At 70.8% G+C, this 56,761-nt stretch carries 54 protein-coding genes, 1 tRNA gene and 1 pseudogene (2 of these 56 only partly in view); 39 read left to right on the forward strand and 17 right to left on the reverse strand.

The annotated features are described in order from the left end of the window. Positions 1-2, reverse strand: a 2-nt sliver of a protein-coding gene (ligD, locus tag ACIGXE_RS28790; RefSeq protein ID WP_399751802.1) for a non-homologous end-joining DNA ligase. Its footprint begins 910 nt before the window's first position; a 2-nt sliver of its 912-nt coding sequence is all that appears in the window; only part of the start codon is in view: it crosses the left edge, with 2 bases visible at positions 1-2; its stop codon lies off the left edge, out of view. Positions 3-80: 78 nt separating this feature from the next. On the opposite strand from ligD, the gene ACIGXE_RS28795 reads away from it, so the two are divergent. From ACIGXE_RS28795 to ACIGXE_RS28820, 6 genes are all read left to right on the forward strand, one after another. After that, positions 81-1,226 (forward strand): Ku protein, encoded by a 1,146-nt coding sequence (locus tag ACIGXE_RS28795; RefSeq protein ID WP_399751803.1) that lies wholly within the window; start codon positions 81-83, stop codon positions 1,224-1,226. A 284-nt stretch (positions 1,227-1,510) separates the two neighbouring features. Beyond that, positions 1,511-2,347 carry a 4'-phosphopantetheinyl transferase family protein gene (locus ACIGXE_RS28800; RefSeq protein WP_399751804.1) on the forward strand — a complete coding sequence of 279 codons (837 nt, stop codon included), beginning with the start codon at positions 1,511-1,513 and terminating at the stop codon, positions 2,345-2,347. 299 nt (positions 2,348-2,646) lie between these two features. Next, a complete protein-coding gene (locus ACIGXE_RS28805; RefSeq protein ID WP_399751805.1) occupies positions 2,647-4,263 on the forward strand; it encodes a M4 family metallopeptidase in 1,617 nt (538 codons plus the stop codon). A 425-nt stretch (positions 4,264-4,688) separates the two neighbouring features. Then, complete coding sequence (locus ACIGXE_RS28810; RefSeq protein WP_399751806.1) at positions 4,689-5,174, forward strand: hypothetical protein; 486 nt, start codon at positions 4,689-4,691, stop codon at positions 5,172-5,174. Positions 5,175-5,182: 8 nt separating this feature from the next. Next, positions 5,183-6,694, forward strand: coding sequence for a hypothetical protein (locus ACIGXE_RS28815; RefSeq protein WP_399751808.1), 1,512 nt, complete (start codon positions 5,183-5,185; stop codon positions 6,692-6,694). Then, positions 6,691-7,380: a hypothetical protein gene (locus tag ACIGXE_RS28820; RefSeq protein WP_399751809.1), complete on the forward strand. Its 690-nt coding sequence runs from the start codon at positions 6,691-6,693 to the stop codon at positions 7,378-7,380. Before ACIGXE_RS28815 ends, ACIGXE_RS28820 begins: the two co-directional genes overlap by 4 nt. Positions 7,381-7,506: 126 nt before the next feature. Here the strand turns inward: ACIGXE_RS28820 and ACIGXE_RS28825 are convergent, their stop codons facing one another. Beyond that, entirely contained in the window at positions 7,507-7,935 is a 429-nt protein-coding gene (locus ACIGXE_RS28825; protein ID WP_399751810.1) for a hypothetical protein, read from the reverse strand. A gap of 670 nt (positions 7,936-8,605) precedes the next feature. Here ACIGXE_RS28825 and ACIGXE_RS28830 point away from each other — a divergent pair. Then, entirely contained in the window at positions 8,606-9,781 is a 1,176-nt protein-coding gene (locus ACIGXE_RS28830) for a glutathione-independent formaldehyde dehydrogenase (RefSeq protein ID WP_399751811.1), read from the forward strand. A 119-nt stretch (positions 9,782-9,900) separates the two neighbouring features. Here ACIGXE_RS28830 and ACIGXE_RS28835 read toward each other — a convergent pair. Further along, positions 9,901-9,972 (reverse strand) — tRNA-Arg (locus ACIGXE_RS28835). A 168-nt stretch (positions 9,973-10,140) separates the two neighbouring features. Here ACIGXE_RS28835 and ACIGXE_RS28840 point away from each other — a divergent pair. The 25 genes and pseudogenes from ACIGXE_RS28840 to ACIGXE_RS28960 all read left to right on the forward strand — a co-directional run. Beyond that, positions 10,141-10,536 (forward strand): annotated as a pseudogene (locus ACIGXE_RS28840) (response regulator); the annotation flags it as partial. Between the two features lie 423 nt (positions 10,537-10,959). Next, positions 10,960-11,931, forward strand: a complete 972-nt coding sequence (gene nrtL / locus ACIGXE_RS28845) for an ArgS-related anticodon-binding protein NrtL (protein WP_399751813.1) — start codon at positions 10,960-10,962, stop codon at positions 11,929-11,931. A 12-nt stretch (positions 11,932-11,943) separates the two neighbouring features. Next, positions 11,944-13,335 (forward strand): diaminopimelate decarboxylase, encoded by a 1,392-nt coding sequence (lysA, locus tag ACIGXE_RS28850; protein WP_399751815.1) that lies wholly within the window; start codon positions 11,944-11,946, stop codon positions 13,333-13,335. A gap of 197 nt (positions 13,336-13,532) precedes the next feature. Then, positions 13,533-14,825: a homoserine dehydrogenase gene (locus ACIGXE_RS28855; RefSeq protein WP_399751816.1), complete on the forward strand. Its 1,293-nt coding sequence runs from the start codon at positions 13,533-13,535 to the stop codon at positions 14,823-14,825. A 7-nt stretch (positions 14,826-14,832) separates the two neighbouring features. Then, complete coding sequence (gene thrC / locus ACIGXE_RS28860; protein ID WP_399751817.1) at positions 14,833-15,903, forward strand: threonine synthase; 1,071 nt, start codon at positions 14,833-14,835, stop codon at positions 15,901-15,903. Between the two features lie 281 nt (positions 15,904-16,184). Next, entirely contained in the window at positions 16,185-17,102 is a 918-nt protein-coding gene (thrB, locus tag ACIGXE_RS28865) for a homoserine kinase (RefSeq protein ID WP_399751818.1), read from the forward strand. 422 nt (positions 17,103-17,524) lie between these two features. Beyond that, positions 17,525-19,546: a transcription termination factor Rho gene (gene rho, locus ACIGXE_RS28870; RefSeq protein WP_399751819.1), complete on the forward strand. Its 2,022-nt coding sequence runs from the start codon at positions 17,525-17,527 to the stop codon at positions 19,544-19,546. Positions 19,547-19,753: 207 nt separating this feature from the next. After that, positions 19,754-20,845: an LCP family protein gene (locus tag ACIGXE_RS28875; protein ID WP_399751820.1), complete on the forward strand. Its 1,092-nt coding sequence runs from the start codon at positions 19,754-19,756 to the stop codon at positions 20,843-20,845. A gap of 143 nt (positions 20,846-20,988) precedes the next feature. After that, positions 20,989-21,213: a 50S ribosomal protein L31 gene (rpmE, locus tag ACIGXE_RS28880; protein WP_030761597.1), complete on the forward strand. Its 225-nt coding sequence runs from the start codon at positions 20,989-20,991 to the stop codon at positions 21,211-21,213. Between the two features lie 98 nt (positions 21,214-21,311). Next, positions 21,312-22,388 (forward strand): peptide chain release factor 1, encoded by a 1,077-nt coding sequence (prfA, locus tag ACIGXE_RS28885; RefSeq protein ID WP_399751821.1) that lies wholly within the window; start codon positions 21,312-21,314, stop codon positions 22,386-22,388. 38 nt (positions 22,389-22,426) lie between these two features. Further along, positions 22,427-23,272 carry a peptide chain release factor N(5)-glutamine methyltransferase gene (gene prmC, locus ACIGXE_RS28890; RefSeq protein WP_399751822.1) on the forward strand — a complete coding sequence of 282 codons (846 nt, stop codon included), beginning with the start codon at positions 22,427-22,429 and terminating at the stop codon, positions 23,270-23,272. Positions 23,273-23,306: 34 nt separating this feature from the next. Further along, a complete protein-coding gene (locus tag ACIGXE_RS28895) occupies positions 23,307-23,954 on the forward strand; it encodes an L-threonylcarbamoyladenylate synthase (protein WP_399751823.1) in 648 nt (215 codons plus the stop codon). Further along, positions 23,951-24,604, forward strand: coding sequence for a protein-tyrosine-phosphatase (locus ACIGXE_RS28900; protein WP_399751824.1), 654 nt, complete (start codon positions 23,951-23,953; stop codon positions 24,602-24,604). The genes ACIGXE_RS28895 and ACIGXE_RS28900 overlap by 4 nt, the downstream gene beginning before the upstream one ends. A gap of 175 nt (positions 24,605-24,779) precedes the next feature. After that, positions 24,780-26,027 carry a serine hydroxymethyltransferase gene (glyA, locus tag ACIGXE_RS28905; RefSeq protein ID WP_399751825.1) on the forward strand — a complete coding sequence of 416 codons (1,248 nt, stop codon included), beginning with the start codon at positions 24,780-24,782 and terminating at the stop codon, positions 26,025-26,027. Between the two features lie 107 nt (positions 26,028-26,134). Beyond that, positions 26,135-27,433, forward strand: a complete 1,299-nt coding sequence (locus tag ACIGXE_RS28910) for an MraY family glycosyltransferase (RefSeq protein ID WP_399751826.1) — start codon at positions 26,135-26,137, stop codon at positions 27,431-27,433. A 262-nt stretch (positions 27,434-27,695) separates the two neighbouring features. Next, positions 27,696-28,109 carry a hypothetical protein gene (locus ACIGXE_RS28915; protein ID WP_399751827.1) on the forward strand — a complete coding sequence of 138 codons (414 nt, stop codon included), beginning with the start codon at positions 27,696-27,698 and terminating at the stop codon, positions 28,107-28,109. Between the two features lie 225 nt (positions 28,110-28,334). Continuing rightward, positions 28,335-29,144 (forward strand): F0F1 ATP synthase subunit A, encoded by an 810-nt coding sequence (atpB, locus tag ACIGXE_RS28920; protein WP_399751828.1) that lies wholly within the window; start codon positions 28,335-28,337, stop codon positions 29,142-29,144. Positions 29,145-29,236: 92 nt separating this feature from the next. Then, entirely contained in the window at positions 29,237-29,470 is a 234-nt protein-coding gene (gene atpE, locus ACIGXE_RS28925) for an ATP synthase F0 subunit C (protein ID WP_010474382.1), read from the forward strand. A 41-nt stretch (positions 29,471-29,511) separates the two neighbouring features. Beyond that, entirely contained in the window at positions 29,512-30,057 is a 546-nt protein-coding gene (locus tag ACIGXE_RS28930) for a F0F1 ATP synthase subunit B (protein ID WP_399751829.1), read from the forward strand. Next, positions 30,054-30,869, forward strand: a complete 816-nt coding sequence (locus ACIGXE_RS28935) for a F0F1 ATP synthase subunit delta (RefSeq protein ID WP_399751830.1) — start codon at positions 30,054-30,056, stop codon at positions 30,867-30,869. The genes ACIGXE_RS28930 and ACIGXE_RS28935 overlap by 4 nt, the downstream gene beginning before the upstream one ends. A 131-nt stretch (positions 30,870-31,000) precedes the next feature. Next, positions 31,001-32,599 carry a F0F1 ATP synthase subunit alpha gene (atpA, locus tag ACIGXE_RS28940; RefSeq protein WP_399751831.1) on the forward strand — a complete coding sequence of 533 codons (1,599 nt, stop codon included), beginning with the start codon at positions 31,001-31,003 and terminating at the stop codon, positions 32,597-32,599. Positions 32,600-32,619: 20 nt separating this feature from the next. After that, positions 32,620-33,537 (forward strand): F0F1 ATP synthase subunit gamma, encoded by a 918-nt coding sequence (locus ACIGXE_RS28945; protein ID WP_399751832.1) that lies wholly within the window; start codon positions 32,620-32,622, stop codon positions 33,535-33,537. Continuing rightward, positions 33,537-34,976, forward strand: coding sequence for a F0F1 ATP synthase subunit beta (gene atpD, locus ACIGXE_RS28950; protein ID WP_399751833.1), 1,440 nt, complete (start codon positions 33,537-33,539; stop codon positions 34,974-34,976). The genes ACIGXE_RS28945 and atpD overlap by 1 nt, the downstream gene beginning before the upstream one ends. Positions 34,977-35,089: 113 nt before the next feature. Continuing rightward, the gene (locus ACIGXE_RS28955) at positions 35,090-35,464 is read left to right on the forward strand and encodes a F0F1 ATP synthase subunit epsilon (protein WP_399751834.1); all 375 of its coding nucleotides are present in this window, start codon (positions 35,090-35,092) and stop codon (positions 35,462-35,464) included. A 145-nt stretch (positions 35,465-35,609) separates the two neighbouring features. Then, positions 35,610-36,056 carry a DUF2550 domain-containing protein gene (locus tag ACIGXE_RS28960; protein ID WP_399751835.1) on the forward strand — a complete coding sequence of 149 codons (447 nt, stop codon included), beginning with the start codon at positions 35,610-35,612 and terminating at the stop codon, positions 36,054-36,056. A gap of 85 nt (positions 36,057-36,141) precedes the next feature. Here the strand turns inward: ACIGXE_RS28960 and ACIGXE_RS28965 are convergent, their stop codons facing one another. From ACIGXE_RS28965 to ACIGXE_RS28975, 3 genes are all read right to left on the reverse strand, one after another. Further along, positions 36,142-37,905: a glycosyl hydrolase family 18 protein gene (locus tag ACIGXE_RS28965; protein ID WP_399751913.1), complete on the reverse strand. Its 1,764-nt coding sequence runs from the start codon at positions 37,903-37,905 to the stop codon at positions 36,142-36,144. 210 nt (positions 37,906-38,115) lie between these two features. Next, entirely contained in the window at positions 38,116-38,754 is a 639-nt protein-coding gene (locus tag ACIGXE_RS28970) for a response regulator (protein ID WP_399751836.1), read from the reverse strand. After that, positions 38,751-39,947 (reverse strand): sensor histidine kinase, encoded by a 1,197-nt coding sequence (locus tag ACIGXE_RS28975; RefSeq protein WP_399751837.1) that lies wholly within the window; start codon positions 39,945-39,947, stop codon positions 38,751-38,753. Before ACIGXE_RS28975 ends, ACIGXE_RS28970 begins: the two co-directional genes overlap by 4 nt. Positions 39,948-40,098: 151 nt before the next feature. On the opposite strand from ACIGXE_RS28975, the gene ACIGXE_RS28980 reads away from it, so the two are divergent. After that, positions 40,099-40,734: a hypothetical protein gene (locus ACIGXE_RS28980; RefSeq protein ID WP_399751838.1), complete on the forward strand. Its 636-nt coding sequence runs from the start codon at positions 40,099-40,101 to the stop codon at positions 40,732-40,734. Here ACIGXE_RS28980 and ACIGXE_RS28985 read toward each other — a convergent pair. The 3 genes from ACIGXE_RS28985 to ACIGXE_RS28995 are packed head-to-tail and all read right to left on the reverse strand — an operon-like array spanning position 40,654 to position 42,774. After that, on the reverse strand, positions 40,654-41,226 hold the full coding sequence (locus tag ACIGXE_RS28985; RefSeq protein WP_365338247.1) for a cob(I)yrinic acid a,c-diamide adenosyltransferase: 573 nt from the start codon (positions 41,224-41,226) through the stop codon (positions 40,654-40,656). The genes ACIGXE_RS28980 and ACIGXE_RS28985 overlap by 81 nt on opposite strands. 13 nt (positions 41,227-41,239) lie before the next feature. After that, positions 41,240-41,989 carry an ABC transporter permease gene (locus tag ACIGXE_RS28990; RefSeq protein WP_399751839.1) on the reverse strand — a complete coding sequence of 250 codons (750 nt, stop codon included), beginning with the start codon at positions 41,987-41,989 and terminating at the stop codon, positions 41,240-41,242. Between the two features lie 11 nt (positions 41,990-42,000). Further along, complete coding sequence (locus tag ACIGXE_RS28995) at positions 42,001-42,774, reverse strand: ABC transporter ATP-binding protein (RefSeq protein ID WP_399751840.1); 774 nt, start codon at positions 42,772-42,774, stop codon at positions 42,001-42,003. Between the two features lie 71 nt (positions 42,775-42,845). Between ACIGXE_RS28995 and ACIGXE_RS29000 the strand changes: the two genes are divergently transcribed. The 4 genes from ACIGXE_RS29000 (at position 42,846) to ACIGXE_RS29015 (ending at position 47,854) form a co-directional block, all read left to right on the forward strand. Continuing rightward, a complete protein-coding gene (locus tag ACIGXE_RS29000) occupies positions 42,846-43,484 on the forward strand; it encodes a TetR/AcrR family transcriptional regulator (protein WP_399751841.1) in 639 nt (212 codons plus the stop codon). Between the two features lie 158 nt (positions 43,485-43,642). Then, complete coding sequence (locus ACIGXE_RS29005; protein ID WP_399751842.1) at positions 43,643-44,491, forward strand: 3-hydroxyacyl-CoA dehydrogenase family protein; 849 nt, start codon at positions 43,643-43,645, stop codon at positions 44,489-44,491. 194 nt (positions 44,492-44,685) lie between these two features. After that, on the forward strand, positions 44,686-45,009 hold the full coding sequence (locus ACIGXE_RS29010; protein WP_019889522.1) for an STAS domain-containing protein: 324 nt from the start codon (positions 44,686-44,688) through the stop codon (positions 45,007-45,009). A gap of 208 nt (positions 45,010-45,217) precedes the next feature. Next, a complete protein-coding gene (locus tag ACIGXE_RS29015) occupies positions 45,218-47,854 on the forward strand; it encodes an ATP-binding protein (RefSeq protein WP_399751843.1) in 2,637 nt (878 codons plus the stop codon). A 74-nt stretch (positions 47,855-47,928) separates the two neighbouring features. Here the strand turns inward: ACIGXE_RS29015 and nucS are convergent, their stop codons facing one another. Then, positions 47,929-48,600, reverse strand: coding sequence for an endonuclease NucS (nucS, locus tag ACIGXE_RS29020; protein ID WP_399751844.1), 672 nt, complete (start codon positions 48,598-48,600; stop codon positions 47,929-47,931). A gap of 240 nt (positions 48,601-48,840) precedes the next feature. On the opposite strand from nucS, the gene ACIGXE_RS29025 reads away from it, so the two are divergent. Continuing rightward, on the forward strand, positions 48,841-49,233 hold the full coding sequence (locus ACIGXE_RS29025) for an SCO5389 family protein (protein ID WP_365338231.1): 393 nt from the start codon (positions 48,841-48,843) through the stop codon (positions 49,231-49,233). 97 nt (positions 49,234-49,330) lie between these two features. Here the strand turns inward: ACIGXE_RS29025 and ACIGXE_RS29030 are convergent, their stop codons facing one another. Then, positions 49,331-50,365: an LLM class flavin-dependent oxidoreductase gene (locus tag ACIGXE_RS29030; protein WP_399751845.1), complete on the reverse strand. Its 1,035-nt coding sequence runs from the start codon at positions 50,363-50,365 to the stop codon at positions 49,331-49,333. Positions 50,366-50,593: 228 nt separating this feature from the next. Here ACIGXE_RS29030 and ACIGXE_RS29035 point away from each other — a divergent pair, with 228 nt between their 5' ends. Further along, positions 50,594-50,920 (forward strand): ATP/GTP-binding protein, encoded by a 327-nt coding sequence (locus ACIGXE_RS29035; RefSeq protein WP_399751846.1) that lies wholly within the window; start codon positions 50,594-50,596, stop codon positions 50,918-50,920. A 134-nt stretch (positions 50,921-51,054) separates the two neighbouring features. Here the strand turns inward: ACIGXE_RS29035 and ACIGXE_RS29040 are convergent, their stop codons facing one another. From ACIGXE_RS29040 to scy, 6 genes are all read right to left on the reverse strand, one after another. Next, positions 51,055-51,876, reverse strand: a complete 822-nt coding sequence (locus ACIGXE_RS29040) for an ABC transporter permease subunit (protein WP_399751847.1) — start codon at positions 51,874-51,876, stop codon at positions 51,055-51,057. Then, the gene (locus tag ACIGXE_RS29045) at positions 51,873-52,961 is read right to left on the reverse strand and encodes an ATP-binding cassette domain-containing protein (RefSeq protein ID WP_399751848.1); all 1,089 of its coding nucleotides are present in this window, start codon (positions 52,959-52,961) and stop codon (positions 51,873-51,875) included. The genes ACIGXE_RS29040 and ACIGXE_RS29045 overlap by 4 nt, the downstream gene beginning before the upstream one ends. 198 nt (positions 52,962-53,159) lie before the next feature. Beyond that, positions 53,160-53,939, reverse strand: a complete 780-nt coding sequence (locus tag ACIGXE_RS29050) for an ABC transporter permease subunit (protein WP_399751849.1) — start codon at positions 53,937-53,939, stop codon at positions 53,160-53,162. A 3-nt stretch (positions 53,940-53,942) separates the two neighbouring features. After that, complete coding sequence (locus ACIGXE_RS29055; protein ID WP_399751850.1) at positions 53,943-54,911, reverse strand: ABC transporter ATP-binding protein; 969 nt, start codon at positions 54,909-54,911, stop codon at positions 53,943-53,945. A 74-nt stretch (positions 54,912-54,985) separates the two neighbouring features. Continuing rightward, a complete protein-coding gene (locus ACIGXE_RS29060) occupies positions 54,986-55,921 on the reverse strand; it encodes a cellulose-binding protein (RefSeq protein ID WP_399751851.1) in 936 nt (311 codons plus the stop codon). Between the two features lie 114 nt (positions 55,922-56,035). Continuing rightward, positions 56,036-56,761, reverse strand: the final stretch of a protein-coding gene (gene scy / locus ACIGXE_RS29065) for a polarized growth protein Scy (RefSeq protein WP_399751914.1). Its footprint extends 3,768 nt past the window's final position; the window shows 726 of its 4,494 coding nt (coding positions 3,769-4,494); the start codon falls outside the window, past its right edge; the stop codon is at positions 56,036-56,038.

Consider the following 56,761-nt stretch of genomic DNA (forward strand, 5'->3'; position numbering starts at 1 on the left):
ATACGATGAGAATCCCATGATTCCGGTACATCTGGTGTGAACCTCGCGAATCCGGCATTGCCAGCGAAAGGGGATGAATCGTGCGATCCATCTGGAACGGTGCCATTTCCTTCGGGCTGGTCAGCATCCCGATCAAGCTGGTCAATGCCACCGAGAGCCGCTCGGTCTCGTTCCGGCAGATCCACGCCGAGGACGGCGGGCGCATCCGCTACAAGAAGGTGTGCGAGCTGGACGGCGAGGAGGTCACCCAGGCGGAGATCGGCAAGGCGTACGAGGACGCCGACGGGACCATGATCCCGATCACCGACGAGGACCTGGCCGCCCTGCCGCTGCCGACGGCGAAGACGATCGAGATCGTGGCCTTCGTGTCGGCCGGCGAGATCGACCCCCTCCAGATGGACGCCGCCTACTACCTCTCGGCCAACGGCGTGCCCGCCGCCAAGCCGTACACCCTGCTGCGCGAGGCGCTGAAGCGCAGCGACCGGGTGGCCGTGGCGAAGTACGCCCTGCGCGGGCGGGAGCGGCTCGGCATGCTGCGGGTCGTGGACGACGTCATCGCCATGCACGGACTGCTCTGGCCGGACGAGATCCGCGCGCCGGAGGGCGTGGCGCCCGAGACCCAGGTGACCGTACGGGAGGCCGAACTCGACCTGGCGGACGCCCTGATGGCCACCCTCGGCGAGGTCGACATCAGCACCCTGCACGACGACTACCGCGAGGCCGTCGAGGAGATGATCGCCGCGAAGGCGGAGGGCGGCGCGGGCCTCGCCCCGGCGGAGCCGCAGGCGCCCGGGGGTCAGGTCATCGACCTGATGGCGGCCCTGGAGAGCAGCGTGCGGGCGGCCAAGGAGGCCCGTGGCGAGCCGGCGGAGGCGGCGGGAGCGGCGGAGGCCGAGGAGCCGGCGGAGGCGGAGGTCAGACACCTTCGCCCCCGGAGGAAGACGGCGGCCTCGATGCCGAAGGAGACGGGCGCGAAGAAGTCCACGGCGCGGACGGCCGCCAGGAAGACGGCGGCGCCGGCCCGGAAGACGACGGCGAGAACGGCGAAGTCGACGACGACCGGGACCACGCCCGCGAAGTCGACGGCAACGAAGTCGACGGCCAAGAAGACGAGCGCGAAGAAGACGGCGGAGAAGAAGGCCACGGAGCAGAAGCCGACGGCGAAGAAGCAGCAGGCCAAGTCCCAGCCGCCGAAGAAGGCGACTCCGCGCAAGCGGTCGGCGTGACGACGGGCGGGTGGTGTCGGTCGCGGATGCCGTGAACGTCACCTCGCGAGCCCGGCGACACGGGCGCACGTGTACGGTCGAGGCCGCCCGCGGCGGTGACGAGCAGCGCTGCGAACAGTCCTGACGAACGACGATCGGCACTGCGACCAGCACGGCGATCAGCACCGCGAGCAGAGCTGCCCGCAGTCCTGCGAGCAGCGCTGCGGGCGGCACTGCGACCAGCAGCGCGAGACCGTGGACCAGCACCGCGAGCAGACCGCGGACCAGCCGGAGGACACCGAACGATGCAGGCCGACGTCTGGCTCCTGGACCTCGACGAGACGCCCGCCGCCGACGTGGCCGCCCTGCTCGCCGCGTCCGTCCGGGACACCTCCGTCCTCGACGCGCGCGAGCGCGAGCGTGCCGCCGCCTTCGTCCGCGCCGAAGACCGCGCCCTGTACACCGTGGCCCACGTCGCGCTGCGCACCGTACTCGGCGAGCTCCTCGGCGTACGCCCCGAGGACCTGACCTTCACCCGCGAGCCCTGCCCGTGCTGCGAGGCGCCGCACGGGCGCCCGGCGCTGGCCGTGACTCCCGTACCGCCGCTGCACTTCTCCCTGTCGCACACCCGCGGCCGGATCCTGATCGCGACCGCGCCGGTCCCGGTCGGCGCGGACGTCGAGCGGCGCCCGGAGCCGGCGGCCGTACGGGACCTGCTGTCCGTGCTGCATCCGGGGGAGCGGGCGGAGATCGAGGCGGCGGGGACCGAGGCGACGGGGATCGAGCCGGCGGGGGACGGGGAGGCGCGGGCCGCCGCGTTCGGGCGCATCTGGGCGCGTAAGGAGGCGTATCTGAAGGGCCTCGGTACGGGCCTGGGCCGCGCGCCGCACCTGGACTACGTGGGCGGCGAGGCGGTCGGCCGGGCGGAGGGCGCGTCGTCCGCGAACCGCCACCCCGCCGGCTGGGCGCTGTTCGACCTCCCGTGCGGCCCGGCCCACCATGGCGCGGTGGCTCTGAAGTCCCCCCGCGCGGACGCGGAGCCGCCGGCCGTTCGCGACCTCTACGTCAGCGCGCTCGTGGCGGCGGGCGCCGGCGGCGACGGGGCCGCTTCGGGCGGCACGGGCGGCACGGCACGGGCGTGAGACCCAACCACCCACCCACTTAAGGTCGTTAACCACTCAAAGTCGGGCGAAGGGGTCGGATCCGATGCCCTACCCCTGCGCTCGGACCCTCATCGGCGCCCCTACCCCACCCCCATAGGACCCCTCTACGACCCTCAAGGCGGTCAGCTCCCCGTATAGCGGACGGAGTTGGCCGCCCTTCGGACAACTGTCGGTCAAATCCTTGTTGCATACCTGTCAATCAGGGCTGCTCACTGGCACTCTCGCTCCCGCACCACCCCCCACACAGATCCCCCACGCGTAACAGCGAAGGAGCCCGCGTGACCCGCCAGCAGTCCTCGCGCCGTACCCCCCGTACCACCGCCCGAGCCGCCGCCCTCATCGCATCGGCCGCCATGGTCGTCGTCGGAGTCCAGACCGGATCCGCCAACGCCGACGCCCAGCGCGAAGCGGGCGCCACCGCGCTCGTGCTCTCCGGCAGCCAGCGCGCCGCCGCCATCCAGGAGGCGCAGACCGAAGCGGCCGGCACCGCCAAGGCCATCGGCCTCTCCGGCCAGGAGAAGCTCGTCGCCCGGGATGTCGTCAAGGACGCGGACGGCACCGTCCACACCCGCTACGAGCGCACCTACGAGGGCCTGCCGGTCCTCGGCGGCGACCTCGTCGTGCACCAGAAGAAGAACGGTGCCCGCTCCACCACCAAGGCCACCGAGGCCCGCATATCCGTGGCGAGCACCACCCCGGCCCTCGCGGCCGCCACCGTCGGCAAGTCGGCCGTCGCCTCCTCGGACGCGAAGGCCGCGACCGCCTCCTCGGCCCGCAAGGTGATCTGGGCGGCCACCGGCAAGCCGGTCCTCGCCTGGGAGACCGTCGTCACCGGCACCCAGGCCGACGGCACCCCGAGCCGCCGCCACGTCATCACGGACGCCACCAGCGGCAAGGAGCTCTTCTCCTACGAGGCCATCGAGACCGGCGTCGGCAACACGATGTACAGCGGCCAGGTGACCCTCGGCACGGCCCCGTCGTACACCCTCACGGACACCGCCCGCGGTGGCCACAAGACGTACGACCTGAACGGCGGCACGTCCGGCACGGGCACGCTCTTCACCAACTCCACCGACACGTGGGGCAACGGCCTCGCCTCCAACCGCGAGACGGCGGCCGCCGACGCCCACTACGGCGCGGCCGTCACGTGGGACTTCTACAAGAACGAGCTGGGCCGCAACGGCATCCGCGGTGACGGTGTCGCCGCGTACTCCCGCGTCCACTACGGCAACGCGTACGTGAACGCCTTCTGGGACGACAACTGCTTCTGCATGACGTACGGCGACGGCATCAGCAACACCCACCCGCTCACGTCCCTCGACGTGGCGGGCCACGAGATGTCCCACGGCCTGACCTCCTCCACCGCCAACCTCCGCTACAGCGGCGAGTCCGGCGGCCTGAACGAGGCGACCTCCGACATCTTCGGCACCTCGGTCGAGTTCTACGCGGCCAACAGCACGGACGCCGGCGACTACCTCATCGGCGAGAAGATCGACATCAACGGCAACGGCACGCCGCTCCGTTACATGGACAAGCCGAGCAAGGACGGCAAGTCCGCCGACTACTGGTCGAAGTCGGTCGGCCGCCTGAACGTCCACTACTCCTCGGGCCCGGCCAACCACTTCTTCTACCTGCTGTCCGAGGGCAGCGGCACGAAGACGGTCAACGGTGTCACCTACAACTCCCCGACCTACGACGGCTCCACCGTCACGGGCATCGGTCGCCAGAAGGCCTACAAGATCTGGTACAAGGCCCTCTCGACCTACATGACCTCGTCCACCTCCTATGCGGGCGCCCGCACGGCCACCCTCTCGGCGGCCTCCGACCTGTACGGCGCGGGCAGCGCGGAGTACAACGCGGTCGCGACCGCGTGGACGGCGATCAACGTCAAGTAACGCCCGCCGAGCGGACATTCGGGTGACGAGGCCGCCCAGGCGACCGAGGGAGGCCTCGTCTCCGGAGTCCCCGGTGCGACGCGCGGTGCCTGGCGGTACCACCTCGTAGCACCAATGCAGCACCCCGCAGTACCCGCAGTACCTGGCAACACAGGGGGGCGTCCTTCTCGTAAGGGGATGGGCGCAGCCGCTGGGGGCCGTGCCCGTCCACGTCGGACGGACACGGCCCCTTCTGCGCTGTCGGGCCCGGCCCACTGCTCGTCGGCGGGCGCGGGAACCGCGGAACGCCCCGTGCTCGACTTCCCTACGGGGTAACTCCGTTGAGGAATTGTTAGGGTCCTGAGGGCGGTGGGCCGCGGACGAGCCGGTCGTGGTCGTATCGTCCTGTCCACCGCACGCGACGACGGGGGGAAGGACGGGGGCGTATGGCCTGGGAAGAATGGGAGCGGGCCAAGGCCGCGGTGCAGGAGCGCCACGAAGCGCAGACACGGCTGAACCAGCTCGCGCCGGACGGCGGCGGCGGCGGTGGCGGTGGCGGCGGAGACGCGGATCTCGTCGTGCACCAGGACGACCTGGGGGCCGTGGGCCACGAGGCGTTCATCCTCCACGGCGAGCTGAAGAAGAAGGCCGACATCGCCGGGACGGGCGCCGACAAGAGCGGATCGGGGTCCACCATGCAGGCCGCCGCCGCGCTCAAGAGCCACCACCTGGAGCTGGGCTCGGAGCTGGCGACGACCGTCGAGGTCTGGACCTCGCAGGTGAAGCACGTCCTGCAGGCGTGCGCGCACATCTCGAACCACCTCGACTACAGCAAGAAGCTGCACGCGCAGGAGGACGAGAGGATCGCCGCCGAGCTGCGCGGCCGGACCGGCCCCGTGTCCGTGTCGGCGCTGAACGACTACTTCAAGTAGGGGTGACCATGGGCGACTTGTCGTACTCGGATCTCCTGGCCCTGGACCTCGCCAAGCTGGGTACCGCGGCGACCGACTGGAAGACGATGGCCGGCGACCTGGCGAAGCTGGCCACCGACGTCCGGGACGGACTGACCAGGAAGGCGGACGCGGCCCGCTGGCAGGGGGTCAATGCCACGGTGACCCGAGAGTTCGTCGGGAAGACGGCCAAGGAGTTCGCCGACCTCCAGATGGAGGCCGAGAGCATCGCGAGCGTCCTCGTGGACGCCCACGCCGAGCTCACGCGGTACCAGAAGCAGGCGCGGTCGCTCACCGAGTCGGCGAGCAAGGGAGACCCGTCCCACCAGCCGCCCGACCCCGGGCTCCTGGTCTTCGACGGCCCGAACGGCACGGTCCGCGTCTCCGAGGCGATGTGCACGCCGGAGGGCCCCGACCAGCGCACCAAGGACCGCATCCAGTGGTACGCGGACACGCTCACCGGCATCGTCCAGCACGCCGCCGAGGTGGACGCGGCCGCCGCACGGGCGCTCCGCAAGAGCCATGGCAACGACCCGCAGAACGCGGGGCACGCCCGCTACACGTCCCTGGACGAGGAGCAGCTGCCGCGCGCCAACGAGCTGGCCGGTCTGGGCAAGGACGCGAACCCGCAGCAGCGGGCGGAACTGCGCCGCCTGTGGGAGTCCCTGAGCCCGGAGGCGCGGGCCCAGCTGTGGCTGGCGCACAAGGACGACCTGATGGCGGCGGGCATCCTCAGCCCGACGATGCCGCAGATCGCGGCGGACGCCGGAGCGGGGAAGCACGGCTCCGAGTCGCCGGGCTTCGAGGAGTGGGCCACCGAGCAGAAGATGAGGCTGCTGGCGGAGGGCGCGGACTGGAAGGGCATGACGGACGCGTCCCGGCACATGGCGCACTATCTGAACAACAGCGGCGCTCCCATGAACCTGCCGGTCGACAAGATGATGAACGACGTGCCCGCCTTCAGGACGTACGTCGACGACATCGTCCGGATGAACCAGGACGACTGGCGCAAGCAGGCCCTGGAGGAGTTCCGGAAGAACGGTGGGAAGCCGGTCGCCTTCCCGGTCGAGGCGAAGGCGCCCGAGGGCTTCTACTTCACCAAGGAGACCGACGAGAACTGGTTCTTCGCGGTGGGCGGAGCCAACTCCAACGTCACGGGTGTGGTGACGGCGGTTCCGGACGCCAACGGCAACCCCAAGATCGGCATCGATTACCAGGCCAACGTCTGGGACCGCTACAACTGGGACGAGGGCAAGGGCGTCGAGATCGGTCCGATGAAGATCCCGGACGGACAGATGGCCAAGCTGCACCGGGTGGGACTCGCCCAGGAGTTCGACATGTCCGGCAGCAGCGGCGTCCAGCACTACGACCTGGGCTCCGCGGAGCCCAACAACGACCCGCTTCCGGGTCCCGAGGAGAGCAGGGACGGACGGATGAATCCCGGCCGAGAGCAGCAGCAGGGCCGTACGACCGGGGCTCCGAGGACGGGGGTCGTCCGATGAACGACCTCCTCCACGCGCACACCCCCCGAACCGCCGGCGCCGGCCGCTCCCCAGGCCGTGGACGCCTGGTCGCACGGGCCGCGGCCGGAGTGCTGACCGCCTCGCTCGCACTGACGGCATGCGGCGCTCAAGCCGGCGGCGCGGGCGGCGACGGCCGCACCAGCCACGGCAGCGGCCGCGAGTCCGGCCAGACGTCGGGCTCCACCTGGGCCGAGGGCATCACCCCGGAGTGGATGAGCAGGCAGATGGACCTCCCGGTGCCGGCCACGGCACAGTCGCCCAAGGCCGCGTACGAGATCACCTCCCGCTTCGACACGGGCCTGCTCACCTTCACGCTGACGAGGTCCGAGGCCGAGGCGTACCTGAAGGAGAACCCCCCGAAGGGCAGGTGGCTGGAACCCACCTCGGCCGCGACCGACACCAAGCCCCACGACTTCGCCCACCTCGGCCTCCCGGAACCGGAGACCTTCAAGGCGGGCATGCGCTACGGCTACGTTTGCCCGAGCACGAACGCCTCCAAGCCCCCCGAGACGCCCGCCGACACGTACGACACGACCGACGAACGCTGCGTCCGCCTGTACGCCCACGCCTACTCCCCGACCCGCACCCGCATCTACCTCCGCGCCCATTACGAACCGGGCATCAGCCCTCTGCCGGTCCCTCCGTCGTCGTCGACACCGCACTGAGAGAGGGCCCGCGTGACGGCCGGTGCGTGACCCGGTCCACGGCGCCGGCTCCGTGCTGACCTCCCCCGTCTGTCGCTGGCCGAAGGGGTGCCACGGCCCGGGGCGTTCACATGATTCCCGGGCTGATCACCAGGAGAACCAACCGGGAGTGACCGAGTAGACCTGCGGCGTGTAGTCGCAGGCGCGCTCACTGAACCGCTCCGCCGTCATCTTCGCCGCCCGCTGTTCGCCACCGGCGTCCACTCTGTCGGCTGCCACCACGAGGGCCAGGGCGGCCACCATGCAAGCGACAAGGAACGGACGGCGGGAGGGCCTGCCCCTCACGGCCGATGTCGCCGCGCCGACCACGGCCACCAGGAAGGCGCCTCCCACCAGTGCGACAGCCGCGAACGTGAGGTGGTTCAGGGCGGGCGACTCGTGGCACAGCACGTATTGACGGCCCGATCGGAAGCCCTGCACTCGTTCGAAGAGCGCGATCAATCCCAGCGACGAACCGAACACAAAGACGTGCCACGGCCGCACCGCAGCGCGCTGATCAGCCCCCGCACCGCTCAACGGCACACCTCCAGCAGCCATCCCGCCCAAGCCCGTGCCGCACCCTACAGAGCGGAAGTCACAGCGGCTTCGGCCGGGAGGCCGCAAACCACGGCGGACGAGTCGCGCAGGGAGTCGTCCAATGGTTACGCCAAGGCCGAGGAAGCGGCGAAGGAAGCTGCTGCTCAGGCGGTGAAGGCCGGAGCGCGCGGTACGGACCTCAGCGCGACCGATGGCGAAGGACCTGGCGGGTGTCGCCTCCGTGGTTCACGGCCACTGTGCGCCGGTACTCCGCATCCTACGAACGGGACTGGAGCACCTGGGAGGGTATCGGAGGGACTCCCCTTGCCGTGGGGGAGCGGGGACTGATCTGGGACCGCGGGGCGCTCTGCGGCCGGGGGCCGTTCCACCCCCGGCGGCCGGCTGGATGCGAAGAAAGCCGCTGATCGATCGGGGAACGGCTGTTTCCCGTCGGAGGCCGACGGGCACCCGCACGGCACGCCGCCGGGCGACGAAGCTCCGCCTGCCGGGCCGGTGGCGGGCACCACCGTTCCATCTGACCCGGGTGGACGGCCTGTAGAGGCGTGCCGGAGCCACGCACCCCTTCGTAGCGACTTCCGGGAGTCAGGCTCTTGGCGCCGTCTCATCACCGCCGTGCCGCGGTCATGCCGCGACACCAAGGGAAGTCATCATGAAAGCAGCGGTATATGAAGGACCGCGAACGGTCACGGTGAAGGACGTACCGGACGCGAAGATCGAACACCCCTGCGACATCATCGTCAAGATCACCACCACCAACATCTGCGGTTCGGACCTGCACATGTACGAGGGCCGCACCTCGTTCGAGTCCGGCCGCGCCATGGGACACGAGAACATGGGCCAGGTCGTGGAGGTCGGCTCGGCCGTTCGCAAGGTCCAGGTCGGCGAGTACGTGGTCCTGCCCTTCAACATCGCCTGCGGCTTCTGCAAGCAGTGCGAGCAGGGTCTGACCAACTACTGCCTGACCATGCAGCCGGAACCCGCCCTCGCGGGAGCCGCCTACGGATTCGCCGACATGGGGCCCTACCAGGGCGGCCAGGCGGAGCTGCTGCGCGTGCCCTACGGCGACTTCAACGCGCTGCGTCTGGGCGAGGACGCCGCCGAGCGGCAGACCGACTACGTGATGCTCGCCGACATCTTCCCCACCGGCTATCACGCCACCGAGATGGCCCACGTGAAGCCGGGCGACCAGACCATCGTCTTCGGGGCCGGCCCCGTCGGGCTGATGGCGACCTACTCCGCCCTCCTCAAGGGCGCCGGCCGCGTGTGGACGGCGGACCACCACCCCGACCGGCTGCGCAAGGCGGAGGAGATCGGCGCCATCCCGATCAACACCGCCGAGCAGGACCCGTCGGAGGTCGTCAAGGAGGCCACCCTCGGTCTGGGCGCCGACAACGGCTGCGAATGCGTCGGCTACCAGGCGCACGACCCCCAGGGACACGAGGACGCCAGCCTCACGCTCAACGGCCTGATCGACTCGGTCAGGTTCACCGGCGACATCGGCGTGGTGGGCGTGTTCCTGCCCCAGGATCCCGGCGGCGCGGAAGCCCAGGGTGAGCTGGAGGCCCAGGGCAAGGTCCCGATCGACTTCGGGATGATGTGGTTCAAGGGACAGCACATGGGGACCGGACAGGCGCCGGTGAAGAAGTACAACCGGGCGCTGCGGGACCTGATCGCCGGCGAGAGGGCGAAGCCGAGCTTCGTCGTCTCCCACGAACTCGGCCTGGACGAGGCCCCCACCGCCTACGAGCACTTCGACGCCCGTGACGAGGGCTGGACCAAGGTGGTCCTGCATCCCGACGGACACGGCAACGGCCACAAGAAGTAAGGAACCCGGAGCAGCTCGAGACCCTCGGCACTGCGGACGACTCTCGTCCCGCACAAACAACAAGACCCCGTCCTCAGCGTTTCCGCTGATGGCGGGGTCTTTTGGCACTTCCTGCGAAGTGCCCCCGGCAGGATTCGAACCTGCGCACACGGCTCCGGAGGCCGTTGCTCTATCCCCTGAGCTACGGGGGCGTCCGCCGCGTTCGGCGGCGACGGGTAGAACCCTACCAGCTCTGTGCGGGTGCCTGTGAACAGGTATTTCCGTCGAGTCACCATGGGGGTGTTCGCTCGCACGGGTCGGAAGTGGGCAAAACCCGGACGCAGCCTCAGCCCGAGACCTACTCTCGAGGTGTGTCAGGCATGCCCGGGCGGGTGCTGGTCGTCGATGACAACCGCGTGATCCGCCAGCTGATCAGGGTCAATCTCGAGCTCGAGGGGTTCGAGGTGGTGACCGCGGCCGATGGTGCCGAGTGTCTGGATGTGGTGCATGAGGTCTGTCCTGATGTCGTCACTCTCGACGTCGTCATGCCCCGGCTGGACGGGCTGAAGACCGCCGCGCGGCTGCGGTCCGACCCGCGGACCAGCCATGTGCCCGTGGCGATCATCAGTGCCTGCACCGAGTACGAGACGGACGGCGGGGGAGTCGGAGTCGACGCGTTCCTCGCCAAGCCCTTCGAGCCGGCCGAGCTCGTGCGGGTCGTGCGTCAGCTCCTGCACCGTGAGCGGCGCGGGCGCCGCGACGGGGCCGCCGGTCAGGACGCCGGTGAGGAGCCGCCCGCAGAGGACCGCGGCGTGGACGGCCAGGGGAGTCGCAAGAAGGTGAGCGGCAAGAAGGTGAGCCGCCAGGTGCCGGGGCAGGAGGGCGGCAGGCCAGGGGCCGGGAGTGCCGCCGGTGGGGGCGTTCCCCGGCGGAACACCTGAGGGGCCGCTTCACCAAGCGCTCAGTGGGGGCGCTTTCACCGGGGGCGTTCCTCGGCGGAACACCTGAGGGGCTGCTTCACGGAGTGCTCAGTGGTGGCGTTCCCGGCGGAACACCTGAGGGGCCGCTTCACCGAGCGCTCGGGCGAGCGCTTGGCGGACCACCACGGGGGAAGGGGTCGGCGGTTGCTCTTCGCGGGCACCGCCCACATGCCGAAACCGGTTCGCGTTCCGACCCCCCTCCTCCCCTAGGCTGGTCCTGTGACCCCCGCGGACCTCTCCCTCACCGTGCTGCACGCCGTGCGCCGTGCGGTCGACGAGGGTGCGCTGCGGGTCGACGTACCCGCGCGCGTCAAGGTCGAGAGGCCTCGCGGCGGGGGTGTCGGGGACTACGCGAGCAGTGTCGCGCTCGGGCTCGCGCGGCCGGCCGGGCGGTCGGCGCTCGATGTCGCCGCGATTCTGAAGGAGCGGCTGCGTGAGTGTCCGGGTATCCGGGCCGTCGACATCACCGGGCCCGGCTTTCTGAACTTCAGCCTGGACGGGGACAGCGACGGGCGGCTGGTCCGGGAGGTCCTCGACGCCGGCGGGCGCTACGGGTACTCCGACGCCCTGTCCGCCACCCGCGTCCGGCTCCTTCCCGCCACCGAGGTGCGTGCCGCGCTGGTCACCGAGACCGTGCTGCGGCTGCTGCGGGCGCAGGGGGCCGATGCCGCCGTCGGTCCGGAAGGGGAGCGGATGGCAGTGCTTGCCGCTCCCGCGGATTTCTCTCTCCAAGCGCTCGGGGACGATGCCGGGCGCTGGGCTCTGCTTCGGCCCGCCGCGCACGACCACGTTCTGGCCGGCCCGCCGCTTCTCGTTCAGCACGAGCGCAATCCGCTCTTCCGGGTGCGGTACGCCCACGCGCGGGCCCGACGGCTGCTCCGCAACGCGGAGCAGCTCGGGTTCTCGGCCGCGTACGAGGAGCGGGTCGATGCCGGCCCGCTCGTCGCCCTGCTCGGCGATCACCCCGCCGTTCTTCTCTCCGCCGCCCGCCTGCGCGCCCCCGATCGGGTCGCGCGGCATCTGGAGGCCGTCGCCGACGCGCTTCTCGCGTTCCAGCACACCGTTCTGCCCCTCGGCGACGAGAAACCCTCGGCCGCCCACCGTTCCCGGCTCGCGCTCGCCGAAGCCGCCGGGGCGGTGCTCGCCGGTGGCCTCTCCCTGCTCGGCATCAGCGCTCCCGACCAGATCTGAAAGACGCAGACCATGAGCCGTTCCGCCCACCCCGCCGGGCCCCGCCACGCCGACGTCCTTCCCGAGGGGCACTACTCCGCCCCGCCCGCCGACCTCAACCGTCTCGACCCGAAGGTCTGGGCCCGCACGGTCACCCGCGAGGACGACGGCGTCGTCTCCGTCGGCGGGCTCCGCGTCACCGAGCTGCGCGAGCGGTTCGGCACGCCCGCCTACTTCCTCGACGAGGACGACTTCCGTGCCCGCTGCCGCGCCTGGGCCGAGGCCTTCGGCCAGGACGCCGACGTGTTCTACGCGGGGAAGGCGTTCCTGTCGCGGGCCGTCGTGCGGTGGCTGAAGGAGGAGGGGCTGAACCTCGACGTCTGCTCCGGCGGCGAGCTGTCCACCGCGCTCTCCGCCGGTATGCCGCCCGAGCGGATCGCCTTCCACGGGAACAACAAGAGCAACGAGGAGATCGAGCGGGCCGTCGGCGCCGGTGTCGGTCGGATCGTGCTCGACTCCTTCCAGGAGATCGTCCGGGTCGCGCACGTCGCGCAGGCGCTGGGGAAGCGGCAGCGGGTGCAGATCCGGGTGACCGTCGGCGTCGAGGCGCACACGCACGAGTTCATCGCGACCGCGCACGAGGACCAGAAGTTCGGCATCGCGCTCGCCGGCGGGCAGGCCGCCGAGGCCGTGCGGCGGGCGCTCTCGCTGGACGGTCTCGAGCTCATCGGGATCCACTCGCACATCGGGTCGCAGATCTTCGACATGGCCGGCTTCGAGGTCTCCGCGCGGCGGGTCGTGCAGCTGCTCGCCGAGGTGCGGGACGAGCACGGGGTCGAGCTGCCGGAGATCGATCTGGGGGGTGGGCTCGGGATCGCGTACACCTCCGACGACGATCCGCGCGAGCCTCACCACATCGCCAAGGCGCTGAGCGAGATCGTCACGAGGGAGTGCGAGGCCGCCGGGCTCCGTACGCCGCGGATCTCCGTCGAGCCCGGGCGGGCCATCGTCGGCCCGACCGCCTTCACGCTGTACGAGGTGGGCACCGTCAAGCCCCTGGAGGGGCTGCGGACGTACGTGTCCGTGGACGGCGGCATGTCCGACAACATCCGCACCGCCCTGTACGACGCCGAGTACAGCGTCGCGCTCGTCTCGCGGACGAGCGACGCGGAGCCGATGCTGTCCCGGGTCGTCGGCAAGCACTGCGAGAGCGGCGACATCATCGTGCGCGACGCCTTCCTGCCCGCCGACGTCGCGCCCGGCGACCTGATCGCCGTGCCGGCCACCGGGGCGTACTGCCGCTCCATGGCGAGCAACTACAACCACGCGCTCCGTCCGCCCGTGGTGGCCGTGCGGGACGGCGAGGCGCGGGTCATCGTGCGGCGCGAGACGGAGGAAGATCTTCTGCGTCTCGACGTCGGGTGACGAAATAGTCGAGTAATGCGATAGTCGAGTGATGGAATTCATGTCTCACGATCCGGACCCAAGCCGGAATCGGCCGTCCGGTGAGTGAGACTGGTTCCCATCGTGGGGAAGCGGAGATTCTCCGCCCCCGGGGACCGTGGAAAAACGACCGTAGAGATGACAGGTCTACGGTCGAGCCGTACGAGAGACGAGGTCGGATGATGCGTACGCGTCCGCTGAAGGTGGCGCTGCTGGGCTGTGGAGTGGTCGGCTCAGAGGTGGCGCGCATCATGACGACGCACGCCGACGACCTCGCCGCGCGCATCGGCGCGCCGGTCGAGCTCGCCGGCGTGGCGGTCCGCCGGCCCGACAGGGCCCGCGGGGGAGTCCCGGCCGAGCTGATCACCACCGACGCGACCGCCCTCGTCAAACGCGGGGACATCGACGTCGTCGTCGAGGTCATCGGCGGCATCGAGCCCGCTCGCAGCCTCATCACCACCGCCTTCGAGCACGGCGCCTCCGTGGTGTCCGCCAACAAGGCGCTGCTCGCCCAGGACGGCGCGAGCCTGTACGCCGCCGCCGAGGAGCACGGGCAGGACCTGTACTACGAGGCCGCCGTGGCCGGCGCCATTCCGCTCATCCGGCCGCTGCGCGAGTCGCTCGCCGGCGACAAGATCAACCGCGTGATGGGCATCGTCAACGGCACGACGAACTTCATCCTCGACAAGATGGACTCCACCGGCGCCGGCTACCAGGAGGCCCTGGACGAGGCCACCGCGCTGGGGTACGCCGAGGCCGACCCGACCGCCGACGTCGAGGGCTTCGACGCCGCCGCCAAGGCCGCGATCCTGGCCGGCATCGCCTTCCACACGCGCGTGCGCCTGGACGACGTGTACCGCGAGGGCATGACCGAGGTCACCGCGGCCGACTTCGCCTCCGCCAAGCAGATGGGCTGCACCATCAAGCTGCTCGCCATCTGCGAGCGGGCCGCCGACGGCGAGTCCGTCACCGCGCGCGTGCACCCGGCGATGATCCCGCTCAGCCACCCGCTCGCCTCCGTCCGCGAGGCGTACAACGCGGTCTTCGTCGAGGCGGAGGCCGCCGGGCGGCTCATGTTCTACGGCCCCGGGGCCGGCGGTTCGCCGACCGCCTCGGCCGTCCTCGGCGACCTCGTCGCCGTCTGCCGCAACCGTCTCAACGAGGCGACGGGCCCCGGCGAGTCCGCGTACACCCGACTGCCCGTGAGCCCCATGGGCGACGTGGTCACGCGGTACCACATCAGTCTCGACGTGGCCGACAAGCCGGGCGTGCTCGCCCAGGTCGCGACGGTCTTCGCCGAGCACGGCGTATCCATCGATACGGTGCGCCAGCAGGGCAAGGACGGCGAGGCCTCCCTCGTCGTCGTCACCCACCGCGCGCCCGACGCCGCCCTCTCCGGGACCGTCGAGGCGCTGCGCAAGCTCGACACCGTGCGCGGTGTCGCCAGCATCATGCGTGTTGAAGGGGAGTAAAGGACCCATGACCAGCAAGGGCACCCACCAGTGGCGCGGCATCATCGAGGAGTACCGGGACCGCCTTCCGGTCACGGACACGACGCCGGTCGTCACGCTCCGTGAGGGCGGCACGCCGCTCGTCCCCGCGCAGGTCCTCTCCGAGCGCACGGGCTGCGAGGTACACCTCAAGGTCGAGGGCGCCAACCCCACCGGCTCCTTCAAGGACCGGGGCATGACCATGGCCATCTCCAAGGCCAAGGAGGAGGGCGCGCAGGCCGTCATCTGCGCGTCCACCGGCAACACCTCGGCCTCCGCCGCCGCCTACGCGGTGCGCGCCGGGATGGTCTCCGCCGTCCTCGTTCCGCAGGGCAAGATCGCGCTCGGCAAGATGGGCCAGGCCCTCGTGCACGGCGCGAAGATCCTCCAGGTCGACGGCAACTTCGACGACTGCCTCACCCTGGCCCGCGGGCTCTCCGAGAACTACCCGGTGGCGCTGGTCAATTCGGTGAACCCGGTCCGTATCGAGGGGCAGAAGACCGCCGCCTTCGAGATCGTGGACATGCTGGGCGACGCCCCCGACATCCACGTCCTCCCGGTCGGCAACGCCGGCAACATCACGGCCTACTGGAAGGGCTATCGGGAGTACGCCGCCGACGGCGTCGCCGCCCGTACCCCGCGCATGTGGGGCTTCCAGGCCTCCGGCTCCGCGCCGCTCGTGCGCGGCGAGGTCGTGAAGGACCCGTCGACCATCGCCACCGCGATCCGGATCGGCAACCCGGCCTCCTGGGACTACGCGATCGCCGCGCGCGACGAGTCCGGCGGCTTCATCGACGAGGTGACGGACCGTGAGATCCTGCAGGCCTACCGCCTGTTGGCCGCTCAGGAGGGCGTCTTCGTCGAGCCCGCCTCGGCCGCCTCGGTCGCCGGTCTGCTGAAGGCCGCCGCGCAGGGCAAGGTCGACCCGGGGCAGACCATCGTCTGCACGGTGACCGGCAACGGCCTCAAGGACCCCGACTGGGCCGTCGCGGGCGCCCCGCAGCCCGTCACCGTCCCGGTCGACGCCGCGGCCGCCGCCGAGCGGCTCGGCCTGGCCTGAAACCAGCGCCTGTAGGTTCCTGATCAAGAGTCAAACCCGATCAGGAACCTACATAGGCGCACAGGTTGGCGCGCGACACGCATCGTGCGCCTCCTGTGCGCCCTATGTCGCCACAGAACCTTCCTTCGATAGGCTGTACCGAACCCGCCCCGCCGCATATGCGCGGTGTTGTTGCCGTCGTCGCCCGTGAGGCGCGAACGAACGGCCCCCGGGTTCCGCGTACTTCCCCCACGTCACTCCCTCCGAACAAATCCCCGCAAGTCAAGGAGAGTCATCGAGCGATGGCCGGTCCCGCGTTCCGCGCCGCCGCCGTACGGGTGCGCGTTCCCGCCACCAGCGCCAATCTCGGCCCGGGCTTCGACGCCTTCGGCCTGTCGCTGGGGCTCTACGACGACGTCGTCGTCCGGGTCGCCGACTCCGGGCTGAACATCGACATCGCCGGAGAGGGCGCCGACAACCTCCCGCGCGACGAGAGCCACCTGCTCGTCCGCTCGATGCGCACGGCCTTCGACCTGCTCGGCGGGCAGCCGCGCGGCCTCGAGGTCGTCTGCGCCAACCGCATTCCGCACGGCCGGGGCCTCGGCTCCTCCTCCGCCGCCATCTGCGCCGGCATCGTGGCCGCCCGCGCCGTGACCATAGGCGGCGACGCCAGGCTCGACGAGGCGGCGCTGCTGGAGCTCGCCACCGAGATCGAGGGCCACCCCGACAACGTGGCCGCCTGCCTGCTCGGCGGCTTCACCCTCGCCTGGACCGAGGCCGGTGCCGCGCGGGCGATCAGGATGAATCCCTCCGATTCCATCGTTCCGGTGGTTTTCGTGCCCGGGAAGCCCGTACTGACCGAGACCGCCCGCGGTCTCCTCCCGCGCACCGTCCCGCACGTGGACGCCGCGGCCAACGCGGGTCGTGCCGCCCTCCTCGTCGAGGCCCTGACCCGCCGCCCCGAGCTGCTGCTCGCGGCCACCGAAGACCGGCTGCACCAGGAGTACCGGGCGCCCGCGATGCCCGAGAGCATCGCCCTCGTGAACCGGCTGCGGGCGGACGGGGTGCCCGCGGTCATCTCCGGTGCGGGCCCCACGGTGCTCGCGCTGGCCGAGCCGGGGCAGGCCGACAAGGTCGCCCTCCTCGCGGGCGAGGGCTGGGCCGCCAACCGGCTCGACCTCGACGTGTCCGGCGCGAGCGTCCTGCCGCTCGCGCCCTGACGGGTCTCCCGCACGGTCCCTCCGAACCGGGGACTGTGCGGACACGGATTGCCGGTGACGGAGAGGGGGAATGTTTGTTGGAGCCGGTAGTGTTAATCTCAAGTCTGCACCCGACGTCTTTGTGGCGCGGTGCTGAGTGTCCCCATCCGGGACCACCAATTCTTCCGGGAGCCTCCTCCACTGCCTGAGCAGCCTGCCTGAGCAGTTTCGAGCACGCTCCGGAACCGGCACGACACCCCTCGCTCTTCTTCAGGTGAGGGCCGAGCAGGGGGCGCTCGGGCCGGACCACCGCATTTCTCTCTCTTCCGCCGCACCCGGCGGGACCACCGCCCCGACACGGTCCACCAAGCAGGGCCGCTGCCGGACAGCACAACCGGTCGCCGAGCCAGATGGCCGACGTCCGCTCCAGGGAAGGACCCTTCGTGAGCGACACCACCGATCTGATGGGCGTGACTGCCGACAACAGTGTCGACACCGCCGCGCCCGCCGCAGGTGCTGCCACTGGCACCACCGCACGGCGCCGCCGCTCCGGCACCGGCCTCGAGGGCATGGTCCTGGCCGAGCTGCAGCAGGTCGCGTCCGGCCTCGGCATCAGGGGCACCGCGCGGATGCGCAAGAGCCAGCTGATCGAGGTCATCAAGGAGGCGCAGGCCGGCGGGGGCTCCGCCGCGCCCGCCGCCAAGTCCGGCGACGCCGCCGAGACCAAGCCGAAGCGCCGCGCCACCTCCAAGGCGCGTACGGGCGAGACCGCCGCCGAGGCCGCGCCGAAGGCCGAGAAGGCCGAGCCGGTGGCCCAGCAGCAGATCGAGATCCCGGGCCAGCCGGCCTCCGACGACGCCCCCGCCGGTGAGCGCCGCCGTCGTCGCGCCACCGCCCCCGCCGGTTCGCCGGAGGGCGCCGAGCCCAAGGCCGAGGCCGCGGTCGTCAAGACCGAGGCGCGCACCGAGGTCAAGACCGACACGCAGGCCGACGCCAAGGCCGAGGGCGCCGTCGACACCGCCGAGGGCCGCGGCCGCCGCGACCGCGGCGAGCGGGGCGAGCGCGGTGACCGCCGCGACCGCCGCGACCGTCAGCGCGAGCGCGGCAAGGGCGACGAGCAGCAGGGCGGCGGCCAGGGCGGCCAGCGCAAGGACCGCCAGGGCCAGGGCCAGGGCGCTCAGGGCCAGCAGGGCGGCCAGCCGGCCGGCCCGCAGGACGAGGACGACTTCGAGGGCGGTCGCCGGGGCCGTCGCGGGCGCTACCGCGACCGTCGTGGGCGTCGTGGCCGTGACGACTTCGCGGCCGGTGAGCCGCAGGTCTCCGAGGACGACGTGCTGATCCCGGTCGCGGGCATCCTCGACATCCTCGACAACTACGCGTTCATCCGGACCTCCGGCTACCTGCCCGGCCCGAACGACGTGTACGTCTCCCTCGCCCAGGTCCGCAAGAGCGGTCTGCGCAAGGGTGACCACGTCACCGGTGCCGTGCGCCAGCCGAAGGAGGGCGAGCGCCGCGAGAAGTTCAACGCGCTGGTGCGCCTCGACTCGGTCAACGGCATGGCGCCGGAGTCCGGCCGCGGCCGGCCCGAGTTCAACAAGCTCACCCCGCTGTACCCGCAGGACCGCCTCCGTCTGGAGACCGACCCGGGCGTGCTGACCACGCGGATCATCGACCTCGTGTCGCCGATCGGCAAGGGCCAGCGCGGTCTGATCGTGGCCCCGCCGAAGACCGGCAAGACCATGATCATGCAGGCGATCGCCAACGCGATCACCCACAACAACCCCGAGTGCCACCTGATGGTCGTCCTCGTCGACGAGCGTCCGGAAGAGGTCACCGACATGCAGCGGTCGGTCAAGGGCGAGGTCATCTCCTCGACCTTCGACCGCCCGGCCGAGGACCACACCACGGTCGCCGAGCTGGCCATCGAGCGCGCCAAGCGCCTCGTGGAGCTGGGTCACGACGTGGTCGTCCTGCTCGACTCCATCACCCGCCTGGGCCGCGCGTACAACCTCGCGGCGCCCGCCTCCGGCCGCATCCTGTCCGGTGGTGTCGACTCGACCGCGCTCTACCCGCCGAAGCGCTTCTTCGGTGCCGCGCGCAACATCGAGGACGGCGGCTCGCTGACCATCCTGGCCACCGCGCTGGTCGACACCGGCTCGCGCATGGACGAGGTGATCTTCGAGGAGTTCAAGGGCACCGGCAACATGGAGCTCAAGCTCGACCGGAAGCTCGCCGACAAGCGCATCTTCCCGGCCGTCGACGTCGACGCCTCGGGTACGCGCAAGGAGGAGATCCTGCTCGGCAGCGAGGAGCTCTCCATCACCTGGAAGCTGCGCCGGGTGCTGCACGCGCTCGACCAGCAGCAGGCGATCGAGCTGCTGCTCGACAAGCTGAAGCAGACGAAGTCGAACGCCGAGTTCCTGCTGCAGATCCAGAAGACGACGCCCGGCGCCAACAACGACTGACGCCGAGACGTCCGTCACAGGCGAGAGGCCGGGCACCGACCTCGTAACCTCGCCGTGACCTGCGCGAACGACTGCGCCCACCGTGCCCCGCACGGTGGGCGCAGTCGCGTTACGGGCCGTTGTCCGTCGAAACCTCACAGGCTCCCATGCAACCCTTTCGGGTGCTTTTCCGTCACACAAGGTGAACCCTAGGGCTGAGGGATGACGATGACCGAGCAGAACAAGAGCGGCCGAATACGGGCCACCGGCCGCCGCCGCAAGCCGGCCGCCAAGGGCCGCCGCGCGGCGACCCTCGCCGCGTGGGGCGCCGCGGGGCTGGTTCTCGTCGGCGGCTCCGGACTCGGTTACGTCTACTTCAAGCTCAACGGCAACCTCAAGACGGTCGACATCAACGGGCAGCTGGGCAAGGACCGCCCCGAGGACGTCGACAACGGCTCGATGGACATCCTCGTCCTGGGCTCCGACTCCCGCTCCGGCGCCAACGCCGCGTACGGCCGCGACGAGGGCGCCGCCCGCTCCGACACCGCGATGGTCGTCCACGTCTACGAGGGCCACAAGAAGGCCTCCGTGGTCTCCGTCCCGCGCGACACCCTGATCGACCGCCCCGCGTGCACCGACGGCAAGGGCGGCACCGTCGCCGCCGAGCACCGGGCGATGTTCAACACGGCCTACGAGGTCGGCGGGCCGGCCTGCGCGGTCAAGACCGTCGAGGCGATGTCCGGCATCCGCATGGACCACTACATCGAGGTCGACTTCACCGGCTTCACCAAGCTCATCGACCGGCTCGGCGGCGTCGAGATCACCACCACGAAGGCCATCAAGGACTCCAAGAGCCACCTCGACCTCGCACCGGGCACGCACACCCTCGACGGCGAGCAGTCCCTCGGCCTGGTCCGCACCCGCAAGAGCGTCGGCGACGGCAGCGACCTCGGGCGCATCCAGCTCCAGCAGGCCTTCATGAAGGCCTTCCTGGAGCAGGTGCGGAGCGTCGGCGTCCTCTCCGACCCCAAGAAGCTGCTCGACCTCGCCGACACCGCCACGAAGGCGATCACGCCCGACTCCGAGCTCGACTCGGTCAACGAGCTGATGGGCTTCGCCAAGGGGCTCTCCGGCATCGGCGCCAAGGACGTCCACATGGTGACCATGCCGGTGGAGTACGACCCGCGGGACCCGAACCGGGTCGTGCCCCTGGAGGCCCAGGCCGCGCAGGTCTGGGCGGCCCTGAAGGCGGACCGGCCGATCCCCGCGTCGGCCACCAGGGACACGGCCACCGGACAGGCCCAGGGCCTGGTGCGGTAGCCGGGAAGCCGGCAGGAATAGTTCCGGCCCGACCCCGGTTTTGGGAGATGCGGCCGGTCCTGGCAGACTGGTACGTCGGCCCCGGTTCACGCATGTGCATCCCGCACGGGCGACCCGGAGCCCTCCCGGAACTAGGAGACACCTTGAAGCGCGAGATCCACCCCGAGTACGTCGAGACCCAGGTCAGCTGCACCTGTGGCGCGTCGTTCACCACCCGTAGCACCCTCACCGAGGGCACCATCCGTGCCGAGGTCTGCTCCGAGTGCCACCCGTTCTACACGGGCAAGCAGAAGATCCTCGACACCGGCGGCCGCGTCGCCCGCTTCGAGGCCCGCTTCGGCAAGGCTGCCGGCTCCGCCAAGAAGTAGCGAGCCACTGCGCCGGTCGTCGGCTGCCCCTGCGCGGGGGTGGCCGGGACCGGCGCTTTGCCGTCCCGTAGCAACTTACGAAAAACCAGGAGCCCCCGATGTTCGAGGCGGTCGAGGAACTGGTCGGCGAGCACGCCGACCTCGAGAAGAAGCTCGCCGACCCTTCGGTCCACGCCGACCAGGCCAACGCGCGCAAGCTGAACAAGCGTTACGCGGAGCTGACCCCGATCGTCGCCACCTACCGCTCCTGGAAGCAGACCGGTGACGACATCGACACGGCGCGCGAGCTGATGCACGACGACCCCGACTTCGCCGCCGAGGTCAAGGAGCTGGAGAAGCAGCGCGAGGAGCTGACCGAGAAGCTGCGGCTGCTGCTCGTCCCGCGCGACCCCAGCGACGACAAGGACGTCATCCTGGAGATCAAGGCCGGCGCCGGCGGCGACGAGTCCGCCCTGTTCGCCGGAGACCTGCTCCGCATGTACCTGCGCTACGCCGAGCGCGTCGGCTGGAAGACCGAGATCATCGACTCCACCGAGTCCGAGCTCGGCGGCTACAAGGACGTCCAGGTCGCCGTGAAGACCAAGGGCGGCAACGGGGCCACCGAGCCCGGCCAGGGCGTCTGGGCGCGACTCAAGTACGAGGGCGGGGTGCACCGCGTGCAGCGCGTGCCCGCCACCGAGTCGCAGGGCCGCATCCACACCTCCGCGGCCGGTGTGCTCGTCACGCCGGAGGCCGAGGAGGTCGAGGTCGAGATCCACGCCAACGACCTGCGCATCGACGTCTACCGCTCGTCCGGCCCGGGTGGCCAGTCCGTCAACACGACCGACTCCGCCGTCCGCATCACGCACCTGCCGACCGGCATCGTCGCCTCCTGCCAGAACGAGAAGAGCCAGCTCCAGAACAAGGAGCAGGCCATGCGCATCCTCCGCTCCCGGCTGCTCGCCGCCGCGCAGGAGAAGGCCGAGGCCGAGGCCGCCGACGCCCGCCGCAGCCAGGTCCGCACCGTCGACCGCTCCGAGAAGATCCGTACGTACAACTTCCCGGAGAACCGCATCTCGGACCACCGCGTCGGCTTCAAGGCGTACAACTTGGACCAGGTGCTCGACGGCGAGCTCGACGCGGTCATCCAGGCCTGCGTGGACGCCGACTCCGCGGCGAAGCTCGCCGCCGCGTAACCCCCGTACAGCCCCCACCCGCACCACGGAGGACCAGCGTGAACCTGCTGCTTGCCGAGGTGGCCCAGGCCACCCAGCGGCTGGCCGACGCCGGCGTTCCCTCACCGCGTTTCGACGCCGAGGAGCTCGCCGCGTTCGTGCACGGCGTCAAGCGGGGGGAGCTGCACAACGTCAAGGACGCGGACTTCGACGCCCGCTACTGGGAGGCCATCGCGCGCCGCGAGGCGCGCGAGCCGCTCCAGCACATCACCGGCCGGGCCTTCTTCCGCTACCTGGAGCTGCAGGTCGGCCCCGGCGTCTTCGTGCCGCGTCCCGAGACCGAGTCGGTCGTCGGCTGGGCCATAGACGCCGTACGGGCCATGGACGTGGTCGAGCCGCTCATCGTGGACCTGTGCACCGGCTCCGGTGCCATCGCGCTCGCCATGGCCCAGGAGGTGCCGCGCTCGCGCGTGCACGCGGTGGAGCTCTCCGACGACGCGCTGGTGTGGACCCGGAAGAACGCCGAGGGCTCGCGCGTCACCGTCCACCAGGGCGACGCCCTGTCCGCGCTGCCGGAGCTGGACGGCCAGGTCGACCTGGTCATCTCCAACCCGCCGTACATCCCGCTCACCGAGTGGGAGTACGTGGCGCCCGAGGCCCGCGACCACGACCCGGAGATGGCCCTGTTCTCCGGCGAGGACGGCCTCGACACCATCCGGGGCATCGAGCGCACCGCGCACCGGCTGCTGCGGCCCGGCGGGCTCGTCGTCGTCGAGCACGCCGACACGCAGGGCGGCCAGGTGCCGTGGATCTTCAACGAGGAGGCCGGCTGGGCGGACGCCGCCGACCACCCCGACCTGAACAACCGGCCGCGTTTCGCGACCGCCCGCAAGGCCACACCATGACCAGGCACGACGTGTACGAGGAGGACCGGGACTGATGGCTCGGCGATACGACTGCAACGAGGCGACGGACCGCGCGACGGGTCTGCGTGAGGCCGCGTCCGCCGTACGCCGCGGCGAGCTGGTCGTGCTTCCCACCGACACGGTGTACGGGATCGGGGCGGACGCCTTCAGCGCGGAGGCCGTCGCGGACCTCCTCGCCGCCAAGGGCCGGGGCCGCAACATGCCCACCCCCGTCCTCATCGGCTCCCCGAACACCCTCCACGGCCTCGTCACGGACTTCTCCGAGATGGCGTGGGAGCTCGTCGACGCGTTCTGGCCGGGCGCGCTGACGCTGGTGGCCAAGCACCAGCCGTCGCTCCAGTGGGACCTGGGCGACACCCGCGGCACCGTCGCGATCCGGATGCCGCTGCACCCGGTCGCGATCGAGCTGCTGACCGAGGTGGGCCCGATGGCCGTGTCCTCGGCGAACCTGACCGGGCACCCCTCGCCGGAGGACTGCGACGCGGCCCAGGGCATGCTCGGCGACTCCGTCTCCGTCTACCTCGACGGCGGCCCGACGCCCGGCATCGTCCCCTCGTCCATCGTCGACGTCACGGGCAAGGTGCCGGTGCTGCTGCGCGAGGGCGCGCTGTCCGCGGAGGAGCTCCGGAAGGTGGTACCCGACCTCGAGGTGGCCCCGTGACCGTCCCTGAGGGGCGTGGCATAGCGGGGCACGAGCACGACGGCAGCACCTTCCGCATCCTCCACGTCAGCACCGGCAACGTCTGCCGCTCGCCGATCACCGAGCGGCTGACCCGCCATGCCCTGATCGACCGCCTGGGGGATCCCCTGGGCGGCGGTCTGATCGTGGAGAGCGCGGGCACCTGGGGCCACGAGGGTGCCCCGATGGAGACCAACGCGGAGCTGGTCCTCGCGGACTTCGGCGCGGACTACAGCGGCTTCACGGGCCGTGAGCTGCTCGACGAGCACGTCATCCGCGCGGACCTGGTCCTCACCGCGACCCGCGACCACCGCGCGCAGGTCATCTCGATGGGCCACTCGGCGGGCCTGCGCACCTTCACCCTGAAGGAGTTCACCCGCCTGGTCCGCGCCATAGACCCGGCGACGCTTCCCGATCCTCTGGGGGAGGGCGGCACGGTCGACCGCGCCCGCGCCCTGGTCCGCGCGGCCGCCGCTCTACGCGGGTGGCTCCTCGCCCCCTCGGCCGAGGCGGACGAGGTCAACGACCCGTACGGGGCCCCGATCACGTTCTTCCGCTCGATCGGCGACGAGATCCAGCAGGCCTTGGACCCGGTCGTGACGGCGCTGACGGGGGTTCCTGCGCGGCGTTGACGGGCGGGGCCCGGGTCGGCTCCGACGCGGCTCCCGCCGAGGCCTTGACGGGCCTCCGCGCGGCGCTTGAGGGGGTTTCCGTGGGGCGTTGACCTGGGTGGGTCAGGGAGAGTGCGGGGGCGGCTCCGCCTGCCTACAGTGGGTTTCTGGCCATACTCACCGCCCGGAGTGCCCCATGCCCGTCACCGCGCCTCCCGAAGACGAGCTCGACGTACTGCGCCGACAGGACCCCCAGGTCGCCGACGTGCTGCTCGGGGAGGCACGACGGCAGGGGGACAGTCTGCAGCTGATCGCCGCGGAGAACTTCACCTCGCCGGCGGTGCTCGCCGTGCTGGGGTCGCAGCTCGCCAACAAGTACGCCGAGGGCTATCCGGGTTCCCGGTACCACGGGGGGTGCGAGTACGTCGACGCCGCCGAGCGGATCGCGGTCGAGCGGGCCATGGCGCTGTTCGGGGCCGAGCACGCGAACGTGCAGCCGCACTCCGGGTCCTCCGCCGTGCTCGCCGCCTACGCCGCGCTGCTGCGGCCCGGGGACACCGTGCTCGCCATGGGGCTCGCGCACGGCGGGCACCTCACGCACGGGTCGCCCGCGAACTTCTCGGGGCGCTGGTTCGACTTCGTCCCGTACGGCGTCGACGCCGAGACCGGGCTCGTCGACTACGAGCAGGTCGCCGCGCTCGCCCGGCACCACCGGCCGAAGGCGATCGTCTGCGGGTCCATCTCGTATCCGCGGCACTTGGACTACGCGGTCTTCCGTGACATCGCCGACGAGGTCGGGGCCTATCTGATCGCCGACGCCGCCCATCCCCTCGGGCTGGTCGCCGGCGGCGCGGCGCCGAGCCCCGTCCCGTACGCGGACATCGTCTGCGGCACCAGCCACAAGGTGCTGCGCGGCCCCCGCGGCGGACTGATCCTGTGCGGGGCGGAGCTGGCCGCGCAGGTGGACCGGGCCGTGTTCCCGTTCACGCAGGGCGGCGCGCAGATGCACTCGATCGCCGCCAAGGCGGTCGCCTTCGGGGAGGCGTCCACCCCCGCCTTCACCGCGTACGCCCATCAGGTGGTGGAGAACGCCCGCGTCCTGGCCGCCGCGCTCGCCGCCGAGGGCTTCACGCTGACCACCGGCGGGACGGACACGCACCTCATCACCGCCGACCCCGCGCCGCTCGGTGTGGACGGGCGGACCGCCCGCTCCCGGCTCGCCGCCGCCGGCATCGTGCTCGACACCTGCGCGCTGCCGTACGGGGACGGGCGGGGCATCCGGCTCGGGACGGCGGCCGTCACGACGCAGGGGATGGGGGCGCCGGAGCTGGCACGGGTGGCCGCGCTGTTCACCGCCGCGCTGCGCGACGACCCGGAGGAGACGGCGCGGGTCCGCGCGGAAGTACGCGAGCTCGCGGGGCGATTTCCCCCGTATGGACGGTAAAGATGCCGGGTCCGCAACCGTTCGCGGCACCGGTGTGTCCTCAACCAGGGGGACGGCCCGGCTAGGGTGTGGGGCTGAGATGGCCAGCGATTCCTGTGGGGCAGCCCGTGCGTGATTACCTGCTGACGCTCTGTGTCACGGCCGCGGTGACCTATCTGCTGACCGGTCCGGTGCGGAAGTTCGCCATCGCGACCGGGGCGATGCCGGAGATCCGTGCCCGCGACGTACACCGAGAACCGACTCCGCGGCTCGGTGGCATCGCCATGTTCTTCGGGCTGTGCGCGGGACTGCTCGTCGCCGACCACCTGCAGAACCTCAACAGCGTCTTCGAGCTGTCCAACGAGCCCCGCGCGCTGCTCTCCGGCGCCGCCCTGATCTGGCTGATCGGCGTCCTCGACGACAAGTTCGAGCTGGACGCGCTGATCAAGCTCGGCGCGCAGATGATCTCCGCCGGCGTGATGGTGATGCAGGGTCTGACGATCCTGTGGCTGCCCATCCCCGGCGTCGGCACGGTCGCCCTCACCCAGTGGCAGGGCACGCTGCTCACCGTCGCCCTGGTCGTCCTGACCATCAACGCCGTGAACTTCGTCGACGGTCTCGACGGGCTCGCCGCCGGCATGGTGTGCATCGCCGCCGCCGCCTTCTTCCTCTACGCGTACCGGATCTGGTTCGGCTACACGATCGAGGCGGCCGCCCCCGCGACCCTGTTCGCCGCGATCCTCATGGGCATGTGCCTGGGCTTCCTGCCGCACAACATGCACCCGGCGCGGATCTTCATGGGCGACTCGGGCTCGATGCTGATCGGTCTGATCCTGGCCGCCTCGGCCATCTCCATCACGGGCCAGGTCGACCCGGACGCGCTGAAGATCTTCGAGGGCTCGACGAAGGCGGCCACGCACGCGGCCCTGCCGGTCTTCATCCCGCTGGTGCTGCCGCTGACCATCATCGCGATCCCGATGGCCGACCTGGTGCTCGCGATCGTGCGCCGTACCTGGAAGGGCCAGTCGCCGTTCGCCGCCGACCGCGGCCACCTGCACCACCGGCTCCTGGAGATCGGGCACTCGCACAGCCGCGCCGTGCTGATCATGTACTTCTGGTCGGCGCTCATCGCCTTCGGCACGCTGGCCTACTCGGTGCACTCGACGTCGATGTGGATCGTCCTCGCCGTGGTCTTCCTGAGCGCGGTCGGTCTCGTGCTGCTCCTGCTGCCGCGGTTCACCCCGCGGGCCCCGCGCTGGGCGGAGGCGGTCGTCCCGCCGCGCTACCGGCGCCGCAAGCCGGCTCCCGAACCGGAGCCGGCCGTCGAGGAGGAGAGGGTGCCCGTGCCGGCCGGGGTCAACGGGGCGACCGCCATCGGTCACCGTTCGCGGTTCTCCGACCGGAGTAAGGCCGGGGCGCGAGGTTGACGAAAGCCCCATCGGGGCCCATTACCAGACATCCCGCCGGGCTGTCGTGCACACACGCGCGGAGTAACTCTCACGTGTGACAGTTGGCACACCCCCCGAGTAAAGACCTATTCAAATAGTTTGTGATACGGTTCACGAGACCCGGCGACAGTGCCGAAGGACCGTAGTGCGACGGTCCGTTGGCCCCGAGACCCACCTCGGACCGGGCTTACGCTCGTCCATGACGACACCATCGCCCCCTCCAGCAAGCGGAGACACCGCCATGCCGTCCAACGACGCACGCACCCTGCTGCACACCGCAGTGCCCACCGCCGCCGTAGGCGCCGTCGCCACGGTCGTCAGCGGTGTGGTCGCCGGTGGCAAGGGCGCGCTCGGCGCCGTCGTCGGCACCGCTGTCGTCCTTCTCTTCATGGGCATCGGGCTGGTGGTTCTGCAGCGGACGGCGAAGAAGCTTCCGCAGCTGTTCCAGGCCATGGGGCTCTTGCTCTACACGGCCCAGCTGCTGGTGCTCTTCATCTTCCTGGCCTTGCTGAAGGACACCTCGGCGTTCGACTTCAAGGCCTTCGCCTTCACGCTGCTCGCTACGACCATCGTGTGGGTCGCCGCCCAGGCCCGGGCCTATATGAAGGCCAAGATCATGTATGTCGACCCCGAGAACACGGGGCCGAAGTCGTGAAGGGTAGGGCCGGGATAAAGACGCGTTCGGCTTCCTGCTATCGTCCGGTGCCAACTGCGGCACTGCGGGCGCGGGCATCCGAAGCGGCGCCTGTCCCAGCGCGAGGCTCGATGCCGAACCGCCGCCCCCTTATCCGTAAGACCAGTCCAGTGCCGACCCGCGGCTGCGTGCCGCGCCGACACAACGAGGTTGCCGTACCTATGCGCCACGCTGAAGGAGCCCGCGGTGAGTGCTGACCAGACGCTTGCCTTCGACCCGGATTGCCACATCTTCACCGGATGTGGCTTCCCGGCGCCGGGCCTGCACACGTTCATGTACGAGCCCATCTTCACCGTGGGCAGCTTCGAGTTCACCAAGCCGATGCTGCTCGCCATCCTGGGCTCGATCGTGGTCGTCGGCTTCTTCTGGGCCGCGTTCAACAAGCCGAAGCTGATCCCGGGCAAGATGCAGATGGTCGGCGAGGCCGGCTACGACTTCGTCCGCCGCGGCATCGTCTACGAGATCATCGGCAAGAAGGACGGCCAGAAGTACGTCCCCTTCATGGTCTCGCTGTTCTTCTTCGTCTGGATCATGAACCTGTGGTCGATCGTTCCGGTCGCCCAGTTCCCGGTCACCTCGCTGATCGCCTTCCCGGCGGCCCTCGCGCTGATCGTCTACGTGCTCTGGATCTCGCTGACCTTCAAGAAGCACGGCTTCGTCGGCGGCTGGAAGAACATCGTCGGCTACGACAAGTCGCTCGGCCCGATCCTTCCCCTGGTCGTCGTTCTCGAGTTCTTCTCGAACCTGCTCATCCGGCCCTTCACGCACGCGGTCCGACTGTTCGCGAACATGTTCGCCGGTCACCTGCTCATCGTGATGTTCTCGCTGGCCACCTGGTACCTCATGAACGGCCTGGGCTTCGTCTACGCCGGCGCCTCGTTCGTGATGGTCATCATCATGACCGCCTTCGAGCTCTTCATCCAGGCCGTCCAGGCGTACGTCTTCGTCCTCCTGGCCTGCAGCTACGTCCAGGGCGCGCTCTCCGAGCACCACTGAGCCGGCCCGGCAGCAGCACCACACACCCCCTTACCAACAGTCGTCCGGTGGCCAACCCCCACCGGGTCCTTGAAAGAGAAGGAAGAACCGGCATGTCCGCTCTCGAGACTCTCGCCGCCGTCAACGGAAACGTCGCCTCCATCGGCTACGGCCTCGCGGCCATCGGCCCCGGCGTCGGCGTCGGCATCATCTTCGGTAACGGCACCCAGGCCCTCGCCCGTCAGCCCGAGGCGGCCGGCCTGATCCGTACCAACCAGATCATGGGTTTCGCGTTCTGTGAGGCGCTCGCCCTCATCGGCATCGTCATGGGCTTCGTCTACAAGTAAGCCGGACCGACAGCCCGACCCTTTTTACGGAAGGCACTGATGTGAACGCTCTGCTTCTTGCGGAAGCGGCGGAGGAGCAGCCTCCGCTCATCCCGCATCTCGACGAGCTCGTCATCGGCCTGATCGCCTTCGTCATCGTCTTCGGCTTCCTCGCCAAGAAGCTCCTCCCGAACATCAACAAGGTTCTGGAAGAGCGCCGTGAGGCCATCGAGGGTGGCATCGAGAAGGCCGAGTCGGCCCAGATCGAGGCTCAGAGTGTGCTGGAGCAGTACAAGGCTCAGCTCGCCGAGGCCCGCCACGAAGCCGCGCGTCTCCGCCAGGAGGCGACGGAGCAGGGCACCGCGATCATCCAGGAGATGAAGGCGGAAGGCCAGCGCCAGCGCGAGGAGATCGTCGCCGCCGGTCACGCCCAGATCGAGGCCGACCGGAAGGCCGCGTCCGCCGCGCTGCGTCAGGACGTCGGCAAGCTCGCCACGGACCTGGCCGCGAAGCTGGTCGGTGAGTCCCTCGAGGACCACGCCCTCCAGAGCCGCACCATCGACCGCTTCCTCGACGAGCTCGAGGAGAAGGCCGAGGCCGTCCGATGAACGGAGCGAGCCGCGAGGCACTGAGCGCCGCACGCGAGGCCCTCGACGCGCTGACCGACAACACGTCGGTCGACGCGGCGAAGCTCGCCGGTGAGCTGGCCGCGGTCACCGCACTCCTCGACCGCGAGGTGTCGCTGCGCCGGGTCCTGACCGACCCCGCGCAGTCGGGCGAGGCCAAGGCCGAGCTCGCGCAGCGACTCCTCTCGGGTCAGGTGGGCGGCGAGACCGTCGACGTGGTCTCCGGGATGGTCCGCCACCGCTGGTCGCAGTCGCGTGACCTGGTGGACGGCGTCGAGGAGCTGGCGAACATCGCCGACCTCACCGCCGCCCAGAAGGCGGGCGCCCTCGACGACGTCGAGGACGAGCTGTTCCGCTTCGGCCGGATCGTCTCCTCCAGCCCCGAGCTCCGCTCGGCGCTGACGGACAAGACCGCCAAGGCCTCCGCCAAGGGCGAGCTGCTGCGCAGTCTGCTCGGTGGCAGGGCCAACGCCGTCACCGAGCGCCTGGTCGTCCGTCTGGTGACCCAGCCGCGGGGACGTAGCCTGGAAGCGGGACTCGAGTCCCTGTCCAAGCTCGCCGCGGCGCGCCGGGACCGGATGGTCGCCGTCGTCACCTCGGCGGTGCCGCTGAGCGACGCACAGAAGCAGCGCCTCGGCGCCGTGCTGGCCAAGCTGTACGGCCGCCAGATGCACCTGAACCTGGACGTGGACCCCACGGTCCTCGGCGGGATCACGGTGCGGGTGGGCGACGAGGTCATCGACGGCACCATCGCCGAGCGCCTCGACGAGGCGACCCGGCGACTGGCCGGCTGACCTCGGCCACAACTCAACAAGCATCACCAGCGGCCCGGTTGGGCCGTGCAGAGATTGCAGAAGATTCCTGGGGGTCGGCCCCCAGACCCCCTAAGAAACTTCGGGCCCAACAAGGAGAGCAGGGAACCCAGATGGCGGAGCTCACGATCCGGCCGGAGGAGATCCGGGACGCGCTGGAGAACTTCGTCCAGTCGTACCAGCCGGACGCGGCCTCGCGCGAGGAGGTCGGCACGGTCAGCCTGGCCGGCGACGGTATCGCGAAGGTCGAGGGTCTTCCCTCGGCCATGGCGAACGAGCTGCTGAAGTTCGAGGACGGCACCCTCGGTCTCGCCCTCAACCTCGAGGAGCGCGAGATCGGTGCCATCGTCCTCGGCGAGTTCAGCGGCATCGAGGAGGGTCAGTCGGTGCAGCGCACCGGCGAGGTCCTCTCCGTAGGTGTCGGTGAGGGCTACCTGGGTCGCGTCGTCGACCCGCTCGGTAACCCGATCGACGGTCTCGGCGAGATCGCGACCGAGGGCCGCCGCGCCCTCGAGCTGCAGGCCCCCGGCGTCATGCAGCGCAAGTCGGTCCACGAGCCGATGGAGACCGGCTACAAGGCTGTCGACGCCATGACCCCGGTCGGCCGTGGCCAGCGTCAGCTGATCATCGGTGACCGTCAGACCGGCAAGACCGCGCTGTGCATCGACACGATCATTAACCAGCGTGACAACTGGCGCTCGGGCGACGTGAACAAGCAGGTCCGCTGCATCTACGTCGCCGTCGGCCAGAAGGGCTCCACCATCGCCGCCGTTCGCGGTGCCCTGGAGGAGGCCGGTGCCCTCGAGTACACGACCATCGTCGCCGCCCCGGCGTCCGACCCGGCCGGCTTCAAGTACCTGGCGCCGTACACCGGTTCGGCCATCGGTCAGCACTGGATGTACCAGGGCAAGCACGTCCTGATCGTCTTCGACGACCTGTCGAAGCAGGCCGACGCCTACCGCGCCGTGTCGCTGCTGCTGCGCCGCCCGCCGGGCCGTGAGGCCTACCCGGGTGACGTCTTCTACCTGCACTCCCGCCTGCTCGAGCGCTGCGCCAAGCTCTCGGACGAGCTGGGTGCCGGTTCGATGACCGGTCTGCCGATCGTCGAGACCAAGGCCAACGACGTCTCGGCGTTCATCCCGACCAACGTCATCTCCATCACCGACGGCCAGTGCTTCCTGGAGTCCGACCTGTTCAACGCCGGCCAGCGTCCGGCCCTGAACGTCGGTATCTCCGTCTCGCGTGTCGGTGGCTCCGCCCAGCACAAGGCGATGAAGCAGATCTCCGGCCGCCTCCGCGTGGACCTGGCCCAGTTCCGTGAGCTCGAGGCGTTCGCCGCCTTCGGTTCCGACCTGGACGCCGCGTCGAAGGCCCAGCTGGAGCGCGGTCAGCGCATGGTCGAGCTGCTCAAGCAGGCTCAGTACCAGCCGATGCCGACGGAGAACCAGGTCGTCTCGATCTGGGCCGGCACCACCGGCAAGATGGACGACGTCCCGGTGGCCGACATCCGCCGCTTCGAGGCCGAGCTGCTGGCGTACCTGCGCCAGAACCACTCGGGCCTCATGACCTCCATCCGTGAGGGCGGCAAGATGTCGGACGACACGCTGCAGTCCGTCGCCGACGCGATCGCGGAGTTCAAGAAGCAGTTCGAGACCTCTGACGGCAAGCTGCTCGGCGAGGACGCTCCCGCCGCCGTCAACGTCTCGAAGTGACGACGGAAGGGACCTGACTCATGGGAGCGCAGCTCCGGGTCTACAAGCGTCGCATCAAATCCGTCACCGCGACGAAGAAGATCACCAAGGCGATGGAGATGATCGCCGCCTCGCGCGTCGTCAAGGCGCAGCGCAAGGTGCAGGCGTCGACTCCGTACGCGACCGAGCTCACCCGCGCGGTGACCGCGGTGGCCACGGGCGCGAGCGACAAGCACGCGCTGACCACCGAGGCGGAGAACCCGACCCGCGCCGCGGTCCTGCTCCTCACGAGCGACCGCGGTCTGGCCGGCGCCTTCAACTCCAACGCCATCAAGGCGGCGGAGCAGCTCATCAAGAAGCTGGAGGGCGAGGGCAAGGCGGTCGACATCTACGTCGTCGGTCGCCGTGGTGTCGCGCACTTCAACTTCCGTGAGCGCAAGCTGGCCGACACGTGGACCGGCTTCACGGACGAGCCGACGTACGCGGACGCCAAGAAGATCGGCGAGCCGCTGATCGAGGCGATCGAGAAGGACACGGCCGAGGGTGGTGTGGACGAGCTCCACATCGTCTACACCGAGTTCATCTCGATGATGACGCAGACGGCGGTCGAGGCCCGGCTGCTGCCCCTCAGCCTCGACGAGGTCGCGAAGGAGGCCGGCGAGACGGACACGCTCCGTCCGCTGTACGACTTCGAGCCGTCGGCGGAGGACGTCCTGGACGCCCTGCTGCCGCGCTACGTCGAGAGCCGGATCTACAACGCGCTGCTTCAGTCCTCGGCCTCGAAGCACGCCGCCACGCGGCGTGCGATGAAGTCGGCGACCGACAACGCGGGTGAGCTGATCACCAACCTCACCCGACTTGCCAACGCGGCCCGCCAGGCCGACATCACCCAGGAAATCAGCGAGATCGTCGGTGGCACCGCAGCCCTGGCCGACGCGACCGCGGGGAGTGACAAGTAATGACGACCACTGTTGAGACGGCCGCCGCCACGGGCCGCGTCGCCCGGGTCATCGGCCCGGTCGTCGACGTGGAGTTCCCCGTCGACGCGATGCCGGAGATCTACAACGCGCTGAACGTCGAGGTGCCGGACCCGTCCGGTGAGGGCACCAAGACGCTGACCCTCGAGGTCGCGCAGCACCTCGGTGACGGCATGGTCCGCACCATCTCGATGCAGCCCACCGACGGTCTGGTCCGCCAGGCCCCGGTGACCGACACGGGCTCGGCCATCACGGTCCCCGTCGGTGACGTCACCAAGGGCAAGGTGTTCAACACCCTGGGCGAGGTCCTCAACGAGGACCCCTCCACGGTCGCCTCCGCCGACCGCTGGGCGATCCACCGCAAGGCCCCGGCCTTCGACCAGCTCGAGTCCAAGACCGAGATGTTCGAGACCGGCCTGAAGGTCGTCGACCTTCTCACCCCGTACGTCAAGGGTGGAAAGATCGGTCTGTTCGGTGGTGCCGGTGTCGGCAAGACCGTTCTGATCCAGGAAATGATCATGCGTGTGGCGAAGCTGCACGAGGGTGTGTCGGTCTTCGCGGGCGTCGGTGAGCGCACCCGTGAGGGCAACGACCTCATGGTCGAGATGGAGGAGGCCGGCGTTCTCGACAAGACCGCGCTGGTCTTCGGCCAGATGGACGAGCCCCCGGGCACCCGTCTGCGCGTGGCCCTCGCCGGTCTGACCATGGCGGAGTACTTCCGCGATGTGCAGAAGCAGGACGTGCTGTTCTTCATCGACAACATCTTCCGCTTCACCCAGGCCGGTTCCGAGGTGTCGACCCTGCTCGGCCGTATGCCCTCCGCGGTGGGTTACCAGCCGAACCTGGCCGACGAGATGGGTCTCCTCCAGGAGCGCATCACCTCGACCCGTGGTCACTCGATCACCTCGATGCAGGCGATCTACGTCCCCGCCGACGACCTCACCGACCCGGCGCCGGCGACCACCTTCGCCCACCTCGACGCGACGACGGTTCTCTCCCGTCCGATCTCCGAGAAGGGCATCTACCCGGCCGTGGACCCGCTGGACTCCACGTCCCGGATCCTGGACCCGCGCTACATCGCGCAGGACCACTACGACGCCGCCATGCGCGTCAAGGGCATCCTGCAGAAGTACAAGGACCTCCAGGACATCATCGCGATCCTCGGTATCGACGAGCTGAGCGAGGAGGACAAGCTCGTTGTCCACCGCGCCCGCCGTGTCGAGCGCTTCCTGTCCCAGAACACCCACGCGGCGAAGCAGTTCACCGGTGTGGACGGTTCGGACGTTCCGCTCGACGAGTCGATCGCCGCGTTCAACGCGATCTGCGACGGTGAGTTCGACCACTTCCCGGAGCAGGCCTTCTTCATGTGTGGTGGTCTCGAGGACCTCAAGAAGAACGCCAAGGAGCTCGGCGTCTCCTGAGCCCCGTGCTCGCCTTGAGGGGGGCGGGATCGGTCCCGCCCCCCTCTTCACGCCCTTTAGAATTGACCCCAACACCCGGCGGCACCGCCGGGTGGTGACCCGAGGAGCCACCCTTGGCTGCTGAGCTGCACGTCGAGCTGGTCGCCGCGGACCGGAGTGTCTGGTCCGGCGAGGCCACCCTGGTCATCGCGCGTACCACCTCCGGCGACATCGGCGTCATGCCCGGCCACCAGCCGCTGCTCGGTGTGCTGGAGTCGGGCCCGGTGACCATCCGCACGAGCGAGGGCGGCACGGTCGTGGCCGCCGTCCACGGCGGATTCATCTCCTTCGCCGATGACAAGCTGTCTCTGCTCGCGGAGATCGCCGAGCTGGCGGACGAGATCGACGCCCAGCGCGCCGAGCGCGCGCTGGAGCGTGCGAAGTCGGAGGAGGACGCCGCCGCCGAGCGGCGCGCCGAGGTCCGGCTGCGCGCGGTAGCGGTCCGCTAGCGGACTGCGCCCGAGAGTTGTGCCCTCAGCCGCGGCACGGCTGGAATTTTCCAGACCGTGTCGCGGCTGAGGCGATGCATATGCAGGTTGTATTCGGTCTGGCCGGGTCCACCGGTTACGGGAAGCGGCGAGGAGGTCGGTGAAGATGTTCCTCGCTCTGCTCGTGTGCGGCCTGGTCGTCGCACTGGTGGTGATCGGGCTCTTCGTCTTCGGCTTGCGCCGCAGACTGATCCAGCGTGCCGGCGGCACCTTCGACTGTTCCCTGCGCTGGAACGTGCCGGAGGCCCCGGACCCCAGCGGCAAGGGCTGGGTGTACGGGGTCGCGCGGTACAGCGGGGACGAGATCGCCTGGTTCCGGGTCTTCTCGTACGCCCCTCGCCCCAAGCGGGTCCTGGAGCGCTCGGCCATCGAGGTCCTGGAGCGCCGGATGCCGGAGGGCGAGGAGGAGCTGGCGCTGCTGTCGGACTCCGTGATCCAGGGCTGTCTGGTGCACGGGACGCGGCTGGAGCTGGCGATGAGCGAGGACGCCCTGACCGGCTTCCTGGCCTGGCTGGAGGCGGCACCGCCCGGCCAGCGGGTGAATGTGGCCTGATCGGCCGTGAATGTGGCCTGAGGGCCTGCATACGTGCAATGAAGCGGGGACGGCGTGCTGCGCCGTCCCCGCTTCGGCGTACGGGCTAGCTCAGCCCGCTGTTGATGGCGCCGACGAGCTCGCCGTTGCCGCTGTCGCCGCTGAACTCCCAGAAGAAGGCGCCGCCCAGGCCTTGGTTCCTGGCCCAGCTCATCTTCGAGGTGACGGTGGCGGGGGTGTCGTAGCTCCACCAGTTGGTGCCGCAGTGGGCGTAGGCGGTGCCGGCGACGGTGCCGTTGGCGGGGCAGGAGTTCTTGAGGACCTTGTAGTCCTCGATGCCCTGCTCGTAGGTGCCCTGCGCCGGTCCGGTGGCGGTGCCGCCGGGGGCGGACTGGGTGACGCCGGTCCAGCCGCGGCCGTAGAAGCCGATGCCGAGCAGCAGCTTGTTGGCCGGGACGCCCTTGGCCTTGTACTTGGCGATGGCCTCGGCGGAGTTGAAGCCCTGCTGCGGGATGCCGGTGTACGAGGTGAGCGGGGAGTGCGGGGCCGTCGGGCCCTTGGCGTCCCAGGCACCGAAGAAGTCGTACGTCATCACGTTGAACCAGTTCATGTACGGCGCGGCGCCCGCGTAGTCGGTGGCGTCGATCTTGCCGCCGGAGGAGGCGTCGGCCGTGACGGCCGCGGTGACGAAGGCGTTGGCGCCGAACTTGGCGCGCATGGCCTGCATCATGTTCTTGAAGGCGTTCGGGCCGCTGGTGTCACAGGACAGTCCGCACGCGTTCGGGTACTCCCAGTCGAGGTCGATGCCGTCGAAGACGTCGGCCCAGCGCGGGTCCTCGACCAGGTCGTAGCAGGACTGGGCGAAGGCGGTCGGGTTCTGCACCGCCTGGCCGAAGCCGCCGGACCAGGTCCAGCCGCCGAAGGACCAGATGACCTTGATGTTCGGGTAGGCCTTCTTCAGCTTGCGCAGCTGGTTGAAGTTGCCGCGCAGCGGCTGGTCCCAGGTGTCGGCGACGCCGTCGACGGACTGGTCGGCGGTGTAGGCCTTGTCGTAGTCGGCGTAGGAGTCGCCGATGGCGCACTTGCCGCCGGTGACGTTGCCGAAGGCGTAGTTGATGTGGGTGATCTTGGCCGCGGAGCCGGAGGTCACGATGTTCTTGACGTGGTAATTGCGCCCGTAGACCCCCCAGTTGGTGAAGTAGCCCATCTTCACCGTGGTGCCGGGCTGCGGGTTGCCCCCGCCGCCGCCGGTGGTGCGGACGCTGACGGTGCCGCCCGCGGGGCCGGTCTGGTCGGCGGTGTCACGGGCGACGACCGCGTACGTGTAGTCGGTGCCGGCGGTCAGGCCGGTGTCGGTCCAGGTCAGGCCGGTGACCGTGGCGACCGTGGCGCCGTTCCGCTTGACGTCGTAGTTCTTGACGCCCTTGTCGTCGGTGGCGGCCGTCCAGGTGAGCTTCACCGAGGTGTCGGTGATGTTGGAGGCGACCGGGGTGCCGGGGGCGGAGGGCGGGTTGTCGCCGGGCTGGGTGGAGCCGTCGCAGGAGCCGCCGTTGACCTTGCAGCCGCTCGGTGCGCCGGACCCGGTTCCGTTGAAGCCGAAGGAGATGGTGGCGCCGGGGGCGAGGGTGCCGTTCCAGCCCACGTTCTTGGCGGTCCAGTGGGTGCCGGAGCTGGTGACGGTGGCGTCCCAGGCGGAGGTGACCGCGGTGCCGGAGGGGAAGTCCCACTCGACGGTCCAGGAGGACAGGGTGGTGGTGCCGGTGTTCTTCACCGTCCACTTGCCCTCGAAGCCGGTGCCCCAGTCCTGGGTCTTGGTGTAGGTGGCGGTCGCGGAGGCGGCCGCCTCGGCGGGGGCCGCGAGGCCGATCATGGCGGCCAGGGGCAGCACGAGGGCGGTGAGGCCGGCGGCGGCCCGGCGTCTCCATCCTGCTCTGCGCGTCGGTGCTTGAGTGCTCAACGGTGCTCCTCAAGTTGCGGACGTTCGGGGTGGGGGTGGTCCGTGAAGGTGCGCGCGCCCCGCGAGCGTAGGAAGGTCTGGACCAATCGTCAAGAGGTCCAGACCTTCGTTGCCGCCCCGGCCTCAGAGACCCAACTCCCGTGCCAGCACCGCCGCTTGGACCCTGGACCGCAGCTCCAGCTTGCCCAGCACCTTCGACACGTGGGTCTTCACCGTCGCCTCCGCCATCTCCAGGCGCACCGCGATCTCCGCGTTCGACAGGCCCGCGCCGAGCGCCGAGAGGACCTCCCGCTCCCGGGGCGTCAGCGCGTCGAGCACCCCCGACGGCGGGGCCGGCCGGCTCGGCGCGGCGAACTCGGCGATCAGCCGCCGGGTCACCGCCGGGGCGATCATCCCCTCGCCGCGGGCCACCGTCCGTACCGCCTCCACCAGGTCCTTCGCGTCCGTGTTCTTCAGCAGGAAGCCCGCGGCGCCCGCCCGCAGCGCCCCGAACACGTACGCGTCCAGGTCGAAGGTGGTCAGCACCAGGACGTCCGCGAGTCCCTCCGCCACCACCTGCCGGGTCGCCGACACCCCGTCCAGCTTCGGCATCTGGACGTCCATCAGGACCAGGTCCGGGCGCAGTTCGCGGGCCAGCTCCACCGCGCGCTCCCCGTCGGCGGCCTCGCCCACCACCTCGATGTCGGGCGCGCTGCCCAGGATCAGCACGAGTCCGGCGCGTACCGCGCTCTGGTCCTCGGCGACCACGATCCGGATCGTCATGCCTCCGGCGTCCTCTCCTCGGCGGGCAGCACGGCCCGCACCTGCCAGATCTTGCTGCCGTCCCCGTCCGGGCACGGCCCCGCCTCGAACTCCCCGCCGAGCAGCTGCACCCGCTCCCGCATCCCCACCAGGCCGGCCCCCGAGCCCGGCGCGCGCGGCCCCGGCCGGTCACCGAACGGGCTGGTCACCCGCACCGTGAGAGCCCGCGCGTCACGGGCCAGGAACACCGTGACCGTACCGGCCGGGGCGTGCTTGAGGGCGTTGGTCAGCGACTCCTGCACGATCCGGTACGCGGCGAGCTCGACCGGCGCGGGCAGCGGCTCGGCGGTCTCCTCGCGGCTGTCGTCGAGGGTGAACGCCAGGCCGCTCGACGCGCCGTTGGTACGGGCCTGCGCGATCAGCGCCTCCAGGCCCGAGAGCCGGGGCGCCGCCGCCGGCTCGGCGTCCCCGCCGCTGTCCCGGAGCAGCCCGATCAGCCGCCGCATCTCGGCGAGTCCCGCCACGCTGTTCTCCCGGATCACGGTCAGCGCCTGCCGGGTGGTCGCCGCGTCGTCGATCGACAGCGCGGCGGTGGAGTGGATGGCGATCGCGGAGAGGTGGTTGGCGACCATGTCGTGCAGTTCGCGGGCCATCCGGGCGCGCTCCGCGACCACGGCCTGCGCGCGGTCCATCTCGGCCAGCAGCGCGGTCTGCTCGGCCCGCAGCTTCGCCGCCTCCGCGGCCTCCCGGTGGTTGCGCACGATCGCGCCGGTGAGGGCGGGCAGGAAGGAGAGCATGCCCGACAGGACGCCCACCAGCAGCGCGATCGCGTTCTGCCACCAGATCAGCAGCACCACCGTGATCGCGACGGTGATCAGACCCGTGGTGTACGGGATGCGCCGGGCGGACGCGGGCGAGCCGTACACCACGGCCGCGTAGACCACGTCCGTGAACATCAGGACGGTGGCGAGACTGCCGTGGGTGAACTGGTCCGCGGCGATCGCCAGGGTGCCGACGATCAGCGCGGTGCGCGGGGCCGTGCGGCGCACCGCCTCCATCGCCGCCATCACCACCAGCGGGACCAGCGTCGCCCAGCGCTCGCCGAAGACCCGGTCGCCGGTCACGTACAGACCGAAGGACCACAGGACGAGGCCGCCGGACAGGCCGATGAAGGCGATCAGCAGATCGTCGCGGTGGGGTCGGGGGAGGCGCACAGGCCCATCCAACACGCTGCCGCGGCGCCGGACGTCCTCGCCGGGGCCGAGCCGTCCCTCCGTCGAAGGATGTAGAGGCGGTTCCTCACCGCCGACGACGAAACGCGCCCGGGCGGACGGGACGCTGGGGGAGTACCGAAAGGGGACTGCCGTGATCGTCACGCTGATCGTGATCTGCGAGGTCGGCTTCTGGGTGCTGCTCGCCGCCGGCCTCGCCGTCCGCTACCTGCTGCGGATGCCGCGTACCGGCCTGGCCCTGCTGCTGTGCGAGCCGCTGCTGGAGGTCGTGCTGCTGGTCGTCACCGCGATCGACCTGAGGAACGGCGCGGATGCCGGCTGGAAGCACGGCCTGGCCGCCCTGTACATCGGCTACACCATCGGCCACGGCCACCGCACCGTGACCTGGCTCGACGGCCATGCCGCCCACCGCCTGGCCGGCGGCCCGCCGCCGGTGAGGCCGCCTCGGTATGGCAGGGCCCGGGCCCGCCACGAGGGCAAGGTCTGGCTCGGCTCGGTGGTCGCCGCGGCGGTTGCGACGGGGCTGCTGCTCCTGGCGATCCGGTACGTGGGCCCCGACGGCGAGACCGACTCGCTGTGGGCCTGGATCATGGTCGCCTGGCGGGCGGCGGGCATCCACGGCCTGATCGCGCTGTCGTACGCGATCTGGCCGAAGAAGCCGGGGAGGAACGACCGGACCGAACCGGACTCAGCGGTCCCCGCCCGGGACCCAGAGCACGTCCCCGACCTCCCTGTTCGCCGTCCTCGCAAGGATGAAGAGCAGGTCTGACAGGCGGTTGAGGTAGGTGGCGGTCAGCGGGTTCATGGTCTCCCCGTGGACCTCCATCGCCGCCCACGTGGAGCGCTCGGCGCGGCGGACCACCGTGCACGCCTGGTGCAGGAGGGCCGCGCCGGGCGTGCCGCCCGGGAGGATGAAGGAGCGGAGCTTGTCGAGCCGCTCCAGGAAGCGGTCGCAGTCCGCCTCCAGCTTGTCGACGTACGACTGCTCGACGCGCAGCGGCGGGTACGCGGGGTTCTCCACCACGGGGGTGGACAGGTCCGCGCCGACGTCGAACAGGTCGTTCTGGACGCGGACGAGGACCTTCACGACGTCCTCGTCGAGGGCGCCGAGCGCGATGGCCGTGCCGATGACGGCGTTGGCCTCGTTGGCGTCGGCGTAGGCCGAGATCCGCAGATCGGTCTTGGCGGTCCGGCTCATGTCGCCGAGGGCGGTGGTGCCCTGGTCGCCGGTGCGGGTGTAGATGCGCGTCAGATTGACCATGGCTCCAGCCTAGTTACGCGCCGGGCCTCCGGAACGTCCGTGTGCCCACCGTCACGGCGAGCGCCGTGAGCCCGGTCGCGGCGAGGACGCCGTACAGCATCGTCGCGGTCGCGTAGTGCCCGACGTACGCGTCCCGTACCGCGTCCACCAGGTAGCGGAACGGCATGAAGTGCGACAGGACGTCGAGCCAGCCCGGCGCGAGGGCCATCGGGAGCATCAGGCCGGACAGCAGCATCGAGGGCATCGCCAGGGTGTTGACCGCCGGGCCGAACTCCTGCGGGCTGGGCAGGCGCAGCGCGAGCACGTACGACAGCGAGGCGAGCGAGAAGGTGAGCAGGGCGACAAAGCCGAAGCCGATGAGGATGCCGGCGAGCGGCGCCCGGAGGCCCATGAGCAGGGCGGCGAGGACGAGCAGGACGGCCTGGAAGAGGAAGAGGGCGGCGTCCCGCAGGGTCCGGCCGAGCAGCAGCGCGAGCCGGCTGACGGGGGTGACCCGCATGCGTTCGAGGACGCCCCAGTTCTTCTCCATGATGACGGCGAAGCCCGCGAACGAGGCGCCGAAGAGGCCGAGCTGGAGCAGCAGTCCGGGCACCAGGACCTGCCAGGAGTCGCCCGCGCGGCCGAGCGGGAGGCCGGTCAGCAGGGGGCCGAAGAAGAACAGGTAGAGCAGCGGCATCAGCGCGCCGAAGAAGATCTGGAACGGCGACCGCAGGGTCTGCCGGGCGTAGCGGCCGAAGAGGACCGCGGTGTCGTGGAGAAGCATCGCGTGGGCTCCTAGACGGCGACGGGTGTGGTGTCGACGGGCGCGGGGCCGCGCCCGGTGACGGCGAGGAAGGCGTCCTGGAGGGTGTCCGCGCCGTGCTGCGACCTGAGCGCGGCGGGGGAGCCCTCGGCGGCGACGACACCGCCGTCGATGATCACCAGCCGGTCGGCGAGGGCGTCCGCCTCGTCGAGGTAGTGGGTGGTCAGGACGACGGTGGTGCCGTACTCGTCGCGCAGCCGCCGGACGAGCGCCCACAGGGCGGCCCGGCTGCCGGGGTCGAGGCCGGTGGTCGGCTCGTCGAGGAAGAGCAGCTCGGGCCGGTGCGTCAGGCCGAGCGCGAGGTCGAGCCGGCGCCGCTGGCCGCCGGACAGGGCGGCGGTGCCCCGGTCGAGGAGTGCGGTGAGGTCGAGGTCGCGGGCGAGTTCGCCGGCGCGGGTGGCGGCCTCGGCGCGCGACAGCCCGTAGAGCCTTCCCTGGGTGACGAGTTCGGAGCGGACGGTCTCCTGCGGGTCGACGCCGCCGGCCTGGGCGACGTACCCGATCTTCCGCCGTACGCCGACGGGGTCGCGCAGCAGGTCGTGGCCGACGACGGTGGCGACCCCGCCGGTGGGCGGGAGCAGGGTGCTGAGCATCCGCAGGGTCGTGGACTTGCCGGCGCCGTTGGGGCCGAGGAAGCCGAGGATCTCGCCCGGCCGGACCGTGAGGTCGATGCCGCGGACGGCGTGCACCTCGCCCTGCTTGGTCCGGAAGGTCCGGGACAGCCCGGATGTGCTGATGATTGCCATGGCGACTACAAAAACAGAGTCTCTGAAATTTTGCAACGTCCCTAAAATTTCAGGACACCTAGGATGGGCGCATGGCTGAAGGGCTGAGGGAGCGCAAGAAGCGCCAGACGAAACAGCGGATCTCGGACATCGCGACCGGGCTCTTCCTGGAGCGCGGCTTCCAGGCCGTGACGGTGGCGGAGATCGCGGAGGCCGCCGACGTCTCCGTCAACACCGTCTACAACTACTTCCCCGCGAAGGAGGACCTCTTCCTCGACCGGATGGAAGGCATCACCCACCGCCTCGCCCGGATGATCCGCGGCCGCGACGCGGGGGAGTCCGCCGCGCGGGCCGTGCTGCGCGAGATCCGCGGCCATGTCACCGCCGTCTCGCCCGCCTACGGCCTGATGGACGGCTACGCCGACTTCATGCGGGTGATCGACGAGGCCCCCACCCTCCAGGCCCGGCTCATGGTCCTCCAGCAGGAGGTCCGCAGGACCACCGTCGCCGCCCTGCGCGAGGAGGTCGGCGCCGGACCCGACGACCCGATGCCGCTGCTCGTCGGCGGCCAGATCGCCTGGATCCAGGGCACCCTCGTCGAGTTCATCAGCGCCGAGATGACCGCCGGACGCAAGGCCACCGAGGTCTCCCGCGACGCCCTGGACCTGCTCGACGAGATCGAGGACCTGCTGGGCGAGAAGGTCCTCGGCTACGCGGTGCGGGCCGGCTGAGCCGTTCACCGCCGCCCGCCCGGCCTGTCGCCGGTGTGACGTCCGTCAAACGGGACGTGACGCGCCTTACTTCTGGGTCACAACGCCGCCCGCGCCCGCTAGTGTCCGCCGAAGAGCCAGAAGTGAACAGTTGTTAAGGGCATTGAGGGGTGGAAGACGTGGCCAGGAAGCTCGCCGTCATCGGGGCCGGACTCATGGGGTCCGGCATCGCGCAGGTCTCGGCCCAGGCAGGCTGGGACGTGGTCCTGCGCGACGTCACCGACGCCGCGCTGACCCGGGGCACCGACGCCGTCAAGACCTCCTACGAGCGGTTCGTCGCCAAGGGCAGGATGGACGCCGCCGACGCCGAGGCCGCGCTCGGCCGCATCACCGCGACCACCGAGCTCGACGCGGTCGCCGACGCCGACGTCGTCATCGAGGCCGTCTTCGAGAAGCTCGAGGTCAAGCACGAGATCTTCCGCTCCCTCGACAAGATCGCCAAGGACGGCGCGGTCCTCGCCTCCAACACCTCCGCCATCCCGATCACCAAGATCGCCGCGGTGACGGAGCGTCCGGAGTCCGTCGTCGGCGTCCACTTCTTCTCGCCGGTCCCGATGATGCAGCTCGTCGAGCTCGTCCGCGGCTACAAGACCAGCGACGAAACCCTCGCCACCGCACGGGAGTTCGCCGAGTCCGTCGGCAAGACCTGCATCGTCGTCAACCGCGACGTGGCCGGCTTCGTCACCACCCGCCTCATCTCGGCGCTCGTCGTCGAGGCCGCCAAGCTCTACGAGTCGGGCGTGGCCACCGCCGAGGACATCGACATCGCCTGCAAGCTCGGCTTCGGTCACGCGATGGGCCCGCTCGCCACCGCCGACCTGACCGGCGTCGACATCCTCGTCAACGCCACGAGCAACATCTACACCGAGTCCCAGGACGAGAAGTTCGCGCCGCCGGAGCTGATGCGCCGGATGGTGGACGCGGGTGACATCGGCCGCAAGAGCGGGCAGGGCTTCTACACGTACTGACGCGCGCCGCGGTCGCGTACGCGTCTCGACCGGAGCCGCGGACGCGACCGCACAGGGGTCCGACCGCCCCAGCGCCATCGCCCTCAGGGGTGAATTTCGATATCGGTTCGCTTACAAGGCGCAACGCTTCTGCCGATGCGGCAGTCAAGGGTTGCGAAGACGGGCACACGACGGAGCACTCTCGGGGAGCGCATATGCACATCAGGGGCGACCACGCCGAGCTGGTCGTCGGGGGCCGCCTCGACGTCCGCAGCGCGGCGGACGCCCGAACGGTCCTGCACTCGGCGGTCGACGACGGAGTCGGCGATCTCGTGCTCGACCTGACCGGCCTCGACTCCTGGGACGCCACCGGGCTCGGCGTCATCATGGGCGCCCACCGCCGGGCCGGCCGCTGCGGCCGCCGCCTGGTGCTGCGCGGAGTGCCGCCCCAGATGCAGCGTCTCCTCGTCGCCACCCGGCTGCACCGCATCCTCGCCATCGAGGGCGGCCTCGCCGCCGAGTCGCTGCCGCGCGTCTGAGCGCACCAGGCGGAACGAACACCTGAAAGAACGTCACGTCACAGCCGCGACACGCGGCTGTGAAGCCACTGTGCGAAACAGGCGTCACACCCAATCCGCGCAAGACCTCACGTCTTGGTCTCCGCACCACCCCGACTGTTCCCGGAACCCGCGCAACCGCATAGGGTCGGCACGCCTGCACATCGCCCGCCGCTTGGGAGCTTGGACCATGGACCCGATCAACCGGGGACCGGAGGACTACGGTCACGACGCCGAGGGCGAGGACGCCCGCCCCGGACACGCCGCAGCCGCGCCCGCGTCCACCCCCTCCTCCCGGGTACGCACCGCCCGCCTGGTCTCCGGCGGCCTCCTGCTGACCGTCAACCCGCTCGACGGCAGCGAGATCGAGGTCTGCCCGCCCGGCGAACAGCCCGAGGCACCGCGCCGCCGCACCGCCCGCGAGCGCGCCGACGCCGCCCGCGCCGCCACCCCGCCCGTACCGCCCGGGCCCGCGGCTCCCGCCCTCCCGCTGCTCGCACGGCAGGAACAGCGCGAACAGCTGGTCCATCACCTCACCCGAGGCCGCTCCGCCCGGCTCACCGGCCCCCCCGGCTCCGGCCGCACCACCCTCCTCGACGCCGTCGCCGCCGACTGCGCCGAGGTCGCCCCCGACGGCGTCGTCCGGCTCTCCGGCCACCACCGCACGCCCACCGAGCTGCTGTACGAGCTCTTCCACGCCGTCCAGTACGCCCCCGGTTTCCGGCCCGACCGCGAGGAACTCCTCCTGGAGGTCCGCCGCATCGGCGCCATCGTCGTCGTCGACGACCTGGAGTTCGGCGGCACCGCCCTCGACGAACTGCTCGCCGCCACCCCCGACTGCGCCTTCCTCTTCGCCGTCACGCCCGACACCCCGGCCGCCTCGCCCGACGCCGCCCTCGAAGAGATCGCCCTCACCGGCCTCGGCCGCGCCGCCGCTCTGGAGCTCCTGGCGAACGCCGTCGGCCGCGCCCTCACCGAGGACGAGGCCAACTGGGCGGGCGACCTGTGGTTCGAGTCCGAGGGACTCCCGCTCCGCTTCGTCCAGGCCGGCGCCCTGCTCCGGCAGCGCGACCGGCTCCGCGTCGGCCCCGCCGAGTTCGACGCCTTCGGCGCCCTGGAGGAGGCCTTCGGCCCGTCCGGCGGCACCGCCCCCGGGCCGGCCGTGCCCTCCGTCGACGACCCCGACGTCGAGGTGCGCGAGATACCCCTGCCCAGCCTCGGCGAGGGCGCCGCCCCCGCCGTCCTGCTCGCCTCCCGGCTCAGCCGCGCCGCCCAGGACACCCTGCGGTTCGCCGTCGCCCTCGGCGGCGAGGTGCCGCACCAGGCGCACCTGCCCGCCCTCGTCGGCGACACCCACGCCGACGCCGCCGTCGGCGAACTCATGTCCTGCGGACTGCTCTCCCCGGTCGGCACCCGCTACCGCCTCGCCGCCGGCGTCCTCACCCAACTGCTCGCCCGGAACTACGACCCCGACCCCGTCGGCCGCGCCCACACCGTCGCCCAGCACTACGCCTGGTGGGCCGGACACCCGTCCGTCACCCCCGAGCGCGCCACCGCCGAGGCCGACTCCCTGCTCGCCGCCCTCGCCGCGCTCGTCCCGGGCACCGCCGCCGAACACCCCGCCACCGCCGTCCTGCTGGCCCGTGCCGCCGCGCCCGCCTTCGCCGCCGGGCTGCACTGGGGCGCCTGGGAGCGGGCCCTGCGCGGCGGGCAGGAGGCCGCCCGCCTGGCCGGCGAGGTCGCCGAAGAGGCCTGGTTCCACCACGAGTTGGGCGTCCTCGCGCTCTGCCGGGGCAGCCTGCAGCGGGCCCGCGCCGAGCTGGAGGCCTCCATCGGAATGCGTGGCGCCCTCGCCGACAAGCGCGGCACCGTCGCCGGCCGCCGCGCCCTGGCGCTCGTCGCCGACCTCACCGGCACGAGCACCCCGGCGGAGCCGCCGCTCGCCCTGCCCGCGCCGAGCGCCGCCAAGACGTCCCTCGCGCCCGCCGCGTCCACCGCGTCCACCGCCCCCGTCCCGTCGGCCCCCCGGACCTCCGCACTGCCGCGTCGCGAAGGGCCCGCCTCGCCGCCCCGCGGCATCCCGGTGACCACCCCGCTCCCCGCCAAGCCCGCCTTCCCGGACCTCGCCCCGCCGACCCCGGCCCGGCCGATGCCCCCGGTGGCCTCGAAGGCCTCCCTCGACGCCTTCGCCGCGTTCGCGGACGAGCCCCCGACCGCCGCCGGCCCGCGCGCGGACCGGGACGGCGGTCAGGACCACGACGCCGACCGCCGCCGCGGCGGCCTGCGCGCCGGCATCCTCACCGGGGCCCGCCGCAACCTGGCCGCCGTCGGCGCGGGCGCGCTCCTCGTCGCCGTCCTCGGCACCGTCGTCACCCTCGGCGCCACCTCCGGCAACGGCGACGACCCGAACGGCGACCGGGTGACCTCCGACCGCACCGCGAGCCAGGACGGCACGCAGGACGGCGCCGGCGACGACACCGAGCCCACCGAGGACTCCACCAGCCGCCCCTCCGACCCGGCGTCCCCGAACGCGACCGGCACGCCCTCGCCGGGGGCGACCGGTCCGGCGGGTGCCCCGTCGACCCCCTCGGGCTCGCCGTCCGCGACCGACGGCACTCGGCCGACCACCCCGGCGACGACGAAGCCGCCGAAGCCGACGGTGAGCCCCACGCGGACGACGCCGCCGCCCACCCCGACGGACCCGCCGACCAAGCCGACCGACCCGCCGACGACGCAGCCGCCGACGGAACCGACACCCACCGGCACCAGCACCGGCACCAGCACCGGTACCGGCCCCGCCACCACCAGCGGCTCGCCCGCCGTCTGACCCCCGTACGCGGAAGGGCCCGGATGCGATCCCTCGCACCCGGGCCCTTCCGCGTACCGCCCTGCCGTCGGCCGTCAGAACAGCCGCAGCTTGTCGTCCTCGATCCCGCGCAGCGCGTCGTAGTCGAGCACCACGCAGCCGATCCCGCGGTCGTTCGCGAGCACCCGGGCCTGCGGCTTGATCTCCTGGGCGGCGAAGATGCCCTTCACCGGCGCCAGGTGCGGGTCGCGGTTGAGCAGCTCCAGGTAGCGGGTGAGCTGCTCGACACCGTCGATCTCGCCGCGCCGCTTGATCTCCACGGCGACCGTCGCCCCGTCGGCGTCCCGGCACAGGATGTCGACCGGGCCGATGGCCGTCGGGTACTCGCGGCGGATCAGCGTCCAGCTCTCGCCCAGGGTCTCGATGCGGTCCGCGAGCAGCTCCTGGAGGTGCGCCTCGACACCGTCCTTGATGAGGCCCGGGTCGACACCCAGTTCGTGCGAGGAGTCGTGGAGGATCTCCTCCATCGTGATGATCAGTTTCTCGCCCGCTTTGTTGACGACGGTCCAGACACCTTCCTCACCGTCGATCCCCTCCTTGAGGGTGCACGGCGGGGACATCCAGTTGAGCGGTTTGTACGCCCGGTCGTCCGCGTGGATGGAGACGCTGCCGTCTGCCTTGACCAGGATCAGACGGGGAGCGGAGGGCAGGTGGGCCGTGAGCCGGCCCGCGTAGTCCACGGAGCAACGGGCAATGACGAGACGCATGGTCCGCAACGCTACAAGACAAGCGCTCTTCGGCGCGATTCGGGCCTTAACGCCCGCCGGGCGTACGCCCAACACCCGTCACTTATTGGCCGGTTGTGTGCCCAATCTCCTGGTGCGGGCAGGACCCGGCGCTTACCGTGGAGGACAGGAGGTCGTCGCCCGTGCACGCTGCGTGCGCGCGTCGCCGGCCCCTGTCCCTGCCCGCAAGACCCCGTCCGCGGGGTCGCGAGAGGAGAACCCATGTCGCTCGACGTCTCACCGGCGCTGTTGGAACAGGCCGAGCGAGGCGAGGTCGACGAAGCCGCCTTCGTCGACTGCGTCCGGACCTCCCTGCCCTATGCATGGGAGATGATCAGTTCTCTGGTGGCACAGCTGAAGGTCGACGGCGGCGACTTCGCCGACAACCAGACGCCGCCGCCGAGTGAGCAGGCACGTGGTCAGCTGTTGCGTGCACTGGCGAGCGATGCCATCCGCGGTGCGCTGCAGCGGCACTTCGGAGTGCGTCTCGCCTTCCAGAACTGCCACCGCGTGGCGGTCTTCCCGCTGGACCCGTCGGTGGACGAGCGGCTCGCCCGCTTCACCTCCGTGCGGGCACAGCTTCTCAACCAGTCGCCGGAACTGCGCGACTGCTGACAGGCCTGGTGCCGCCGCCCCACGTCGCGGGGAGAGCGAACAGACGCCGGGCGGCGGCATGGTCCACGCCATTTTGCCGATCATGGACGGGTACACATCAGACGAGCAGGGGGAGCACCTCGGCGCCCAGCCGCCGCACGTTCTCCTCGGTGGCCGTGAGGTCGCCGGAACCCTCGGCGAGCAGCGCGAAGCGGGTGATGCCCGTGCGTTCGGCGGTCGCCGCGAGCCGGTCCGCCGCGAGCCGGGGCGTGCCGACCGGGTGCAGCTCGCACAGCAGCTCCGTGTACGCCACCGGGTCCCGCATCGAGCGATGCCGGCCGTCCACCGTCACATGGGCGTCGAGGCCCTGCTTCAGCCAGCCGGGCATCGCCTTCACCAGGACCTCCGCCGCGTCCGCGGCGCGGTCGGCGAGCTGGACCACACCGGCCGAGACATGACCGGCGCCGATCCGCGCGATCGCGTCCGGGGCGTGTCCGGCCTCGCGCGCGAGGCGCCTCCAGCAGGCCACCATCTCGGCCTTCTCCTCGTCGCCGCAGTGCATGCCGAGCAGCATCGGCAGGCCGCGCTCGGCGGCGAGCCGCACGCTCTTCTGCGAGGTGCAGGCGACCACCACCTCCGGGGCGGCGGGGCCGCCGATCAGCTCGCCGGGGGCCGGCACGACCGCCACCTCACGGAAAGCGAATCGTTCCCCCTCGGCGCCCACCCGGGGCTCGCGGAGCCAGCGCAGGAGCAGGTCCAGCGACTCGGGGAAGCCCTTCTCGTACGCCGGGAGCCCCGCGCCGAACACCTCCAGGTCGACCCACGGCCCGCCGCGGCCCACCCCGAGGGTGAATCGCCCTCCGGAGGTCACGTGCAGCAGCGCCGCCTGCTCGCCCACGGCGACCGGATGCTGGTTCGACAGGACGCTGACGGCCGTGCCCACCCGGATCCGGCGCGTGCGCCCCAGCAGGAACCCGGCCAGGGTCGTGGCCGACGGGCACACCCCGTACGGCACGAAGTGGTGCTCGGCCAGCCAGACCGAGTCGAGGCCCGCCTCCTCGGCGACCTCGGCGGTCCGCACCGCCCGGTGCAGCGCTTCCCCTTGGCCCTGACCCGGGAACTGGGCGGCCAGTACGAACGTACCCACGCGCATCGCTTATGCCTCCTTGCGGCCGGCGCGTTCTTCCCCCTCGCGACAACTTCCCCCGAGGGCCCCCTCGTACTGGCAACAACGTCTGACACGTGCCAAAGGCAACGGCCCTTCATGAAGTTCTTGCGATTTTCCGCTGATCCGCCACGGGAGCGGCCGGAGCCACCCCGTCGCGGCCCGTAGGCTGGACGGAACCCACCGTCTGTCCCCTGCCCCCAGTGAGGTGTCGAAGTGTCCCCGCGCCACAACCGCCCCCGTGGCGGCGAGAAGCCCGCACAGCAGGGCGAGACGGGCGACCGGTACGGCGGCGCGCAGCGCACCGAGAGCTGGCAGGGCGAGGAGTGGTACGTCCGCCTCGTCGCCGGCGCGAGCGCCCCGGGCAAGCGCTACCGCTGCCCCGGCTGCGACCAGGAGATCCCCTCCGGCGCCCCGCACGTGGTGGCCTGGCCGGAGTACGGCGGCGTCGACGACCGGCGGCACTGGCACAAGGCCTGCTGGAACGCGAAGGACCGCCGCACCTCACGGGTGCAGCGGTCCCGGAACGCGCCTCGCTACTGAGCGCCGCGCTCCCACCGTGGCCACGCCCGGCCACCGGGCCCCGGCCACCGAGCCCGGCCACCGAGCCCCGGCCACCAAGCCCCGGCCACCGAGCGGGTCCGGACGGCCCTGGGCTCACACGTCCCCGGCGTCGCTCACACGTCCCGGTTGTTGAGCAGCGCGAACGCGCCGCCGAGCACCACCGCCGCGAGCCCGGCGATGATCAGCACCGGCTGCCAGCCGGACGGTCCCTGGTCGTTGAACGGCGCCGTCTCGCTGTAGAGCGCGATCATCTGCGAGGGGATGGCGTACATGAACAGCGCCTCCTGCAGGGAGCGCAGCGCCTGGGAGAACATGAACAGCGCCGCCACCAGCGGCAGCAGCAGCACGCCGATCATCACCGTGATCGCCCCGGCCGAATGCCGCACGATGGCGCCGACGCCCATCGACAGCAGACCGAGCAGCGCCAGGAAGAGACCCACGCCGACGGTGGCCCGCAGCCACTCGCCGGTGGTCGGCGCGACCGCGTCGACCATGGCGACCTGGGCCGCGCCGACCACTCCCGCCATCAGCGTGACGAGCGTGAAGACGAGCGCGAAGAAGACGATCGCCTTCGCCGTGAGCACCCGGGAGCGGCTCGGGCAGGCGGTCAGCGTCGTACGGATCATGCCGGTGCCGTACTCGGAGCTGATGCTGAGCACGCCGAGGGTGATCACACAGATCGACGCCGGCAGCATGCCGAAGAAGCCGAAACCGAGGGCGGACTGCTCCGAGGCCTCGGGTCCCGCCGCGGCCGCGACCGCGCCGACCCCGAGTCCCAGGCCGAGCAGGAGCAGCACCATGATCCCCAGCGTCCACATCGTGGAGCGCACCGAGCGGATCTTGGTCCACTCCGAGGCGAGCGCGTCGCCGAGGTGCGCCTTGCGGACGGGGATGGGGGAGACGTACGCGTAGGGGGTCGGCGTCGGGGTCGTCATCGGGCGTCCTCGGGGTTCTGGCTCTGAGGCGGGTTCTGCGCGTACGGGTTCTGTCCGGGGGGCGGCGGGGCGTACCAGCCCTGCTGCGGCACCTCCGGGATCACGTACCCCGGGTCCTGCGGCCGCTGGTGCGGCGGCAGCGGCGGCTGGAGGTGCGCGAGCCGGTCGTCGGACGAGCGGTAGTCCACCGCGCCCTGCGTCATGCGCATGTACGCCTCCTCCAGGGAGGCCTGGTGCGGGGAGAGCTCCCACAGGCGCACGTCCGCCCCGTGCGCCAGATCGCTGATCCGCGGCAGCGCGAGGCCGGTCACCCGCAGCGCGCCGTCCGGCTCGGACAGCACGCTGCCGCCCGCCTCCGTCAGCACCGCGGTCAGCTTCTCCCGCTGCTGCGGCTCGGTCTGCGGGGTCCGCACCCGGGCGAAGTCCGCGGAGTTCGCCGAGATGAAGTCCTTGACGCTCATGTCCGCGAGCAGCTGCCCGCGGCCGATCACGATCAGGTGGTCGGCGGTCAGCGCCATCTCGCTCATGAGGTGGCTGGAGACGAAGACGGTCCGGCCCTCGGCTGCCAGCTTCTTCATCAGGTTGCGGACCCAGAGGATGCCCTCCGGGTCGAGACCGTTGACGGGCTCGTCGAAGAGCAGCACCTGCGGGTCGCCGAGCAGCGCCGCCGCGATGCCGAGCCGCTGCCCCATGCCGAGCGAGAAGCCCTTGGAGCGGCGCTTGGCCACGTCCTGCAGGCCGACCACCCCGAGCACCTCGTCGACCCGCTGGGCCGGGATGCCGGCCAGCTGGGCGAGCGAGAGCAGGTGGGTACGGGCGCTGCGGCCGCCGTGCACGGCCTTGGCGTCGAGCAGCGCGCCGACCTGCCGGGGCGCGTTCGGCAGCTGCCGGAAGGGGTGCCCGCCGATCGTGACGTGCCCCTCGGTCGGCCGGTCGAGCCCGAGGATCATGCGCATGGTCGTCGACTTGCCCGAGCCGTTGGGGCCCAGGAAGCCCGTGACATGGCCGGGCCTCACCTGGAAGGAAAGGTTGTACACGGCCGTCTTGGCGCCGTAGCGCTTCGTCAGGCCGACTGCCTCGATCATTCTCCAGCCCCATCGACAGGTCAGGTCGTCGTCGGGGCGTGGCGGCCGGTGGCCGGAGCCCCCCGTATGAGCTAGGAGCTTATCCAGGCGTTGACGGTTCCGGCGAAGTCCGCACGCCGATCGGCGGACGATCAGGGAAAGGTCCGGGAGGGACCCGGGGGAAGGTCAGGGGCGGCTCAGGGACGGCGGGGGTTCCGCTCAGGCGTCCCGCCGCTTCAGCACCAGATAGCCGCCGACCAGCGCGGCCGCCACCCAGATCAGCATGATGCCCAGACCGCCCCACGGCCCGTACGGCGCCTTCTCCTGCCCCATCGCGTCCGGCACCACCTGCATGATCTGCGAGCCGGCCTGGTCGGGGAAGTAGCGGGCGACCTCCTTGGCCTTCGGCACCGCCGACAGGATCTGCGAGATCAGGAAGAAGAACGGCACCAGGATCCCCAGCGACAGCATCGACGAGCGCAGCATCGTCGCCACGCCCATCGAGAACACCGCGATCAGACAGAGGTACAGGCCGGCGCCGACCACCGCCCGCAGCACGTTGTCCGCGCCGAGTGTGGTGCGGTGCTCGCCGAGCAGGGCCTGCCCCAGGGAGAAGGACAGGAAGCTGGTCGCGAGCCCCACCACCAGGGCGAGCACTCCGGCCACGGCGATCTTCGAGAAGAGGAAGCTCGCCCGCTGCGGGACGGCGGCCAGCGAGGTGCGGATCATGCCCGAGGAGTACTCGGTGCCGACCACGAGCACGCCGAAGACCACCATCGCCAGCTGGCCCAGCACCATCCCGGAGAAGCTGAGGAAGGTCGGGTCGAAGGTCGCCCGCTCCACGGGACGGAGGTTGTCGAACTCCGACCTCATGAGCGCGCACAGGGCGGCGCTCATCGCCACCGTGACGAGCAGCGCGCTCGCCAGCGTCCACACGGTCGACGAGACCGTCCGGATCTTGGTCCACTCGGACTGCAGGACCGCGGTTGCCGCTGCCATCGATCAGGCTCCCTCGAAGCTCTCGCCCCAGCGGGGCTCGGCCGGCCGGCCGCCGCCGTGGACGTCCGTCCCGTGCGCGTGGTACTCCACCGCGCCCGCCGTCATCTGCATGAACGCCTCTTCGAGCGAGGCCCGCTGGGAGCTCAGCTCGTGCAGCACGATCTGGTTCGCGGCCGCCAGCTCACCCAGCTTCTCGGTCGTCGCGCCGTCCACCTCCAGCGTCCCGCCGCCCGCCTCCACGGCGACCAGGCCGTTGGCGTGCAGCAGGTCCCGCAGCCGCTCCGGCTGCGGGGAACGCAGCCGTACGTAACTCCTGGAATTCTGTTGGATGAAATCCGCCATCGACGTGTCGGCCAGCAGTCTTCCCTGACCGATGACGATGAGATGATCGGCCGTCAGCGCCATTTCACTCATCAGATGACTGGAAACGAAGATCGTCCGGCCCTCCGCGGCCAGCGCCTTCATCAGATTGCGGATCCAGTGAATTCCCTCGGGGTCCAGACCATTGACGGGCTCGTCGAACATCAGGATCTCGGGATCCCCGAGCAGCGCCGAAGCGATTCCCAGTCGCTGGCCCATGCCGAGCGAGAAGCCCTTCGACTTCTTCTTCGCGACCTGCGTCAGACCCACCAGATCGAGCACCTCGCCGACCCGGCGCTCCGGAATGCGGTTCGACTGGGCCAGGCACAGCAGGTTGTTGTACGCCGAGCGGCCCCCGTGCATCGCCTTGGCGTCCAGCAGCGCCCCGATGTACTTCAGCGGCTCCCGCAGCTCGCGGTAGTGCCTGCCGTCGATCCGGACCGTCCCGCTCGTCGGGTTGTCCAGGTCCAGCATCATGCGCATGGTGGTCGACTTGCCGGCCCCGTTCGGCCCCAGGAAGCCGGTGACCACCCCCGGCCGCACGGTGAAGGTGAGGTGGTCGACCGCGGTCTTCGGTCCGAAGCGCTTGGTGAGGCCCTCAAGCTCGATCATGCGTATCAACCTAAGGGCACGCAAAACCCTCCGCCACCGGAATGACGGAGGGTCTTTTTACGCCGGGAAGCCGTTCAGCGCGACTGCTGCGCCGGGACGCCGGCGGTGCGCTCCTCGTCGAGCGGGGAGCCGGCCGCCGCCACCGCGGCACCGGTCAGCGTGGCCAGCATCTCGCGGACGTTGGTCAGCTGGGCGTTGATGGAGTCGCGGCGGTTGGTCAGGGCCGCCAGCTCGCGCTCCGATTCGCTGCGGATGCGGTCCGCCTTGGCGTTCGCGTCGGCCACGATGTCCTCGGCCTGGCGCTGCGCGGTCTCCACCGTCTGACGGGCCCGGCGCTCCGCGTCCGTGCGCAGCTTCTCGGCCTCCAGGCGGAGCTGCTCGGCGCGGTGCTCGATCTCGGCGAGGCGCTTCTCGGCCTTGGCCTGACGGGAGGCCAGGTCGCGCTCGGACTGCTCGCGGCGCTTGGCCAGGTTGGTCTCGAAGTCCGCGGCGGCCTGGGCGGCCTTCGCACGGGTCTCCTCGAAGAGGGCGTCCGCCTCCTCGCGCTTCGACTGCGCGTCCTTCTGCGCCTCGGCACGCAGCGAGTTGGCCTCGCCCTGCGCCTTCTCGACGATCCGGACGCCCTCGTCCTCGGCCTTCGCCTTGCGCTCGGCAGCGAACGCCTCGGCGTCGTTGCGGACCTGCTGGGCGGCCGACTCGGCGAGCTCGCGGTGCTGCTCGGCGGCGCGACGGGCCTCCTCGCGCAGGTCCTTCGCCTCCTCCTCGGCCAGTCGGAGGATCTTCTCGACACGGGCGCCGAGACCGGCGTACGACGGCTCGGCGTCGGTGACCTGGGCCTGGGCGTTCTGCGTCTCGAGGTGCAGTTCCTCGATGCGCTTTTCCAGAGAGGTGATTCGGGCCAGAGCACTGTCACGGTCGGCGACGAGCTTGGTAATGCGGTCGTCCACCTGACCGCGGTCGTAACCACGCCGCACGAGCTCGAAGCCGAAGGGGGAGGAAGTGTCGCTCATGGGGTTCCTGTCGAATGAGACCGGTGAGGTGTTAGAGGGAATCCTAGGGGTCGAAGCGGCGTGTCATCGAGCGTATGCCCGTTTGATCTGGAGAATGTCCAGCCTTTTGAGTGGCTAGCTCTCGGGGGACTTGCCACTCGAACGAGTGGCCCCCGCTGACGCGCCGGCCTTGGCGCCTTCCCGTGCCGCGGACTTCCCCCCGTCGGACTTCCCCCCGCCCGAGGGCGTCTCGAAAGACTCCAACGCTTCGAGGACGTCCTGGACACGGGAGATCTCGGCATTGATGTCCTCGCGCCGGCGGACCAGCACGTCGAGTTCGCGCTTGCCCTCCGTGACCGTCTGCTCGGCCTCGCGCTCGGCCTCCGCCTTGATGCGCTCCGCCTCCGCGACGAGCGACGCCTTCTTCTGCTCGGCCTCCTTGAGCAGCGCCTCGGCCTTCTTCACGGCGGCGATCCGGACCTTGCTGGCCTCCGAACTCGCCTCCGACACCAGCTCCTTGGCCTTCTCCTCGGCCGCGGCGCGCTGCTCCTCGGCGGCCTTCACGAGCTTGTCCACGCGCTCGCCGGCCGTCTTCATCTGCTCGGCCGTCTCGCGTCGCGCCCGCTCGTGCAGCTCCTCGATCTCCCCCTCGATCCGGGACCGCAGCTCCTCCGCCCGCTCCCTTATGGCCGTCGCGTCGCTGCGCGCCCCGACCAGGAGCTCGTCCGCGTCCGTCCGCGCCTTCTCCACCAGCGAGTTGCCCTCGATGGTTGCCTCGGCGACGATCCGCTCGGCCTCCTTGCGGGCCGCGCCGACCATGGTGTCCGCCTGCGTCTCCGCCTCGGTGGTGGCGCGCAGCGC

The organism is Streptomyces sp. NPDC053431 (assembly GCF_044544925.1).
Lineage (GTDB): Bacteria > Actinomycetota > Actinomycetes > Streptomycetales > Streptomycetaceae > Streptomyces.

Excerpts from the sequence above, each read along its gene's own strand:
- ACIGXE_RS28800 (WP_399751804.1), top strand. The coding sequence starts at position 1,511 with ATGCAGGCCGACGTCTGGCTCCTGGACCTCGACGAGACGCCCGCCGCC.
- ACIGXE_RS28810 (WP_399751806.1), top strand. The coding sequence starts at position 4,689 with ATGGCCTGGGAAGAATGGGAGCGGGCCAAGGCCGCGGTGCAGGAGCGC.
- ACIGXE_RS28815 (WP_399751808.1), top strand. The coding sequence starts at position 5,183 with ATGGGCGACTTGTCGTACTCGGATCTCCTGGCCCTGGACCTCGCCAAG.
- ACIGXE_RS28820 (WP_399751809.1), top strand. The coding sequence starts at position 6,691 with ATGAACGACCTCCTCCACGCGCACACCCCCCGAACCGCCGGCGCCGGC.
- ACIGXE_RS28830 (WP_399751811.1), top strand. The coding sequence starts at position 8,606 with ATGAAAGCAGCGGTATATGAAGGACCGCGAACGGTCACGGTGAAGGAC.
- lysA (WP_399751815.1), top strand. The coding sequence starts at position 11,944 with ATGAGCCGTTCCGCCCACCCCGCCGGGCCCCGCCACGCCGACGTCCTT.
- ACIGXE_RS28855 (WP_399751816.1), top strand. The coding sequence starts at position 13,533 with ATGATGCGTACGCGTCCGCTGAAGGTGGCGCTGCTGGGCTGTGGAGTG.
- thrC (WP_399751817.1), top strand. The coding sequence starts at position 14,833 with ATGACCAGCAAGGGCACCCACCAGTGGCGCGGCATCATCGAGGAGTAC.
- thrB (WP_399751818.1), top strand. The coding sequence starts at position 16,185 with ATGGCCGGTCCCGCGTTCCGCGCCGCCGCCGTACGGGTGCGCGTTCCC.
- ACIGXE_RS28875 (WP_399751820.1), top strand. The coding sequence starts at position 19,754 with ATGACCGAGCAGAACAAGAGCGGCCGAATACGGGCCACCGGCCGCCGC.
- prfA (WP_399751821.1), top strand. The coding sequence starts at position 21,312 with ATGTTCGAGGCGGTCGAGGAACTGGTCGGCGAGCACGCCGACCTCGAG.
- ACIGXE_RS28895 (WP_399751823.1), top strand. The coding sequence starts at position 23,307 with ATGGCTCGGCGATACGACTGCAACGAGGCGACGGACCGCGCGACGGGT.
- glyA (WP_399751825.1), top strand. The coding sequence starts at position 24,780 with ATGCCCGTCACCGCGCCTCCCGAAGACGAGCTCGACGTACTGCGCCGA.
- ACIGXE_RS28915 (WP_399751827.1), top strand. The coding sequence starts at position 27,696 with ATGCCGTCCAACGACGCACGCACCCTGCTGCACACCGCAGTGCCCACC.
- atpE (WP_010474382.1), top strand. The coding sequence starts at position 29,237 with ATGTCCGCTCTCGAGACTCTCGCCGCCGTCAACGGAAACGTCGCCTCC.
- ACIGXE_RS28935 (WP_399751830.1), top strand. The coding sequence starts at position 30,054 with ATGAACGGAGCGAGCCGCGAGGCACTGAGCGCCGCACGCGAGGCCCTC.
- atpA (WP_399751831.1), top strand. The coding sequence starts at position 31,001 with ATGGCGGAGCTCACGATCCGGCCGGAGGAGATCCGGGACGCGCTGGAG.
- ACIGXE_RS28945 (WP_399751832.1), top strand. The coding sequence starts at position 32,620 with ATGGGAGCGCAGCTCCGGGTCTACAAGCGTCGCATCAAATCCGTCACC.
- atpD (WP_399751833.1), top strand. The coding sequence starts at position 33,537 with ATGACGACCACTGTTGAGACGGCCGCCGCCACGGGCCGCGTCGCCCGG.
- ACIGXE_RS28960 (WP_399751835.1), top strand. The coding sequence starts at position 35,610 with ATGTTCCTCGCTCTGCTCGTGTGCGGCCTGGTCGTCGCACTGGTGGTG.
- ACIGXE_RS28965 (WP_399751913.1), bottom strand. The coding sequence starts at position 37,905 with ATGATCGGCCTCGCGGCCCCCGCCGAGGCGGCCGCCTCCGCGACCGCC.
- ACIGXE_RS28970 (WP_399751836.1), bottom strand. The coding sequence starts at position 38,754 with ATGACGATCCGGATCGTGGTCGCCGAGGACCAGAGCGCGGTACGCGCC.
- ACIGXE_RS28985 (WP_365338247.1), bottom strand. The coding sequence starts at position 41,226 with ATGGTCAATCTGACGCGCATCTACACCCGCACCGGCGACCAGGGCACC.
- ACIGXE_RS28990 (WP_399751839.1), bottom strand. The coding sequence starts at position 41,989 with ATGCTTCTCCACGACACCGCGGTCCTCTTCGGCCGCTACGCCCGGCAG.
- ACIGXE_RS28995 (WP_399751840.1), bottom strand. The coding sequence starts at position 42,774 with ATGGCAATCATCAGCACATCCGGGCTGTCCCGGACCTTCCGGACCAAG.
- ACIGXE_RS29000 (WP_399751841.1), top strand. The coding sequence starts at position 42,846 with ATGGCTGAAGGGCTGAGGGAGCGCAAGAAGCGCCAGACGAAACAGCGG.
- ACIGXE_RS29010 (WP_019889522.1), top strand. The coding sequence starts at position 44,686 with ATGCACATCAGGGGCGACCACGCCGAGCTGGTCGTCGGGGGCCGCCTC.
- ACIGXE_RS29015 (WP_399751843.1), top strand. The coding sequence starts at position 45,218 with ATGGACCCGATCAACCGGGGACCGGAGGACTACGGTCACGACGCCGAG.
- nucS (WP_399751844.1), bottom strand. The coding sequence starts at position 48,600 with ATGCGTCTCGTCATTGCCCGTTGCTCCGTGGACTACGCGGGCCGGCTC.
- ACIGXE_RS29025 (WP_365338231.1), top strand. The coding sequence starts at position 48,841 with ATGTCGCTCGACGTCTCACCGGCGCTGTTGGAACAGGCCGAGCGAGGC.
- ACIGXE_RS29030 (WP_399751845.1), bottom strand. The coding sequence starts at position 50,365 with ATGCGCGTGGGTACGTTCGTACTGGCCGCCCAGTTCCCGGGTCAGGGC.
- ACIGXE_RS29040 (WP_399751847.1), bottom strand. The coding sequence starts at position 51,876 with ATGACGACCCCGACGCCGACCCCCTACGCGTACGTCTCCCCCATCCCC.
- ACIGXE_RS29045 (WP_399751848.1), bottom strand. The coding sequence starts at position 52,961 with ATGATCGAGGCAGTCGGCCTGACGAAGCGCTACGGCGCCAAGACGGCC.
- ACIGXE_RS29050 (WP_399751849.1), bottom strand. The coding sequence starts at position 53,939 with ATGGCAGCGGCAACCGCGGTCCTGCAGTCCGAGTGGACCAAGATCCGG.
- ACIGXE_RS29055 (WP_399751850.1), bottom strand. The coding sequence starts at position 54,911 with ATGATCGAGCTTGAGGGCCTCACCAAGCGCTTCGGACCGAAGACCGCG.
- ACIGXE_RS29060 (WP_399751851.1), bottom strand. The coding sequence starts at position 55,921 with ATGAGCGACACTTCCTCCCCCTTCGGCTTCGAGCTCGTGCGGCGTGGT.